The organism is Stenomitos rutilans (assembly GCF_059505485.1).
Map to the genome: position 1 here is coordinate 1 of NZ_JCACKR010000057.1, position 57,371 is coordinate 57,371.

Here is a 57,371-nt window from a genome sequence, read left to right on the forward strand (position 1 = left end):
CTGCTTCTAGATTGCCCAGAAGACTCGTCAGACTTTTATTGACTGACCACTAGGCAGAAAGCACGGATTCACCGATAAAGGTTTGGCGAAGGTAGTACCGCCGTTGTCTGCCTTCGTGTTGCGATTTGATTAAGCGCTCAAAGATAAGATTTTCGGTCTGTCGCCGTACCTGCTCGTAGGTCAGGGTTCCATTCGATGCTGTAACAATTTCGTTGCGAGTGAGACCGTCTCGTTGCCTCAGTACCGCTAATACGTGCGATCGGGTCTGTACGCCCTGGTTGGTGGTTTGATAAATGCTGAACATAGCAAAGGGTGAAACACTACTTCACCCTTACTGCCAGGTAGCGGGAAGGTGGGTCAATCGTGAAAATGCCGATTTAAAAGGGGTTTTATACCCTGTGGTTAGGCGTGAAATGGAGATTGTGCGAAAGATTGAGATGGTTTTGATATACGTATCTATTGAGAATTCCTGCAAACGTTGTATACGAGGCGTTCGGACGGGTAGGTTCCTACTTTGGGGTAGTAGGGGTCGTGAGTTCGAATCTCGCCGCTCCGATCGCATGTCCAACTTAAAGAACAGTCCACTGAGCCATTGGTTGTGGTAAGCGGGTGAGTTTCTTCAGGTTGGACATTTTTCGTTTAAAGCCCAAAACGTGATCAGTTGGGACAGCCTATCTTCTTACTGAGCGGCGATAGCTTCTTTGCGATCTAGTAATGGTCAGGTTGCTAAGAATGGGGTGTAACCTCTGGCTGGGGGCATTGCCCCCACGCACTCTTTCATCCCAATGTCTTAACCTTTGTGGCGATCGCGAGAACGTCTGAAATGCCAAAAACTGGCCCGAACTAGCGCTCAGGGCACAGCAGTGCTTAACGATAGCGCTTTCTGTCCTTGAGCATCCGCTTCGTCTGCCTCGACTTACAGCTTAAGGGCCGCGATCGCGCTTAGTAGAATCAGCGCTTAAGAGCGTTGACTGCCTGCATTTTGGCGGACAGTAGCATGGTCACTCACGGGCTGATGTATGTGCCCGTTTAAGGGAACTAGCCCCAAGGCTTTCAAGTCAGCTTCGACCATCAAGTAAACGAGTTGCTCGAAGGTGACAGATGGCTCCCAACCCAGCTTTTGTTTCGCTTTGGTAGGGTCGCCAATGAGCAGTTCTACCTCAGCGGGACGGAGGTAACGTTCGTCAAACTCCACGTAGTCCTGCCAGTTTAAGTTGACATAGCCAAAGGCAATCTCCAGAAACTCATGAATGGCATGGGTTTCGCCTGTAGCAACCACGTAATCATCTGGTTCGTCCTGCTGGAGCATCAGCCACATGGCTTTGACGTAGTCTTTGGCATAGCCCCAGTCGCGTTTGGCATCCAGGTTGCCCAGGTAAAGTTTTTTCTGCTGACCAGCAATAATGCGGGCGATCGCGCGGGTAATTTTGCGGGTCACAAACGTCTCCCCTCGGCGGGGCGATTCGTGGTTGAACAGAATGCCATTCGTCGCAAACAGCCCATAGGATTCGCGGTAGTTCACCGTTTGCCAGTGGGCATACACTTTGGCACAGGCGTATGGGCTACGGGGATAAAAAGGAGTTGTTTCGCTTTGAGGAATCTCCTGCACCTTGCCGTACATCTCAGAAGACCCTGCCTGGTAGAAGCGCACTTGGATGTCTGTGCGGTGCTGGTAGTCCCGAATGGCTTCCAGAAGGCGAAGGGTACCCGTACCGACCGTATCTACTGTGTATTCGGGAGAATCAAAGCTGACACGAACGTGTGACTGCGCGCCAAGATTATAGATTTCGGTCGGCTTTACGTCTTCTAAAATGCGTCGTAGTGTCGTGCCATCGGTCAGGTCGCCATAATGCAGAAAAAGACGTGCTTCTTGATTATGGGGATCTTCATAAATGTGATCGATGCGATCGGTATTAAATGTGGATGTCCGCCGGATAATGCCGTGGACTTCATAATCTTTCTCTAATAACAATTCACTTAAGTAAGAGCCATCTTGACCTGTGATGCCGGTGATGAGTGCCCGTTTGCGTTGTGTCATGTGTCAAAGCTTATGGAATGTGCAGGATGGACGGTGTGTCATGAAGCGTGGCAACAATAGCATTTGCGTGCCTAAATTACCCCACCGTGCTCCTTCCTAACATATCTCTGATGAAGAAATAGTGATCCGTGGTGAAGAAATGGTAAATGCATAGCCTTTAACGCACTTTAATCAAGGCAAGTTATTGAGCAGTCTCCTAGAGAGTGCCCTTTTGGAATGGGGCAACTGCGTGCGGAATGCTGTCGCGATCGTGTAAACGACATTTGGCTAGCCTAGCGCCCTTCGGGTTAGCGGTAACGGTCTAGCTGCTTCATGTATTCCTTCTCTCCGTTCTTTTTCAACTAAAGCCCTGCTAACCTTACAATAGAGACACAAGCATCCGGAACAAAGGGTTGTTGACAACGATGGATATTGTGGAGTTTTTCCAACTCAGCAGCGGTAAGTGGTTTTTGCAGCGCACGAGCCACCATTCGGCGTTCAAACAAACCAACGACGGTCAATCAGAGCTTCAGATTGAACTGCTACCCAAGACTGATCTTGACGTTATCAAGCTGTGTGAACAGCACGAAACGGATCCGGAGCTAGCACTGTGCGGTGCGCGGGTTATTTGGGATGGCGCGATGGAGCGGGACAAAAAAAAGCATACAGGGAGTACGGTGCTCGTGCTGATCGCCGATTCTGACAAGCCGAATGAAGGCAAACTGCTCAGAGAAATGGGCTATGCCGAGAAAGCCCCTGGTGCGGGTCGCTACGTCATGGGTAGTGATAACGCGCTGACATTAATCACCGAAGACGCAACGATGTATTCAGAGGAGCGGCTGTGGTTTGCTAGCCCCAACCTGCGCCTACGTACTAGCATCTTGAAGCAATTCGGTGGTCTTAGTATGACATCGTTCTGCTCTGAAATTCGTAAGGGTGTGGTCACTCCACCCGCTGACCCAGGTGCTCAGCCGTCTGTTGAGCAAACCGCGTAAAGCGAGTCTAAAAGCAGCTTTCAGCGCTTAATAAGGTGCCTTCACGCTTAAAGACGGCAAGCGCTTGCTAGAATAGTGCAGCTTGTGCGTCCGAAACGAGTTATCTGACTGGATAATTTTTCTTGAAAAAACAGTCAAGTGGCAAACGGTTAGGGAACTGGTAACCAATAAAATCTCAGGCTGAAGGGGTGAATGAATGGATGAGCAGTGGGATCTTATTTCCTAGCGAGTCCGTTAGAATGACAGCTAACTAACCGTCAGGTTAGCTCACGTCTTCTTGCGGCTCTTCTAGCGGTTGGGCGACGGTTTTGAGCTTGCTGTAGAAATCGGATGGCTCTGAGTTTGGAGTGAACTGATGAATGGGCTGCTTTCGGGAAGGATCAGTCAGCCAAGACGGCTGGTAGGGCGTTGTGAGATGCGACTGTAATTTTGGTTTGAGTGTAGCAGTGATCAATCCCAGGGCTGGCAAATTGACTTTAGCTTGTAGTTCCTGGTGCTCTAGCTGCTGCAAAATTTTAGCGATCGTGCCAACGGGTGGAAGTTGCAGCGCTTGAACTTCACTGAGAGGTGGTGATGTAGACACAGAATTTTCCGTAAGCTGATGGTGATCTGGCTCATTGTCTGATTGAGCATTGAGGGCGGCAAAAGGCTCCTCTGGCGACGCGGCACTGCTTACTGGAGACTCATTAACATCAGCGTCTTGACCCGTTTCTCCCTGTTGATTCTCCTTGGTTGTTTGCGTGTCTTCCATCAGGCGAGGCGGCTCGCGTTCCTCCTGCTCTGTGGCGGCATCTTGCTCTTGGGCAACGGATGGAGACGATGGTTCGCTCGATCGCAGGCTATAGGAGTAAGTCTGCGCCGATGAATGATCGTCTGTTTGGGTTGCTGGTAGCGCTTCTGTCTGCGCAACTTCTGCGATCGCCGCTTCTTGGAGTGCTGCCATTTCTTGACTGTGAAGGGTTCTCAGCGCTAGCATGACATCGGCTTCAGGTAACGGCGAACGTTCAAAGTGAGGGAGCTGTAGAGCTGCACGATATTGTGGCGCTTGAGTGCTTAGCGGTGTCGATCGCGAAGAAGGTGATTCACGCTGAGTAGAAGCGGTGCTGACAGCTTGATGATCGGGCAAGTGATCACACACCAAACGCTCAAACTCATGGTTAAAGTGAGGGAGCGGCTGGCTCCGTCGTTGCCACATGGCTAAAATTTGCTCAACCGAAATGGCTTTATACCGTCCCTGATAGAGCGCTTCGATCGTTGCTAGGCGTATCCATGCGGTTGGGTAATGCTGCTGCCAATCGATCAGCAGCTGCGACAGCAGTTGCCCCCCCAGATCAAAGCCATAGTGATGCAGCAACTTAATGGCACAAGCTGCTGCATCATTCGATCGTTCTGTGGAATGGTTGACCAGTTCTGTCATAGATCCTCGCTGTATCAGCAAGGCGCTTGGTGAGTGCAGACAAGCGCAGCTTATCCCAAGTGTATATTTGGACTTTAGTCCTGAAGCGCAATCGTGAAATCACCATACAGGCTTTGGGGCAGTTTGATGTAAAAGCCATGCCTGCTCAACTGTTATTATCCGGTACTATTCATCACGACGCAAAATGACGCCCCCTTCTACAGGCGTAATGTCAGAACCTTCAAAGGTATCAGTGCCACCTGTCCAGTTAAAGTCACTGATGCGTAGCCCGATCGCGCCAATTGCCAGTACCGGGTTGTAGCGCAACACGATCGCATAGGTACGGCGGCTATATTCCAGAATGTAATCGGTACTGAACTGATTACTAGAATCCAGGTTAATCGACGTTTGAAACCCAATCCGGAAAGGGCCATAGATTTGCTGGGTGACGCCAATGCTGAGAATGCGGGTATCTACGGTGCGATCAAACAGAAAGGGGGATTGCCCGCTCCCGATGAATTGGGCATAGCCAATGCTGAAGGCCGTGTAGTCAAAGAAGTCGCGAGAAAAATGCCCAAACTGTCCGCTGATCCCAACGCTGGCAATTAGATTCTGCTGCGTGTCGCCATTCGTATAAGCATTGACAACCCCCCTCAGCGACACACCTAAGTTAATGTAGGGTGTGAGCGGTACCGGGCTGTAGCGCAACCCTTCGGCTTGTGTAGGTGGCAGTGCGGTTCCCCGCCAAAGTGTAAAGCCACGCGCAAGTTGGGCAGTGGCACCAAATCGTCCCAGGCTAATCCGATTATTGGTGCGGTTCGCTGCCAACAAATTGAGGCGATCGGTATCTGCCGTAACGTACTGAAAACCTGCCTGGTAGGTGAGTTCGATCCCAGAGTTCCCTAAAAGAATCTTGGGCGATAGCACGATAGCACCCAGACTACTCTGCACCGTCTGAAAGCCTAACGAGCCGTTAAACAAGCGCTCGCGGTAGCTATAATCCAGCGCCAAAATATGGTTGCCGATGATTTGCCGTGCCCGTAAGCTGGCTCGTACATTGTTTTCCAGATCATTAACATCCAGAGTCGTGAAGGAGGCTTTCCCGCGAATACTGGTAAATGGCCCTGGATCGGCATCGATCCCCACTTTGAAGCCAAAATTTTCTGCTTTAAAGGGATTGCCGCCATTGCTTAGCGCCCGCTGTAAGAAGAACTGAGGCGTGAAGGTCACTCGCAATGGGTCTGCTAACAACACGTCAAAACTACGTTCGATGAACAGGCCACCCCGATCTTCATCATCGTAGCCAAAGCGGAAAAGCGCTGGCGATCGCTGCCGACGGTCTAGCGCAATCACAGGCACAAAAAACGGCAGCGTCAAGCGTTGATCAAACACCAACCGTGGCCGTCTGGTACGGATTTCATCACGCAAAGGCGACACGCGGGTAAGGGTGGCCTGTTCCGCTTTCAAGACCAGTTCTGGTGGTGAGAAGGGGTCGTTGGTGATCTGAATATTTTTGGCAACCCAGCCATCGGGCGTAAAGTCAATCTGATCAGCCTCAAAGCGCAACCGCCGAATTTGCCCTCCTTGGGGAACGCCGCCGGGTACCCGACTAATATCCCGTCCAAAGCCAATGCCAAACCCAAAACTGCCAGAGCTATTTACGTTCTGTGTGGGTTGGGCAGCCGTCACGCGATCGCTTACAGGACGGGCGATCGTCACGCCTTCGTTGTCACCTCTGGTGCCGATCGCCAGATCGGTACCCGCTTGCGGCAGGAAAATTTCACCCCTGGCATTCAGGATGCTACCCGTACCCTGTACGAAGCTGTATTCCAACCGTTGCCCACGTAAGACCTGATTGCCCCGCGTCAACGCAACGTTGCCCTCAGCCACCGCCAGTCGATTATCGAGGTTGACCTGCACGCGATCGGCATCCAGAAGTGCTCCACGAAACCGCATCAAAACCTTTCCTTCGGCGGTAAACGTTTTATGCTGTTCATCATATTCTTGTCGATCTGCCGTCAGCTCAATCACCGATCCTGCGCCTGGTGTTTCTCCAGTGGTGGGGGGAGAACTGCTTGAGGGGGGAGTCTGTGGTGTGGGTGGTTGAGTTTGGGTGCCAGGAGGCGTTGAGAGTTGCCCCGGAAGGGGGGTTGGCGCAGGAAGTGGATTGCCTGGGGGTTGATCGAGCGTAGGGAGGGGCAACAGCAACGGGGTTTGATCAGTCGCTTGAGCACGAATCTCTAAACCAGATTTGCCGGGTGTACCCGCTTCTTCCTGAGCCAGCGTTTCTTGAGCAAATTCATCCAACACGATCGCGTCACTTAACCCTGACATGACCGCCGCCTCAGTTGCCTTTTGAGCTTGCTGCGTTGCCCCTGACAGGGAGTACATCACCGCTTTGGCAGGCTCTAACAACGCGGCTGCGCCAGTTTGCGGCTGCTCTGCGACTCTAAACGGCGCTATCGAGTTGGGTGGGGCTGCTGGAGTTGTTGCTGGTGGGGCTGCGATCGATCGCTGGAAGGGCAACAACCTGACCTTTGCTGGCAGCAAGCTGTCGTCAGGCGTGGTTGCTTGTTGCTCGCTGTTGCGATTTGCTTTGTCGTTGAGCTTCTGCTTGGAGGCAACAGATTCTACCAGAGGCTTGAAGACTCCTGGCTGCAAATTTTGCTGTAAGAGGTAACCCGTTGTCGTTGTCGTTCCCAGCAGTGAGGCTTGTGATGCGCCCGTCTGCTGTCTGAACGTCGCCACAGTGGGCAAACTTTCCATCGCCGATACAGGCGAACCAGCTATACCCGTATGGGGCTGCGCCTGATGGTTTGTGGCGGATGGTGAGCCTACGGCTGAGGCAACAGGGGGTGCTTGGGTTGAATGATGAACCTCCTGAGAAGGGGTTGTAATCAAAGCTGGGGGAACAGGGGGCGAAGCCGGATAAGGCATATTGCAGCAGTCTCAAACGAATAAGCAACCCCTAAGGGTTGCCCCACTTACAAAGTAGGGGCAGCCCAAGCTACCCCTACCTCCATGCTGTACTGAAGCGATGGTTACTCTAAATCCCGCTGCTTAGGGTTACGGGCAGGATCGTTAGACAAAAAGCCAAAGATGAACAGCGCAACAAAGAAGGCAACAACAATATAAACGGCAATTTTGAGAGTGACCATACCAATAGCTCCAGAAGTATCAAAAACAGCAATCCACCCACAGCGCTAGATCGCTCTCCCTATCATACAGAAAGGAGGTTCCCTTTTCGATGTGTGCTTGCTTCTGCCGCCAAACTGGCACAATAGATCCCTGATGCAAGATATAAAGCGGCTGTAAGCGCCGTGGCAAAGATTTCATAAACGCCATTAATTCCTTTTCAGTGTTTTTGAAGAAAAAGTAGAATCAATGACAATCGTTTTTCGGGATGGCTAGAGTGGAGCGATCGCGTCCTCTTAGCGCTCCCTTGAAAGATCGTTTAGTGACTATCTTTGACTTGTACCGTCTTTACTCTGATGAGCTTTAGCCAAACGATCACACTCGTTGAGCGGCTCTCAGCCTGAACTTTAAGGTAAGCCTGTGATACAACGCCCCTTTCGTGAACAGTCCGCTTTTAGCCGTCACGCTGACAAGCGGTACCGTTTTGGGATTGTGCTAAGCGTCGGCATGGGCAACATGACCCGCTACCTCAATTTTCGCAAGTATGCAGAGCGCGATCCGGATGTCGAGCTTTTTTGGGCACCCGTAAAGCATTTTATTGCCCCAGATGAGCCAAATCCATTCAAATACTTGCCAAAGCCACTGTATACAAGGGCCGTGATTCTGTACCAATCCGCCCCGGTGTTGAAGCAAATGCAGCAGTTGGATGTGGTGTTATTTCACCTGTTTGAAGCATACGTCTTTGCCTGCTGCCGCAGCCTGGTTTCTAAGCAGCCGCTGATCATTTGGAACAATGACGATCCGCCTATTGTAGACCCTTATACCTATCCGATTTACCCCAAAGATTTTAACAAATCCCTCCGGCGACATCGGTTTCGGTTAGGGCTTGACTTGTGGTGCGCCAAACGCACGGCAGCGTTTGTTCCCTGGTCTACCTGGGGTGACAGCATTCTCGTCAATGAGTGCGGCATTGCGCGTGAGAAGGTGCAGCCCATTCACCCAGGCTTAGACCTTGAACACTGGTCAGCCATCGATCGCCCACCCCTTGCTCCCGATGCAAAACCCAAGATTCTGTTTGTGGGCGGAGACTTTGAACGCAAAGGGGGCGATCGGTTGCTCAACGTTTTTAGCAACCAGTTTGCCGATCGTGCCGAGTTGCATCTCGTCACCAAGGAGCCACCCGCAACGAAGCCGCCAAATGTTTATCTGTATACGGACATTGGCCCGAATGACGATCGTCTGGCCCAGTTGTATGCCAAAGCCGATCTGTTCGTCTTACCAACGACGGCTGACCTTTCACCGTGGGCGTATCTAGAAGCGATGGCATCGGGTTGTGCGGTGATTAGTACAGGCGTTGGGGGCGTGATCGACATGGTGCGTCACGGCGAAACAGGGCTGATTGTACCTGTGGGAGACGAAGTTGCTTTGGCAACCGCTATCCGATCGCTGTTGGATAATCCAACCCTCTGCCGTCAAATGGGGGCACAGGGACGTAAGGACGTAGAGTGTGATTTTAATGCTGCAATTAATGTGCCACGTATGTTGGATGTGATGAAAAAAGTGGCCGATCGCAAACCCATCACCTAACTCAACGCTGAATCCAGTCACCGTTTCAGAAGAAACCACTAAGAGGATGTCTGAGAAGTATGATTAGCAGCGGATTCATACCGGATGAAACGGATGGCTAACGGCTCTTGCTCGAAATTTGCCATCCAATGCATCCGTTCCCTAGCCATTGCTCGCTGATTTGTCGCTTTTGAGACATCCTCCAAGGCGTTGAGGCACGATCGCTCTGCCAAACACTTCAACCAAACGTAGCTCAGTCCTTGGACGGCACACTGGGCGTTTGAAACGAGCTAAGCAAGACGTGCAGCTTGTACTGGAAGAGACAATCTTTCGCCAAATCAGTCGGAAATTGGTGTCTGTACTGCACATAGTACGTCCCCGCTCGCCACGCGCTTAAAAGCACATAAAACGGTGTGAAGAATGGCATCAGGGGGCGCTGCCAGGGGAGCAGTTTTGCGTAGCGGCAGGAGTGTGCGGCTAACCCACCACTTTGAGCCAGCCGCCGCAGATACTCACGCTCAAACCGTCGGGGGGGAAGATGATGCCACACTTCCATTTTGGGGTTGTGCCAAAGCTCCCAATGGCTACTTTGGATGTAGAGCATCACCTCAATATCTTCCGCATTTGCAATCATCGTTTTCCAGGTTTCATCGCGTCCCTTGAGCCGACGCTGCTGCGGTACCGCTTCTTGCCATGCCTGCTTGCGAATGACACAGCCGGGACCATTGGGTGCCATCCCTCGCGCGGTGTAGCGAAAGGGAACCGTTCCACGTTCTTCCACCGCCAGCAGAAATTTGATCTGGTGAAATTCGGGTGGGGGTGGCGCATCAAGCTTGGCAAAGATATTACCACCATAGGCCCCCGCCTCCGGATGTGCTTGCCCAAAGTGGTATGCTTCTGCCACCCAGCTTGCAGCAGGATAGTTGTCATCATCCAGAAACCCAACCAGGCTTTCACTTTCAGCCGCTTGCATGGCACGATCACGGGCAAACGCACTACCCTGTCTTGGCTCTGAAACCCAGCGCAGTTGGCTATCCGATCGCCATCGTTGAGCATAGTCTTCCACTACAGCCGTTGTGCGATCGGTGCTGTTGTTATCCACCACCAGAATTTCCCAGCGGATTCCGTCTGTATCCGTTTGGGTCAGCAGGCGATCGAGCACCTCTGGCAAACGCTGCTCAGCGTTATACGTGCGAATGGCAACAGTAAAATCGATTGGCATGGCAGGCGAATGGGCGAATGGCAGAAACCTCTATCATTATGAATACTCAGATGGAGAACATCTTACCCTTGTAGTTTCTTTATCAAAGCGCAGTTTCTGATAAAGCTTACTTAAAGGGAGGACTAACAGCGGTCAGCTATTAGCATAGAAGCTTTGAGTTTTGAGTTAAAGAGCTATCAGTGGTCAGCGTAGAAGCTTTGAGTTTTGAGTTTTAAGTTAAAGAGCTATCAGTGGTCAGCCATTAGCGCTCAGTAGACCTTTACCTTCTTTATCCTTTTGCCTTTCCCCTCTTCCTACTGCCAACAACCAACAACCAACAACTAATCACTCCCCCGCAAACCTACGTAGCCTCTAGACCTCACGTCTCCGCAAAACAACGGAGCTATCATCAAGTGTCTGTGGCTATAGTTGAGCGGTACTGCTACCGATCCCCAGCTATGAATGCCGAAGCGTTCTTGAATCAAGGGTTAGCGAAGGCTCAAAAAGGCGACTACAAGGGAGCCATTGCCGACCTGACCGAAGCCATTCAACTTTACCCTAAGTATGCGGGGGCGTTTCTGCATCGGGGGAATGCGCGGCTGGCACTACACGATCACAAGGGCGCGATCGCCGACTTTAACGACGTGTTGCAAATCAACCCCAACATTGCTGAGGCATACATGGGGCGCGGCACAGCTCTGGCTCATGCGGGAAATAAACAAGGTGCCGTTACAGACTTTAATCAGGCGCTTCAGTTAAAACCCAAGGCTCCGGCTGTGTATGTTCAACGCGGGATGGTGCGGGCTGATCTCAACGATCCTGCTGGTGCGTTAGAGGACTTCAACCAGGCATTGCAGCTTGCACCCAATGCAGTTTCTGCCTACATTCAACGGGGCATTGTCCGATCGGCCACAAAAGACGTTTCTGGGGCGTTGGAAGATTTCAACCAGGCGTTAGAACTTGCGCCGAATGCGATCGCGGCGTATCTGCAGCGCGGCATCGCGTATGCAGAAATGGGCAAACCGGAGCAGGCGATCGCGGACTTCGATCAGGCGCTTCAAATCAATCCAAATGCTGCGAATGTGTACGTTCACCGTGGCATTGTACGGGCAAAACAGAAAGATCAGTTGAGCGCGATCGCCGACTTTAACCATGCCCTGAAGCTTAACTCTAATTTGCTAGCAGCATACGTGCAGCGAGGCTTGGTGCGATCAACGCTGGGCGATTCTCAAGGTGCTCTGGATGACTTCAATCGAGGACTCAAACTCAATCCTCATGCGATTTCGGCGTATCTGCAACGCGGCATTGCGTGTGCGGCGCTGGGCAATAAGCCCAAGGCACTGGAAGATTTCAATCGGGCGCTGGAGCTAGACCCTGGCTCTGTTGAGGCACTGGTAAACCGAGGCAAAATCCAGGCTGAACTGGGCGATCGGGAAGCCGCGATCGCTGACTTTACGCAAGCCCTAAAATTGAACGCCAACACCCCCAACGCGCATCTCTACCGCAGCGTGATGCAGCTTGAACTGGACGATCGCCAGAAAGCCTCTGAAGACTTTAACCTTGCGGTACAAATGTTGCCAAATGCCGCCGATGCTTACATTGAGCGTGGGCTGTTTCGTGCCCTCATTGGCAACCACCATGCGGCTCTTGAGGACTTTAATCGCTGCTTGCGGATGCACTCGGATTCGGCTGCTGGCTATTTGCAACGAGGAATGCTGAGAACAGCGCTGGGTGAAATGGATAGCGCGATCGCGGATTTTGACCAGGCCATTCACCTTGACCCCAGTTCTGATAGCGCTTATCTGCATCGAGGGCTGCTCAAGGCACGGCTGGCAGACTTTGAAGGCGCACTAGCCGATTTGAACCATGCCATTCAGCATGACCCCAATCTGGTTGAAGCCTACATCAATCGGGGTGCCATTCACCTCAAGCTGGGCAATACGGCTGCGGCTGCGGCTGACCTGCAAACGTTGCTTACCATTAGCCCAAATCCTGCTACGGCTGCACTCAACCGGGGTCTGGTGCTGGTCAAGCTGGGCAATGAAGAGGGCGCGATCGCCGACTTCAATCAGGCGCTACAGGCAAATCCAATCACCATCGGCGCACATCTTAATCGAGGCGTACTCCTGACTGCTCTTGGCGACCAGCAAACCGCCCTCGCTGACTTTAACCAGGAACTCACGATCAATCCGTCGTCTGCGGAAGCACTGGTACAACGAGGCATTTTGCTAGCAGAACTCGGTGAAATGGCTCTTGCCTTGCAGGACTTTGATCAGGCGCTAAAACTCAATCCCCGCTTGCATGTTGCTCGGTTTCATCGCGGTAAATTGCATAGCGATGTGGGGACTCCTCAAGCCGCGATCGCCGACTTTCACCCAATTCTCATCGGCAAAGCGGCTTCCATTCCTGCTTACGTGCAGCGTGGACTGGCACACCTGGAACTGGGCAAGCGCAAGCCCGCAATGGACGACTTTGGTGAAGCCCTACGCCTCCAGCCCAAGTTGCCTGAAGATTACCTGTATCTGGGCATGGCTCACACGCAACAGGGCGAAAATCGTGCCACAGAAGACGATTTCAATCAAGCAGTTGAAAACAGTCTTTATCCTGTAAAAACTTGCCTTCAGCGAGGCATTTTGCAAGCCAAACTTGGCAATAAAGTCGGCGCACTATCGGATTTTGACTACGTGGTGCAGGTCAATCCTCATCTAGCATCAGCCTATCTGCATCGCGGCCTTATCCGGGCAATGAATGCCGATACAGAAGGCGCGATCGCCGATTTCACCCAGGTCGCCCACCTCTACCCCACCTCCACCGCTGCCGCCATTCATCACAGCGCCATCCAAATTATCCTGGGCGATCCCGCCACTGCCGCTCAGGTGTTGGAGCAAGCCATGCAAAACGGAGCCAATCCCGCTGATGCCCTCTACCAACGAGGCTTAGTACGCGCAACTCTGACAGACAATAAGGGAGCCGTTACCGATTTCGATGCCGCGATCGCCGCCAACCCTGACTTCGCCGCCGCCTACTTCAAACGCAGCAAACTACGATCGGCACTGGGCGATCGAGAAGGAGCCGAAGCCGATTCGCAACGAGTTGCAGAACTGACAGCCCATCTGGTAATTGTGACCAAAGAAGCCGATCGATGAGTGTAGTTGTTAATTGTTGGTTGTGAGAAGAAGCCCAACCGCTGTGTGCCTTCTACCTTTAATCCACTCCCTACTCCCCACTCCCCACTCCCTAACCGCTGCTGTTCACAACACGTCACGCTGAACGATACACTCTGAGGGGATGACTTGCACACCTCCTCGCACTGACCTGTACCGTGAAGCCATTTCTTTTTGTGACTGACCTGGATCATACGCTGGTGGGGGACGATCGCGCCATGCACGTTCTCAACCAGCAGCTAGAACAGCACCGCCAGCAATACGGCACTAAGTTGGTCTATTCCACCGGGCGATCGCTCACCAGCTACCGACACCTCACCACCGAAAAGTCTCTCTTGCCGCCCGATATCCTTATTTGTGCGGTCGGCACTGAAATTTATCATCAGGATAGTGAAGAACCTGACTCTATCTGGTTCCAAAAGCTCTCGATCGGTTGGCAGCGAGATGTGGTGGCGAACAGTGCCGCTCGCTTTGTTGACCTCACGCCTCAGCCCGATTCGGAGCAACGTCCCTTTAAAGTCAGCTACTTCTTGAGCGAACAAGCTGCTGTAGAAGTCATTCCTGACTTAGAGGCATTGCTTGAAGAACAGGGTGTAGATGCTCAGGTCATTTTCAGCGGTGGCAAAGACCTAGACATTCTTCCACGACAGGCGAATAAAGGTATGGCAATGACCTTTGTCCGACAATTTCTGGAGTTTGAACCTGCCCGTACCGTTGCCTGCGGTGATTCTGGCAATGATATCGCGCTGTTTTGCGATCGCTCCGAACGCGGCATCATCGTCGGCAACGCCCGCCCCGAATTGCTCCAATGGCACCGCGCCCATCCCAATCCCAATCGTTACCTTGCACTTGCCGAATGTGCTGGTGGCATTCTAGAAGGACTACAGCACTTTGGGTTTCTTTGATTGAAAGCCACAAGACACGAGCTTATATGCAGATGCAATTTCTTGCCATAATATCGCTAAGGACTTGATCGTTAAGCAAATAAGACGTATGGCTCAAGCAGCACTTCAAGAGATTCTTAATCAACTTCGAGAGCTTGAAATCGAAGAATTAAAAGAAGTGGATCAAGCCGTTCAACAATATCTCGTTGCAAAAGCTCTAACATCTGAAAGAACAGCATTCGATCAAGCATTGCTCGATTCTGGCCTAGTTGAGCAAATCAACCAACCTCGCTATCGGCAGGAAACCGATCGACAACTTCTTCAGGTGCGGGGAAAACCACTATCTGAAACGATTATTGAGGAACGGCGCTAAATGGCTGTTTATTTCAATCTAGCGCCTTGCCCATTTACTCTTGCTACTTACCTGCATGATCGGTTATCTCAAGGGCACAGTTGCCTACGTTCAAAAAGCCAATAACCGGGTGACGCTGACGCTGGAGGTGAGTCAGATTGGATATGACATTCAGATTGTGCCTCGGATTTTGCAATTGGTGGGCATTGGTGAGACGGTACAAATTTTTACCCATCTCCATGTGCGCGAAGATCAGGTGGTGCTGTTTGGGTTTGACTCTTCTGCCGAGCGAGATTTGTTTCGGCAACTGGTCAGTGTAAGTGGCATTGGCCCCCAACTGGCGCTGGCGTTGTTGGATACGATGGGCTTGCAAGATCTGGTGCAGGCGATCGTCGTTGGCAATACCCGCGCGCTCTCTCGCACTCCAGGCGTGGGCACCAAAACTGCCGAACGGATCGCACTGGAACTTAAAACCAAGCTGGCAGAATGGCGACAGCAGGCAGGCATGATCACCACACCGTCTGCGGGGCCTGTCCTCTCCATTCAAGAAGATGTGGAAATGACGCTGCTAGCGCTCGGTTATACCAACAGCGAAATCTCCCAAGCATTGCAAACGATTGGGCAAAGCAGTACCCTGTCCAAAACCGCCGATGCTGAAGAGTGGATCCGGAGCGCGATCGCGTGGTTAAGTCGGTAAAACGAGGGCTGATTCGGCAAGAATGTCTTCAGGTCAGTCATGCTTCACTATAATCAGCAAAGTCCATGCCTAAACCAACCAAGTCAGAAAACGTCCCTGAACCCATGCGGGCAAAGTTTGAGGAACTGACTCAACTGACCGATCGCTTCTGCAAAGAGCATCTGAACGATGAATATGCCCAGCTTTGCCGCTATCTGACGGCTGCTCTTTGCCGCAAACGCCCTTCACCATTAACAAGTGGCAAAGCCAATACCTGGGCTTGCGGGTTTGTTCACGCGATCGGCACAGTCAACTTCTTATTTGACTCATCTCAAACGCCCCACATGAAGGCAACCGAAATCTACCAGTTGTTTGGTGTGGGCCAAAGTACAGGACAGGGAAAATCGAAGCAGATTCGGGATGTCATGAAGATGCATCAGATGGACCCAAACTGGTCGCTGGCTAGCATGATCGATCGCAACCCACTGGTTTGGATGATTTCTGTGAATGGATACATCATAGATGCCCGCCAAGCACCACGAGCAATTCAGGAAGAAGCGTTTCAGAAGGGGATCATTCCTTACCTACCAGAAGAAGGATAGCAGCCTTATTCCTTCATCCACCCATAGCGCTGTAGCTCAAAGTCCAATACTTTCTTGAAGTCGTGGACGATCGCCCGTAGCTCATCCATATGTTGAACGTGTTTCCCCTCCTTCCAATCAGCGCGATCGACGGTGCCAATCACAAAGTAATCGTTGCCGATCATAGCTGGCTGCCGAGATTGAGTGAACATCGCGGTCAGTAGATCATCAAGTTGATTTTTGTGGGCAATGAGCAGGTCACAGGCGGGACAGTAACGGCAGGTTTTGTTAAGGGCGATCGGAATAGCAGGCGCAACAAAAATAAACAGAGGAAGCTTCCGCTGCTTCGTTTTGGCATCGCATTTAGGACACCTGGTAAAGCGTGCATCTGTATAAGGATTCAGGAAAAAGTTGTGGCGAGGTGGCTGCTTACCAAAGCGCTCTTCTTTTTTGTTTTTAGGCATAGGCTTTTTTGAAAGCGGTTTAAAGACGAAAGCGGTAGAGAGAATGCCTCTCTACCGCTTTGAAAGTTATAGGAGTTGTCAGGACTACTCGGCGGCTTGTTGCAAAAGCTCTCGCTTTTCACCCTGGAGCACCTTGACCTGTCCATCACTATCCACATCCACCACAGCAGTGTCGCCGTCTTTGATACGGCTAGAGAGGATTTCCTCCGCTAGCGAATCTTCGAGCAAGCGCATAATGGCTCGACGCAGCGGACGGGCACCGTAACTGGGGTTGTAGCCTTCTTCAACCAAGCGATCTTTGAATCGTTCCGTGACCTCTAGAGTAATACCCTGGTCGCGCAGACGTCCGAAGACCTCGTTGAGCATGATGACCGCAATCTCTTTCACCTCGTCCTTCGACAGTTGGCGGAAGACGATGATTTCATCTAGACGGTTGAGGAACTCAGGGCGGAAGTATTGCTTCAGTTCTTCGTTAACGAGAGAACGAATGCGGTTGTACTGAGATTCAGCTGCATCGCCCGCAGCAGAGAACTCAAAGCCCAGACCGCCGCCCCCTTTCTCAATCACCTTAGAACCGATGTTGGAGGTCATAATCAGCAGGGTATTCTTAAAGTCCACCGTGCGACCTTTCGCATCGGTCAAGCGACCGTCTTCCAGGATTTGCAGCAGCATGTTGAAGACATCGGGGTGTGCCTTCTCAATCTCGTCAAACAGGACAACGGTATAGGGACGACGACGAACGGCTTCCGTAAGCTGACCACCTTCGTTGTACCCAACGTAGCCTGGAGGTGAACCGATGAGCTTAGACACCGTATGGCGTTCCATGTATTCCGACATATCCAGCCGGATCATGGCTTCTTCAGAACCGAAGAAGTAGGTTGCCAGTGCCTTCGTGAGTTCTGTCTTACCAACCCCAGTTGGACCAGAGAAGATAAAGCTGGCGATCGGTCGGTTCGGGTTTTTCAACCCAACACGAGCGCGACGAATGGCGCGAGAAACCGCTTTCACGGCTTCTTCTTGACCAATTAAGCGCTGGTGCAGGGTGTCTTCCATGTGGAGCAGCTTCTCGGATTCGGATTCCGTTAGCTTATTCACAGGAACGCCCGTCCAGGAAGCCACGATTTGAGCAATGTCCTCTTCATCCACAATGGGAGAAGCATCTTCGCCTGTCGATTCGTTCTTCTTGGTTTGAGCAATCGCCCGAATTTCGGCCTTGATTTCCATTTCGCGATCGCGCAGTTCCCCAGCCCGATCAAAGTTTTGGGAGCGAACCGCATCATCTTTGTCTTTCAGGACTTGACGCAATTCCTTATCCAATTCCTTGGCAGCGGGTGGCAACTGAGAATTAATCAGACGAACACGGGAACCCGCTTCATCAATCAAGTCGATCGCTTTGTCGGGCAAGAAGCGGTCTGAAATGTAGCGGTCTGAAAGTTTGGCAGCGGCTTCCAGGGCCAGATCAGAGATTTTCAGCTTGTGGTGCTGCTCATAGCGTTCACGCAGACCGCGAAGGATTTCGATGGTTTCGTCAACGCTGGGTTCACCTACCATTACAGGCTGGAAGCGGCGCTCAAGGGCAGCATCACGCTCAATGTGCTTGCGGTACTCATCCAGGGTGGTGGCACCAATGCACTGAAGCTCACCCCGTGCCAGCGCTGGTTTAAGAATGTTGGCTGCGTCGATCGCACCTTCAGCCGCACCCGCACCGATCAGCGTGTGAACCTCATCAATCACCAGGATGACGTTTCCGGCAGAGCGGATTTCATCCATGATTTTCTTCAGGCGCTCTTCAAACTCACCGCGATATTTGGTGCCTGCAACCAGGAGGCCAATATCTAACGTGACAACGCGCTTATCTTCGAGAATATCTGGGATGTCGTCATTGGCGATGCGTTGAGCCAGACCTTCTGCGATCGCGGTCTTACCCACACCCGGTTCCCCAATCAACACCGGGTTATTTTTTGTACGGCGACCCAGGATTTGGATCACCCGTTCGATTTCCTTTTGGCGACCCACAACTGGGTCTAACTTCCCTTCGGCTGCCATTTGGGTCAGGTTTGAGCCAAATTCATCCAACGTTGGGGTTTTGGTGCGACCCTGACCACCGCCAGATGTCACTTCTGCGGTTTCGCCCAGCATCCGAATGACCTGCGTGCGTACCTTAGAAAGGTCAACACCCAGATTTTCCAGAACTCTGGCTGCAACGCCTTCGCCCTCGCGGATTAAGCCGAGAAGCAAATGTTCAGTCCCAATATAGTTGTGTCCAAGCTGACGGGCTTCTTCCAGAGAAAGCTCCAGAACCCGCTTGGCACGTGGTGTAAATGGAATCTCAACGGCAACGAAGCCAGAGCCTCGACCGATGATTTTCTCTACTTCAATCCGAGCGTCTTTGAGGTTGACGCCCATTGATTTCAGCACTTTGGCGGCGACGCCGGTCCCTTCTCCAATCAGACCCAGGAGGATCTGTTCAGTACCCACAAAGTTGTGTCCTAGGCGGCGTGCTTCCTCCTGGGCAAGCATGATCACCTTAATGGCTTTTTCTGTGAAGCGTTCAAACATGGCGTATTTCTGTCACCTACTGCTTGCTCGGTAGAGTTGATTCTATCATAGTCGAATTCTGCTGAAGGCTTAAAGACACGCCCCAGTCGAACCGTGATTACCGTACCTGCACCAGTGACTTGCTGTAGTGTAATGAACTGCCACGGAGGAAAATTGTCCTCGGAAAGTGTCTCGTAAGTCAAGTAAGATTTCTTAATCTCTTAAGCATCGAACTTAAGCTGTTGAAAGATGGGGTGATCACTCTCAACGCCCACCTGCGAGCCTGTTTGACGTAAGCGATCGTTCACTTGCTGATGCCAGTCCGTTAAGCACGTAGAAAACTCAGGCTTCTGCAACCCTCCATGCCATAGCACTAACGCATCCTCGCCATTGTCTGGGTAGTAGCACCGCCTGCGACCCGCTTCACGAAAGCCAAACTTGTGATAAAGCGACACTGCTGCCTGGTTGGAAACCCTGACTTCCAACGTTGCTCGCTCCAAACCACGATCATGAGCAGACACCATTAAGGCAATCAGCAATGCTTGCCCTAACCCCTGATGCTGATAGAGGGGATCGATCGCCAGCATGGTAATGTGAGCCTCTTCGAGAATGGCCCAGTAGCAGCCGAGGCCAATTAGGGGAGTGCGGAGTGGGGAGTAGGGCGTGGGGGGTGGGGGCGAGAGTTTTGAGTTTTGAGTAGCGCTTTGCGCCGCGACGCTAGAGAGTTTTGAGCTGTAAGTTTCAAATGCTAAATCGAGCGGTTCTTGTGCCCTCGATCCCTCTGCCTCCCCTACCTCCTCTGCTTCCCCTACCTCCTCTGCCTTCTCTACAAAAACCAACAACTCGCTGTTAGGACTCTCAAGCTCTCGTCGATAGCTGTCCAGCGTCCAAAGTCCGCCAAAGCAGCGTTGATCAAGCGCTAGGGCGGCAGGAAGTAGATCCGCAGAGAGAGGCTGAAGTACGAGGAAGGTCACGAAAAGTACGTTATTTGCTCAGAATCAAGCAGGATTTGCTCAGGATTGCTAAGGCTCGATTGTAAACTAGAGATCACAAATGCACGTATGCTACTTAACGAAGGCAGGAATGATGTCATGGGATCGACTCACGCGACAGCGGTTCAGGCAACGGGACATCGCTATTTGAGCGAGGCAGACGGCACGTTAGCACAGCGATCGCCCAACCAGCAATTGCTACCCCTGACGGCAACGGTGAACCAGAAAGAGCAGCTTGAAATTGGCGGCTGCGATGTCGTTGATCTAGTACAGCAGTTTGGCTCCCCTCTCTATATATTGGACGAAACCACCCTGCGATCGGCGTGTCGTCAATATCGAGATGCCTTTGCCCGCTATTATCCTGGTGAATCGCAAGTGCTGTATGCCTCCAAAGCCTGGAACTGTCTGGCAGTTTGCGCGATCATAGCAAGTGAAGGTCTAGGCATTGATATCGTTTCGGGTGGGGAGCTGTATACGGCTTTGCAAGCAGGGGTAAGTCCGACCAAGCTCTACCTCCACGGCAATAATAAGTCGCGTGAAGAACTTCAATTCGCTGTAGAGGCTGGCTGCACGATCGTGGTGGATAACTGGCATGAACTGAAGACCCTGGTGGCGATCGCGGAGGAGTCAGGAGTCAGAAGACAGGAGCCAGAGAGGGCAGAGGGGGCAGGGGAGGCAGGGAGAGCGAATGAACAAGAACCGCTCGATTTAGCATTTGAAACTTACAGCTCAAAACTCTCTAGCGTCGCGGCGCAAAGCACTACTCAAAACTCAAAACTCTCTAGCATCACGGCGCAAAGCGCTACTCAAAACTCAATCCCCCCCTACTCCCCACACTCCATCCGCATCCTCCTCCGCCTCACCCCCGGCATTGAATGCCATACCCATGACTACATTCGGACGGGCAGCATCGATAGCAAATTTGGGTTTGGGCTTGATCAGTTGGATGATGTCTTTCAATTGATTAGTCGGGAGCCGAGTCTGGCGTGTGTTGGTCTGCATGCACACATTGGCTCTCAAATCTTTGAGTTAGAGCCGCATCACGATTTGGGCGCTGTGATGGTGCAATGGTTGAGTAAAGCGGCTCAGTACGGGTTGCCAATCCAAGAGTTGGATATCGGCGGTGGTTTGGGCATTCGTTATACCGAAGCGGACGATCCACCAAGTATTGATGCGTGGGTAAAGGTCGTGAGCGAATCGATCGCCGCTGCTTGCCAAGCCCAAAACCTTCCCTTACCAAGACTTTTGAGTGAACCGGGGCGATCGCTCATCGGCTCGGCGTGCGTCACAGCGTATACTATGGGCGGACAGAAAGTGATCCCTGGTCTCCGCACTTACGTTACAGTCGATGGCGGCATGTCAGACAATCCGCGACCCATCACCTATCAATCAGTCTATCGAGCAGTGGTGGCAAACCGGATGTCGGCTCCATTAACAGAAACGGTAACGATCGCGGGCAAACACTGTGAATCTGGTGACATTGTGATCCAGGAAGCCTTGTTGCCAGCGTCGCAACCGGGGGATTTGCTCGTAGTAATGGCAACGGGCGCTTACAATTACAGCATGGGTTCCAACTACAATCGCATTCCTCGACCCGCCGCCGTTTTAGTGCATGACGGAGAAGCAAACATTATTTTGCAGCGGGAAACCTATCAGGATTTGATTCGTCAAGATCGGTTGCCGGAGCGATTGCAGACATTGCAAGCATGAGCGGCGATCGCATTCGCTGCCTCTCAGAGTTTAGAGACTAGGACGTGTAGAAGCGTAGGGTTAATCCAGATCAATGGGATATCTATGGAGGCAATGGCTGCTGACGACGACTCCTAGCTGGATGCAGTCCCTACCGCTTCTGACCGTTCAAAATCTGAGATTTTTTCTTGATGTGGGGCTTGTCCTTGCCCTCACCTACATGATGCTGGTCATTATCGGTGAACGGCGCACTCTGTGGATGGTGCGTGGTTTCATCGTGCTGATGCTGGCTGCCGCCCTCAGCAGGCGTTTAGAGTTGACGCTGTTGAGTTTTGTCCTGGGCAATTTGGTCATTGGGTCGGCTGTGGCAATGGCGTTTATTTTGCAATCAGAGTTTCGTCGTTTTTTGGAGCAACTGGGTCGAGGTGAACTCTTGCAATTGTTCCAATCTTCACGAAGAACCACATTGAAATCTGGTAGTGTCACGGATGAAATTGTCGATGCGGTTAAAGAGCTATCGCAGAACCGGATTGGTGCGCTACTGATTTTAGAGACGAGTAGCCCGATCGATGAACGTGATTTTTCGGTGCCCGGTGTCCGATTGAATGCTGAAGTTTCAAAGGAGCTGATTCAAACCATTTTTCAAACCACGACGCTGCTGCATGATGGTGCCGTCCTAATTCGTGACAATCGTCTGATTGCAGCAGGGGTGATTTTGCCGCTCTCGGAACGAACCGCTTCCCGCCAGTTAGGCACCCGTCATCGTGCGGCGATGGGCATCACTGAGCGCGTTGAAAACTGTGTTTGCGTAGTGGTTTCTGAGGAAACTGGATCAATTTCGCTGGCAGAACGGGGAACCCTAAACCGTCCACTGACCAGCAGTAAACTCAAGGAATTGCTGGAAGCGCGCTTCTCACAAACGGCCGATCGTGACACAGTTGCGCCTAATCTCCGGAGTCTGGTGCGTCAGATGGGTAGTCAAGGACTATCGCTGGTTTCCCGGTTTCTAAATCGTCTTAAGGGTAAAAGTTAAGGGCGACAATCTACAGACACACGCTTTTTGTTCACGCTATACATGCACTTGTCTGCTGCTGGGAGAGACCATGACCGTAACACCAACTGGTTTGAAGGAGTTGCCTGCTGATCTGACGAGCGATCGCCTGCCGAGACATGTGGCTGTCATTATGGACGGCAACGGACGATGGGCAAAGCGACGCGGTATGCCAAGAATTATGGGACATCGCCGTGGGGTAGATGTGCTGAAGGATCTCCTCCGCTGCTGTCGTGATTGGGGCATTCAGGCACTCACAGCCTATGCCTTTTCAACCGAGAACTGGGGGCGACCGTCAGAGGAAGTGGAGTTTTTGATGACGCTCTTTGAGCGGGTGCTGCGGCAAGAACTGCGGGAAATGGTGCAGGAAAACGTACAAATCCGTTTTGTGGGGAATTTGCAGGCGTTGCCAGGATCGCTCCAGGACGAAATCGCACGATCGGTCGAGCTAACGCAGCACAACCAGAGCATCCGCTTTACGGTTGCCACAAACTACGGGGGACGACAAGAAATTCTGCAAGCCTGCCGTACGATTGCCACTCAGGTGCAGCAGGGGCTTTTGCAACCCGATCAAATTGACGAAGCGGTGTTTGAACGGCATCTTTATACGTCAGGCATTTGTGATCCAGATTTGCTGATTCGCACAAGCGGGGAAATGCGGCTGAGTAATTTCTTGCTCTGGCAGATGGCCTATGCTGAACTTTATGTCACAGATACGCTGTGGCCTGATTTCGATCGCAGTGCCTTTCACCAGGCGTTATCAGCCTATCAGCAACGCGATCGTCGCTTTGGTAAGCTATAACCCAGTGGTCGATCGGTGATGTGTTCGCATCGTCGCCCTTGACCATTTTGGCCTCATTGAGCAAACTGGTTCAGCAGCCAAAATGCTCCCGTTTGGAGAACTCTTCCGTATGCTTCAGATTACTCAAGCCCCCCAAAGTCCAGTGCTGGTGCAACAGCGCTTTTCCATTTTAGGGGTTGCCTCCCCTTTTTATGCGGGTAATAACCTATTGTTGACGATCGATGGACAATTTCGCGCCACTGGGCCAGACATCAACCTGGATGGCACCTGGCAGATCGATTTTTTGTTTCAACAAGCGGGGAATCGCCGTCTCAAAATTGAGGTCGGTACAGAAAGCACCGAACTCACGATTCCGGTAGTTGCCACAGCACCCCAGGCAAAACAACTTCAGTTTACCCAGGTACCAACTCGGCTCCCTGTGCTGCAAGCGGCGACGATCGGTGGCACAGCCGCCAATTTTCCCGATGGCAGTGCGCTCATTTTACGAGCTGATCAGCAGTTTGATCTAGCAAAACCATTTGTGAACGCTGGCAAATGGCAAACAACCATCGGGTTCAACCAGCCGGGTAAGCGTGTGCTGGAGATTATCAGTTCTGATGGCCGCGATCGTGCCCAAACGACGATCGATGTCGTTGCGGCCCAACCGCGCCCCCCTCGTGTCAGCTTTACCAACCCGCCCAAACAGGTGAAGGTAGAAACGACCCTGACCCTTGCAGGTGATGCCACTAACTATAACAACGGCGACCAACTGATCTTACGGGCCGATCAAACCTTAGAGCTGGCTCGCCCTAGAGTGCAGGATGGCAAGTGGCAGGCTCAAACTGTGCTGCGCCAAACCGGGCAGCGTCTTATTGAAATCATTGGTTCTGAGCAAGACAAAGCCCAGACCATTATTGAGGTAATCGGCGCTCAGGCTGGAACCTTTCAGGCACAACCCCGCACCACGTGGACGAGCACGCCCACACCGTCTGACCTACCTGCCCTGCAACCCAAAGGCATCACGCTGCACCATACCTTTCTCACTAATCCGCCTGCTACCAATGCCTCGATCGCGGATGAAGCGGCCCGCATGCGCGTCATCTACAACGGTCATGTGAACGGCAACGGTTGGGCTGATATTGGCTACCATTTCATCGTGATGCCGAGCGGACGAGTTTACTCTGCGCGAAACGAAACAAAACGAGGTGCCCATGATGTGGTGAATGATGGCCTGGGAGTTGCGTTTGATGGCGTTTATACCAGTGCTACAATCAATCAGGCCATGTACAACTCCGCTATAGCGCTATGTACAACACTCTGTAAGCGCTACGGCATTACCAATACAGTGACACCTATTCCTACACCAACGGCTGATTTTGGCACCCGCAATTTACCCCGTATGATGGGACACCGCGATCGCGTCGCCACAGAGTGTCCCGGCACTGAAGGTGGCAGAACCGTCCGATTACCAGACATTCGGCAAGCCGTGAACGGAAATTTAGCGACTTAGCAATCGCACTCCCCGCTTACTCGTGATGGCTAACAAGACACTCTAGATGCGAGTGTTATTTAGACAATAGACCTCCTGCGCGAATACTTAAAAGCCCCCTCCCGTCCCCCAAGTTTGGGGGAAGCTAAAACTGATGCCCCCCAAATTTGGGGGGCTGGGGGGCAAAATCTGATTCATGCAGGAAGTCTAATCTACTGATTACTGCTTAAACGTAAAATGTTGGCGATCGCTGCAATCTGAGGCTGGAGCTAATTGAGTTTGAAATATATCAAAAGGTAGAAGCCAGAGCACAGTCACTAGAGCATGATTAATGCATTGAGAAGCTCATCATCATTCTGATAAAGCAGTTTGCCACCGGGTAGGCAGACTGCTTTTTTTTACAATTTCTCACGCGAGTCATGGCTACGCCAATAAGTTACTGAAATTAATTGATAAAAAAGCGAAAGAGAGTAAAGCTTTTACCCTCTTTCGCTTAATTTGATTTACCTAAAAATGAATTGGAAGTAGGCAAAAGCCACTACTCACATTCTTCCGTTTTGCATCACTTCCTGCAAATGACGTCGAATTTCTTGAATTTGTTCTGCATCTGACTGCTGGAGCTTTTGAAAAAGCTGAACACAGGGTTGAGAATCGCTTGCTTGAGCATCTTGAATGTACGTCTCGTATACTTTTGACGCTTCCGCTTTGCTTTGCAGTACTGTCAGCAGATCATACTCTAAATTACTCAACGTCTTGGAATTAACGTTTGCTACCATGATGTGAATCTCCGTTAAAGCTTGCGACTATGGGGTTACAACCTAACGTTGGCGTATGTTGATAGCGTCGTTCATCTACCTAAATAGGGAGGGCAATACGAAGTAAGAAGGTATGATGCATGACTGATTAGTTTAAGTAAACCCAAAACATAGCTGCGTTTAATGCAATAGAGCAAGAAAGTGCTGGTGCATTGTCATCTCTCATTAGATATAAAATTTGATTTTTTCAACTAAAACTTCTTGGTGATTTGGTGGCAATGACAAGAAAGCTATGGTGAGAAGAATACTTGTGTAGCACAGAAGCGAAAAACCAAGTTGAAGCGAAAGACAAGCTTAAGTAACGCGAGAGCTGAATGCGATCGGATCATACTAGTACGGTTACCAACCAAAGGAGACGTAGCATGGCACAAGCAAAATCCGGTGATACAGTTAAGGTTCACTACACCGGCAAACTGGACGACGGTACCGTGTTCGATTCATCCGCAAATCGCGAACCGCTGGAATTTACGCTTGGTTCAGGCAGCATCATTCCTGGCTTTGAGCGAGCCGTCTTAGGGATGGGTCTGGGTGAGTCGAAAACAGAAATTATTCCTACAGATGATGCTTATGGCCCTCATATGGATGAAATGGTGGTGGTCGTCGATCGCCAGCAGATGCCACCCGAAATTGAGCCTCAGGTCGGTCAACAGCTTCAACTGCAACAGCAAGATGGGCAGGTTTTACCTGTTGTCATTACTGACGTGTCAGGTGCCTCTGTGACCTTAGACGCTAATCATCCTCTTGCAGGCGAAGAGTTGACCTTTGATATTGAACTCGTTGAAATTGTTTAGGGTTGAGCCTAGAAACACGTATCACCCTGTGTCGGAAGGTTAGATTTGACCTTTCGACACGAAGTATCTTCTTCAATTGAAGCTTTTTTGACTTGCGGCTGTGCTTTGTTGTTGACAGTGGAGTGGGTTTAGCGTTGGCCTCTAGACCTTCTCACTGCTTGCGGCAAACCATTGCGCGATCGCCTGTATCAGTCCTTCTAAGGTATATTCCTTGGCCTCAGCATCAACTCGACCCAGTAAGCTAGCACAAGCTTTTGTCGTCTGAGGGCCGATCGACGCAATACAAACCCCTTCTAGCCAGGCCTGCCAGGTTGTGTCAGGCTGAGATTGTTCTAGAAGCTGGCAAAAGTGCTTGACAGTTTTGGCACTAGCAAAGGTAACCACGTCTACTGTACGCCCTTGCAGTGCGGCTAGAGCGGCTGGAGCGATCGCGGCTGGGCAAAGCGACTGATAAGTAGGCACCTCGGTAACATTTGCACCACGGTTCGTAAAATCCTTGACCAGTAGATCCCGACCGCCGCTTTCAACTCTAGGAAAGAGAATGCGGGTGCCACTTAATGGTGCTGGGAAATGGGTGGCCAGTGAATCAGCTACGAACTCTGGTGGTACAAAATCGGGTTTTAAGCCTCGCTGCTCTAGCTTTTGCGCCGTTTTATCGCCCACCACGGCGATCTTAATTCCTGCCAGAGCACGAAGATCACGGATTTGAGTTGCTAAGCGCTCAAAAAAGTATTCGACGCTGTTGGCAGAGGTCAAAAGCAGCCAATCGAAGTCTTCCAGACGTGTGAGAGCCTCATCTAACGCTTGCCAGCTTGAAGGCGGCCCAATTTCTAAGGCAGGCATTTCTACAACTGTAGCCCCTTCGTGGTTAAGACGATCGATGAATGGACTTGATTGGTTGACCGATCGCGTGACAAGAATGGTTTTACCCGCAAACGGTCGTGTATCTGGGGCTGCGGTTGGATCTGGGGTGGAATCTGAGGTGGTAAGCACAGTCGAAACCAGTGGAGAGGAAGGTGGTTGAAGATAAGAACGTAGCCTGACAACTTCGCCGATGACCATCACACAAGGAGAGAGCGCTTCTGTTGCTGTTTCTTGCAAGATTGTAGAGAGCGTTCCTTCCCAAATTTGCTGATTGGCGCGGCTTGCCCAACGAATGATGGCGATCGGCGTTTGAGGCGATCGGCCATGCTCTTGCAGCCGACGCAAAAGCTTGGCTAAGTGCTGTCCACCCATCAAGATGACTAGCGTATCCATTTGCGTCAGTGTTTGCCAGTTTAACCCATCAGGATCATGACCACTGACAACCGTAAAGCATCGACTTAAAACAGGATCGGTTAAAGGGATGCCAGCCAGTAATGGTGCTGCCAGCGCTGAAGAGATTCCAGGCACCACTTCAAAGGCACAATTTGCGGCAGTTAAGGCTTCAATTTCAGACTGACATCGACCAAAGATAAATGGATCACCACTCTTGAGCCTAACCACATGCTGCCCTTGCAAACAATGATGCACTAGTAGTGTATTAATCTCTACCTGGGGCATACTAGGTTCGCCACCTCGCTTACCCACGTTAAGTCGCAGGCAGGTTTCTGGTACGAGTTGTAGCAGGTCACTATCTACCAGTGCGTCGTATACCAGGACTTCTGCTTCGACCAGCAGTTGGTGTGCCCGCATCGTCAGATACACTGCATCTCCAGGGCCTGATCCGACTAGATAAACGGTTCCAATTGAATTAGCCATGTGTCATGACCATAACAGCCAGCAATAAATAAACTTTTGTCCCCAAAAAAAGCGAAAAACTACCTAAGCAAACTGGCGGCTGGTCAGTTAGTGTGGATGACATCCTGCACGATCCTACGTTACGTTGCTTGATCGGTCGCATCTTTCAAAATTGACGGATCTTAGAATGACTACAGCTCATAAGCCTGCTCTAAATCTGGGTCTTGGCGCAGCAATTTTTATAACGGCAGCAGCGATTAGTGCTGTGACACTGCATTTTAAACCATCTTTGGTCAGTGGCTTGCAGGCACTACGTACATCCAAGGTACCTTCTAGCGTTTGCAACACCATTGCTACCGATCCATCGCCACCGCTGAATGTTCGCTCTAGCCCCGTTGTTGCACCTGATAACGTTGTGGGAACGGTGCGAAATGGTACCCACTTAGCGGTGGTCGATCGCAACGAAGGCTGGTTACGGATTAATCAACCGCTAGAAGGCTGGGTCTATCAAGATCTGACGGTGACAAGCTGTATTCCAGCAGCACAAGCAAATGCCAGTACACCCGCCGTTCATGATGACGGTATGAGCCTTTTGGCAGAAGCTACAGAACAGTATCAAGCAGGTGATCTTAACGCCGCGATCGCCCTCGCACAAACGATCCCCGCTAGCAGCAATGCCTCTCAAGCCGCTAAAGGGGCCATCAACCAGTGGCAGCGCGACTGGAAAACCGCAGAGGCCACATTTACAGAGATGCAAGCGGCGATCGGTGAGCGTCGCTGGCAAGATGTACTGCTCAAAGTGCAAGCCTTTCCAGACAATCGGTTTTGGCGGGCGAAGTTAACGCCGATCGTGAAGGTAGCGATTCAACAGCAAAATGGTCATTGAGAGAAAGGCAGAAGGCAAAAGGCAGGAGGTAGAAGGTAAAAGAGGACAAAGGGCAGGGGAGGCAGAGGAAGCAGGGGGCAATTCGCAACTCAAAACTCAAAACTTCTCCGCTGACCGCTGATAGCTAACCGTCTAACTGGATGCTGAAGCATCCGCAGCCCGAAGCACACGACAGGGATTGCCCACTGCTACAACATTGGCGGGAATATCGTTAGTGACGACGCTGCCAGCACCGATCGTGGTGTTGTCGCCGATCGTCACGCCAGGGCAAATGATGGCACCTCCGCCAATCCAGACGTTGTTACCGATACGAATGGGTGCGGCGAGTTCACGCCCTGTCAGTCGCACAGTGGGATCGGTGGGATGATACGCGGCGTAGATTTGAACATAGGGAGCGCAAAGGACATCGTTGCCAATGTGAACAGTGTTGCAGTCGAGAATGACGCCGCCATAGTTCATGTAGAAGCGATCGCCCACCGTAATATGGCTGCCATAGTCGCAGTGAAAGGGCGGTACGATTTGGGGTTTCTCACCAACAGAGCCAAACAGCGCTTGCAGGGTTTGAGTCCGCTTGTCTGGTTCCATTTCGGTTGTTTGGTTGTAAAGCCGCAAGAGACGCAATGCTCGTTGGCTCTCCGCTGTTAACTCGGCATCAGTGGCAAGGTAAAGTTCCCCTGCCAGCATTTTTTGCTTTTCGGTTTTGGGCGTGTTGCTCATAAGGACTGATTGTAGCTATCAATGCTTTACACGAAAGCTTACAGCCGTTAGCTTAGGCTCATCTGAGGATTGCGGATTAAATAACTTCGACAAGTGAGATGTTCTGTAGGGGACGCACGGCTGTGCGCCCGTACCTCAAGACCACACTTTGATTAAGTCTCGTTCCTCAGTGGCAAGATGTGTCACTGAGGTTCTTGTACAAGGACATACGGTTGCACAATGAGCGTATTAAAGCGCTTGGATTGGTTCAGGTTCCAGTCTGACAGTTCTGCCGAAGAGGGCTTGTGAATCAAGTTTTCTTCGATCCAATGCTGGACTCGCGCTGTATCGTCATTGGCGATCGCCACAGCTACATCCACTACATCCAGACCCGACTCCACCACAATAAGAGAATCCCGACGTGCATGAGGGGCAAGCCAGTCCCATTCTGCTTCGGCCAGCGCTTCAGCCAGTTCTGTTCTTAAGTCGCTCATGCGGCAGTCCTTTTTGCTGTGTAAATGGTTTTTAGTTATCAGCTACCAGCTATCAGCTATCAGCGTAGAGTTTACGCCTGACCCCTAAACCTAAAGCCCTAGCGTCCCAAAGCATGCAGAGCGTTGATCACATCTGCACATTGCTGCGTTAGAGCTTCTAATGTTTCGCGATCGCTCGTTTGCGGCGGTGCAATGACTTGACCAATTCTAATGGTGAGCGGCACTGAGCGGGGCAGAGCAGACCCTTTACGATAAATGTTTTGAGTGCCCCATAGGCTGACTGGCAGCAAGGGAGCTTGGGTCTTAGCAGCAAGCCAAGCGGCACCCAGTTTTGGGTCAGTCACTCGTCCATCGGGGGTGCGTGTCCCTGTGAGAAAGACGCCTGCTGCCCAGTTTTGCTCTAAAAAGCTTGTTGCAGCGCGAAGGGCGCTGCGATCGGGCGCACCTCGCTTTACAGGATACGCACCGTAGAGCGCGATCGCCTGCTTCAACACAGGGATCTGAAACAGCTCCTCTTTTGCCATGTATGCCACCGGACGACCTACACAGCTAGACAGCAATGGTGGATCAAAATCGCTGGCGTGATTACTCACGACAACGAGAGGTCCTTCGCGCGGCACCTGCTCTGCCCCATAAATGCGTCCCCGAAAGTAAAAATGCAGCCCTGGACTTACTACCGACCATTTAAATAGGTGATAAAGCAGCAGACTGGCGAACGGTTCACGAGTTCTCGGCATAGTAACGGGTAGTTCATTAATTAGCTTTAATGTGTTGTTCCAGCAGTATTTGTAAGCAACAGTATCAGATTATGAGCGTTCAGCTATTCCCTGTTTTGAAGGGGCATAAAAGCGACAACGTTCCAATCCACTGTTCAGGATTTCGCGGCAGAGGTTGTATTCAGTCGTCGCACCCCATCGTATGAAAGCGACGCGTTCTAATCCACTGCTCAGGAGATTGAATAGCGGTGAGGCCAGATCCGACAGGGGGAGCTTCAAGCGAGATTAGCGAGAATAAAAGAGTAGACAAGAAAGGTGCACCTAATAGGAAGCACCGCAAAACATAAAGGCAACAGTGAAGACGCATCAATCGCATCTTCAATCGATACTCCGTGCCCCTCCCTCTCTGACCAAATCTGCTGCACCACCGCTGAGTTAAACCGTAGTTACCGTCTCTAAAGCTGCAACTGTCTCTAACTTCAGCTTCGATCGCTTCACAGGTTCGGGTACGGGTACAGGATAATCACCCGTAAAGCAGGCAGAGCAGAAGCTTTGAGGGTCGTGGCGTGTTTCTTCTAGCATCCCCTCCCAGGTCAGGTAGCTGAGGGAGTCTACCCCAATCTGGTCAGCAATCTCAGCAACGGATTTGGTGGCCGCAATGAGCTGATCTTGACTGTCAGTGTCGATGCCGTAGAAGCAGGGATGGGTGACAGGTGGTGAAGAGACGCGCATGTGGACTTCAGTGGCTCCGGCATCGCGCAGCGCTTTAACGATTTTGCGGCTGGTGGTTCCTCGCACGATCGAATCATCCACAATAATTACGCGCTTACCAGCCAATACGTCCTTGAGCGGATTGAGCTTCATTTTGATGCCCGATTCGCGCATGATTTGAGTGGGCTGAATGAAGGTACGACCCACATAGCGATTTTTGATCAGCCCTTCAGCGTAGGGGATGCCCGATGCCTGGGAGTAGCCGATCGCCGCTGGAATGCCTGAATCTGGCACCGCAATCACAATATCGGCATCGGTGGGAGATTCGACTGCCAGACGACGACCGATCCGCATCCGGTAGCTATAAAGGCTTTCTGCCTGCATGACGCTGTCGGGACGGGCAAAATAAATCATCTCGAAGATGCAGAGTCTGGGAGTCGCCGCCTTTGTCCAGTGGAAGGAGGCCAGCCCTTCTTCGGTAATCCACACCAACTCACCAGGTTCGACATCGCGCACATAGTCCGCCCCAATGATATCTAAGCCGCAGGTTTCCGATGCCAGGACGTAACGCAGTGGTTCAGTTGGGGTGGATTGAGGAAGTGTGCCGATGACGAGTGGACGAATGCCGTTGGGATCACGAACGCCCATCATGCCTGTGGGGGTGCCGATCGCCAGACTAAACGCCCCCTGGCAGCGGTGAAGCGCACTGATTGCCCCTTCTAGCCATCCTTTGCCGTTGTTGACTTCTTCAGCGATCGCCAGCGCAATCATTTCCGAGTCGGTCGTGGTGACAAGGGTGAAGTTGCTTTGTAGCAGATCGTCACGCAGATCAGGAGCATTCACAAGGTTGCCGTTGTGAGCAAGTGCCAGATAGCCTAAGCGGGTTTCGACCACCGCAGGCTGGGCGTTCACCACGCGACTGGAGCCTGTCGTGGAGTAACGGGTATGTCCGATCGCCATTGTTCCCGTCAGCTTGCCTAGAATGATTTCGCTAAAGACCTGGGACACCAGCCCCATTTCTTTATGCAAGTGAACGCGATCGCCGTCAAACGTTGCAATGCCCGCAGACTCCTGACCGCGATGCTGAAGCGCATACAGCCCAAAATAGGCCAGCTTGGCAACGTCTTGGTCTGGCGCGTAAACACCAAAAACGCCACAGGCTTCTTCTGGTTTGTCTGCCTCCAACAGGTCTGCCTTAGAGGAGTCTGCCTTAGATAGGTCTGCATCGAGCCTCTCTAAAGGGGTTGACGCAGCCAGGAGCGACGCAGACTGAGCAAAGGACGGGTCAACAGGAAAGAGTTGGTCAGATGTCATGCCGCAGTTTAGCTCCTGGCTGTGGATGGATTGACGAAAAAAGTCGGGTAATGAATAGACAAGCAACAATTGCTTAATATTTGTTTAATCTTCTCATTAACTGACGATTACATCGTAACAATTATGAAGCTGGCTCTAAAACCTTCAAAAGTATCTAAGGTTACAGCCGCTTTGGGAGCTACTGGGCTAACTGACGCTCGATCGCGTGGTGCCAGCGATCGCCCATGTCTGTTAAGCTCACATCGATTGAAGGACGATGATCCGCGATCGCGATCTGCAAAGGCGCATGCTCATCATTCACTTGACCGATTCTTCCCCAATGTGATCCTAGATGCTCTGCTAGATACGATTCGCAACTTGCAGCGTGATCAGGCGATACAGAGATGACAATCCGCGCGCCGCCTTCAGCAAACAGCAGATGATCCCAACGGGTTGAAGCGGTTTGACGAAAGGGTTGTATGGGCGTAAGCGCGATCGTGGCTCCCCGCTGACCACTCAAGCAAGACTCTGCCAGCGCTACGGCTAAGCCACCTTCCGCACAATCATGAGCAGACCGAATCCAGCCTTGTCGAATACCATCACGACAAGCTGCCTGTACGCAACGTTCTAAGTCGAAGTCGATGATCGGTGGCATGCCCGCGATCGTGCCATGTACCACTGCAAGATATTCGGAGCCGCCGAGGGTGGGGTGTGTGGGGTGGGGTGGTTCGGCGCTTTCTACCAATGCTCCAAGTAGATAAATTAGGTCACCTTCAGTTTGCCAACCTTGACCACAGATTTTTGTTAGATCGGGAATGAGTCCGACCATGCCAACAACGGGTGTGGGGTAGATGGGTTGAGGTTTGCCATCTGCGTCCAGCGTTTCGTTGTAGAGCGAGACGTTGCCGCCTGTAACGGGTGTACTGAATGCCTGACAAGCTTCGGCGATGCCACGACAGGCTTCGGCAAGCTGCCAGTAACCGATTGGCTTTTCGGGACTGCCAAAGTTTAGATTGTCTGTTACAGCCAACGGTTCGGCACTCACACAGCTTAAGTTACGCGCTGCCTCTGCCACAGCCGCTTTTGCACCTTCATAGGGATGGAGGTAAACGTAACGAGGATTGCAGTCAACGGTGGCGGCTACGCCCGGAAGGGTGCGGGGTGTGGGGTGTAGGGTGTGAGGTCGGACACGGATGATCGCGGCATCAGCACCACCAGGCAACATCACAGTATTATTCTGTACCTGATGATCATACTGACGATACACCCAGCGCTTAGAGGCGATCGTAGTACTTGCCAGCAATTGCAGCAGAATGTCATTCCAGGTTTGACGCTTGCCTTGAATGTTAATACCTTTGGGTGTGCAGGGAGGCAAGCGATCGGGAGTCCATGCCCAGGCTTCTTGTGCGTAGTCGGGCGGTTCTGCCAACAGTTCACGATGATAGATCGGTGTGTTGTCAGAAAGTGCCGTGGCAAGGACTTCAGCCGCGATTTCACCTTTGAACAGAATGCGAACGATCGGCTCCTCAATCACTGTCCCTGCAACAACCGCGTGCAGTCCCCAACGCTCAAAGATGTCGATCAGCTCTTGTTCACGTCCTTTGTGCGCTACAAACAGCATTCGCTCTTGCGATTCTGACAGCAGATATTCGTAGGGCACCATGCCACTTTCGCGCACAGGAATCTTATCGAGATCGAATGCAATACCCACTCCGCCCTTAGCCGCCATTTCGGAGGTGGAGCAAGTAATACCCGCTGCGCCCATATCTTGCGCTGCAACGACAGCACCCGTTTTGAAGGCTTCCAGGCAAGCTTCGATGAGAGATTTTTCGAGAAAGGGATCGCCAACTTGTACGGCGGGTCGATCGTCTATTGATGCGTCGCTCAACTCGGCGCTGGCAAAACTGGCTCCTCCCATACCATCTCGTCCTGTTGTAGAGCCAACGTAGAGCACCGGATTACCGATGCCTTTTGCGCCTGATACGACAATTTCGGGGGTTTCCATTAAGCCCAACGCCATCACGTTGACCAGCGGATTACCGGAGTAAGCGCGATCGAAGTAAATTTCGCCGCCAACGGTCGGCACGCCCACACAGTTGCCATAGTGGGCAATGCCAGACACCACACCACTAAAGAGACGACGAGTCCGGGCATCCTCTAAAGACCCGAAGCGGAGAGAGTTGAGCAGGGCGATCGGGCGTGCCCCCATTGTAAAAATGTCACGCAAAATGCCGCCAACCCCCGTAGCCGCTCCTTGAAACGGTTCCACAGCAGAAGGGTGGTTATGCGATTCAATCTTGAAGGCCAGATGCAAGCCGTGCCCCAAATCCACCACTCCTGCATTCTCACCAGGGCCAACCAGGATGCGATCGCCCTCCGTGGGAAACTGCTTGAGCAACGGACGCGAGTTTTTATAGCAGCAGTGTTCCGACCACATCACCCCAAACATGCCTAGCTCAGCTTTATTGGGATGGCGACCCAGACGACGCACAATTTCTTCGTACTCCTCTGGCTTAATGCCTTCTGCGGCAATGTCTTCAGGCGAGAACGGGGACGCGATCGAAGCAGACATAAAGCAAGTGCGCCAAGGGAACAGGCTTTATTGTATCGGTATTTCAGCTATCAGCGGTTGGCTATCAGCTATCAGCGGTCAGCGGTCAGCGTAGAGGTTTTGAGTTGCGAATTGCTCCCCCTGCCCCCCTGCCTCCTCTGCTTCCCCTGCCTCCTCTGCCTTCTTCTCCCTTCTGCCCTCTGCCCTCTACCTTTTACCTTCTGCCTTTCCCCAACTCAATCCGTCCGATCGCGCCGACCATTAGCTGGAGGGGCTTCGGCAAAGGTAAGACAATTGCCATTGAGATCCAGAACGGCAAACTCACGCAAGCCCCAATGTTTTGTGGCGAGCGCACCATTGGGATGAATTAAGTTCTGCGTTTGGTATTCGTCGTAAAGTGCGTCGATGCCGCTGACGTTAATACGACAGCTTGTGTTTTCTGCTAACTGGCGATCGCTAGATAACCACAGGTGAATTTGCACACTACCCCGATGCAGACCAGCATAGTCATCAGACTGAAAATCAGTCGTAAAGCCGAGCTTCTGTTGGTAAAAATCGATCGTCGCGGCAATGTCTACGGCTGGTAGCATAGGCACCGTGCTCAAGAACTTGGTTGCAGCATTCATGTGTTCACCTTTTATAGCCGATCGCTAGTTCAAATGCTGATCTCTTGCAGCCATGCACGCAACGATCGTAGTGCTGTCATCAACCCTAGCGCATCGCTTTCATCAATAAACTGGAGAATTCTACCCGCAGGCAAAAACGGAAACGCCAGACCATGAGTGACGTGACTATAGTGTTGCTGGTCTAGCCTATAAATGTGTAGCTGCCCCTTCAAAAAATCATCTCCTGGTTGGCTGACATAGCGCCACACTTCAGGAACGTCTAACCTTGCGTAGAGCGAGAGTCTATCTAAGGTGCTCTGGCTGAGGGAAACGTCTAGAACCAAGTCTGGTGGTGGATCGAGAGCGAGGTCGATCGCCACCTTTCCGTGAATCTGCTGTTCGTGCTGGATGTAATAGCCTGTATCGGGTTCTACAGCGATGCCCAAGTCTGGTCGCTTGAGTGTCAGTGCCTTGTAGCCTTCTACGGGCAACTTCATCACCTCTGCAAGCACGAGAATGAGCGACTCGATCAGCCTGTGGCAGCGATCGTGTTCCTCAAGTGGAGTCATCAGTTCTAGCCGACCCCGATCAAAGGTGAAGCGAGCCGTGCGATCGGTTCCCATTTCCATAAGCAGTGCTTCAAGCTGCTGCCAGCTTATTTTCTCCAGTACAAGGCGCTGTTCGCTGAGCTTTGGTTTCTTTGCCATGTCCGTCTCTGGGCCACACGTTTCTTGATTCTATTAACGCATTGGAATGGCAAGGCGCGAAAGGCGGCAACTTTAAAGAGTCCCTTACTCAAGAGCGATCGTCTGCCCAGTCTCTGTTGATCGTCGCGCCGCATCTGCCACCTTCAACGTATACAGGCTTGCTTCAGGCGTGACATACAGCGGTGTGCCGTTGATGAGATGATCCAACACCATTGCCGTATCTTTTGCAAAAAGACCCTGACGGGTAGCCAGCGCGATCGGTTGACTCCCTTCTGCCTTTAAGAGCAGGCCCTGATCCCCGTCAAAAATCAGCGCGCCCGTTTCTCCGTGCACTTCCATCTTGCGCTCCGGTAGCCACATGGCTTCCCCTTTGGCATAGACCACTTCTGCCAACAAGCCCGACTGAAAGCGCAACTGAGCCGCGCAGTAACAGGTCGTGTTGTGGGGCTCACTCCGGTCAGCGCGATCGCTAAACTGAGCTTGACAGTTAACCGTTGCCACAGACCCAAACAGATCAATCAACCGATGCAGCCGCGACAGCGCACCAATTAGCGGGAAGCCAAACAATTCTGGTTGATACGTCCAGCGTTTTGGAGCGGGCCGTTCGGGCTTGATGGTGGCATAACGGGCATAAAACGGAGTGCCGATCGCGGACAACGACGCTTTCAGCGTTTGATGCATGCTGCCTAATAGCTCAATATGTTCGACGTGCAGTAGCCTCTTCTGAGCCTTGGCAAAGGCGATCAACTCCATTGCTTCGGCCACTTCTAGCGCCAATGGATATTCCACGATTACATGCTTCCCTGCGCCTAAGGCAGCTTGGACGATCGCGCCATGATCCCGATTTACCGTGGCGATGATGATGAGATCGAGAGACGATCGCTGCACGAGTTCCTGCCAGGTTGGGATCGCCTCTGCACCGTAGGTTTGGCTAAAAGCCTGAGTGGTTTCTAGCGTGTGTCCAGCCACAGCCGCTAGAGTCGCGCGTGGTTCTGCCTGGAATGCTTGCGATCGCAGCTTTGCCGCGTAGCCTGTACCTACTAAACCGACCTGTAGTGGCAGCGAATGAAGAGCCATAGATTCGAGCATGAGTCACGTCTTGAATAGTCCTGCTATCAAACGTAAACGGTAGAGGACAACTCAAGCCGTCTTCTACCGTTTACTTGTTTTAATACAGAGGTTTGCAGCGAAATGAAGTAGCGATCGAAGACTGGAAGCCTTATTTGTAGCTATTTTCGCGTCTGACTCCTGACTTCTGACTCCTGACTTCTGACTCCTGAATCCCGCTAGAGATTGCCAACAGGACTGACACCGTTTCTCTGCATTATGGCTAGCGACAATGCTCAGTAAGCTTTGAAGATGCCACGCAATTCTCCAGCGCGGTTTTGCTTGGTGTGGAGATCTACGTAGAGTGTGCCGCTCGTAAGCGCTTGCAGTTGCTCGTCTGTGAGGGTGTATTCGCCCATAAACCGACCGCTGAGTGAATCTGCCCCACCTTGGACTATGAGCGCGTATTGAAACGGGCCATTTTTTGAAGGTTCGCCTTTGTGAACATGGATGCCTGACGTGATGTTGGGGTTGGGTGGGTTCAGGGGATCAGTTGCGTAGTCGCGCAGGGGACTGGTTAAGCCACTGAAATCACCCCGAATGACGAGGCGATTGCCGATAAGAGCCGCTCCTGCTGTGCCAAAGGCAGTGGTCGAAGCTACGCTGGGCACAACGCTATTTCCTGACATTACAGCGACGTATCTCGTGATACTGGTGGTGGGCAATGGAGCCATATCTGTTGTCGGCGGTGCTGCCTCTGCTTGAGCCAGAAGTACCGTTTCGGCTTCTTGCAACTGCGCTTCTAGGTGATTGGTGACATTGATCGATCGCGGACTAACGGATGCTGGGGCTGTGAGCCAACGTGCTACCCCCTGGCTCATAGACGGTGATGAAATGCCGACCAGGAGCAAGCAAGTCATGACTCCCAGCATTAGATTGACAAAACCCTTTCTGCGTTTACTCATGATTTTTTCTGTGATGGTGAATGATAATTGGCGTGTCTTGAGCCTCTGGGCTCTGGCTTGAGGCATCAAAACTAAGTGCCTTTGCTGCTGCACGATCGCAAGATCTGCGCAGGTTTCTTCACTTTTGCAAGGCATTCTACAGATTCAATACGGCTTTCCGGGCCGATTGGATGCACTGCGATGCAAAAAACGACTGAATCTTTGCGTTTCTACAACAAGGTTGAAAGTTTTTGCGGTGGTCGGGTTGGCAACGCACTTTATAGAGGGTTCAGGTGCGTCAACAAGCGCATTTCCTAGGTTCCAAGCAAGACTTGAGGGCAGTAAGATACTTAGTCAGCCCATATTGATCCCAACAAAAGCAGTGTGCAATGGGTTGTCATATAAGCTAACTAGATTAAACCTGGTACTTTTATTACGAATACCATTCATCCCACTGATGGATTGGCGTTTCTAAAGCTGTTGTTTTCCCGTAGTATCAAGAGTAAAGCTGATTCAGGAAGCAGTCTTTATATACACAGAGCTACAGAGCCAGCTTCCAATGAGCTTAGAGTGCTGTTTCCATTATTGAGAGGACCACTGCATGGCAACTTTTAAGGTCACGTTAGTCAACGAGGCCGAAGGGCTGAATACAACGATTGAGGTTCCTGAAGACGAATACATTCTTGATGCAGCTGAAGAACAAGGGCTTGACCTTCCTTACTCTTGCAGAGCAGGCGCTTGTTCGACTTGCGCTGGCAAGCTGAAGGACGGCACCGTTGATCAATCTGACCAATCTTTCCTGGATGATGATCAGATCGAGGCTGGATATGTGCTGACCTGTGTGGCTTACCCCACCTCTGATTGCACGATTATCACGCATCAAGAAGAAGAGCTGTACTAACTGCACACCTTAGTTAAATCAATCATCGGATGAGAGGTGAAGAGCGCCTGATTCTCTTTGCCTCTTTTTGATGACTTTATTTCTGAGCTGGCTTGTACCAAACGCTGTTTCGGCAATGGCTTTATCTAGCCACCGTTACCCTTGTCTTGCTCCCCACGCCAAAAGGTGATGGCATCACTGATGGTCTGTAGTTTGGTGCCAGGGTAGTAGAAATTGAGAATACGATCGCTCGACCAGCCTAACTTACCCAGGTGATAGGTTCCGGTTTGGCTGAGTCCAACACCATGCCCCAAACCGCCGCCAACAAAGGTATAGCCTTGCAGCGTTCGGTTGGCACCATACAGCGGTTCTAAATAAAAGAGGGTGCTGTTAGGGGCATAGAGCGCGACCAGAATATCGTCTTTGTCCAGGATGACAGTGCCACGATCGGTCGTTGCGGTCACTTGCAAGACACGCCCAGCAGACGATCGACGGGTCACGGCAAGGCGCTGAATGGTCTTAAAGTTCGCTAGGGGACTTTTGTTTGCGACAAGGTAGCGCCGCAAGTCCTGACTGAGTGCTTCAAGCGAGTTGTTAATACGCCAGCGAAACATTTCACCACCCGCCTCATTAAACCCCTTCGTCTGACTAATGAAGCGGCGAAAATTTTGCTCATCTGCCAAGCTCTGGCGGGATAAATCCCAGAGATTGCCAACCGAGTCGATGATGGCTCGCAGGTAAGGTCGCTCGGCACCCGACCACACATCGTTAAACGGAGCCGTAATTCCGCCTGTAGACGAGGAATAAACGGCATCCACTAGCTCATTGTTGTAGGTTAAAACCTTGCCACGAGTGGCTGCGATCGCCTGATCAGTCGCGGGATGAACGCCAGAAAGACCGTTGTAGACCTGGCATTGGGTATCGGCACAAAGCTGGTAGCCATCGATCGCAAAGCGGCGCAAATTGCGAAGGGCGTAGGTGCGTGCCAGGATTGCCTGTACCTGGAGGACGGGTTGCACGGCCCATGTCCCAATTTCGTAGGGCACCACACCGCGCAGGTAGGCTTCCAGAGGCACCTGGTTGACCAGGGTATAAGTGCCGTAGGTATTGGGTTGCAACCGCATACTGCCTGCGTAGAGATTCCGGGTTTTGTCACCGCTCTTTTGAATCACTCGAATGATCCCCTGTCCAGCGGTGATGTCGATGCGATCGCGAGTGTAGCGGTAGCCGTTCACAACTAGCGAGGCACGGGGCTGCTTCGGCAAAAGCTGCGTATCAATGTAAGCCGTTTGCATACCTTGTGCTTGTAAGCTTTGCAGCAGCAGTCGGCGCAGGAGAGGACTGTTGTACGTCTCTCTTTTTGCCCACACCTGCCAACGTTGCGGCTGGGCCACTTCGACGGGGATACCTTGAGCAACCCAGCGGTTGGCGCTATCTTCAGCACTCTCAAAACTCCGGTGGGTGCTGAGGACTACCCGCTCCTGTAGCATCGGTTCGGGTAGGGGCTGTTGCACCACATCCAGGTTGGCACTCGTGGCGCTAACAGTTTGCTCTTTCCCCTGCGTCTCAAAGCGAAACGTGAGCCGATCGCCCGCTGCGGCCTCTAAGGTCAGTGCATCCGTCGTCTTGCTACCAAAGCGCTGCTCAATGCCAATTTGCAGATCGATATCCTTACGAGTGGCGGCAACTCCCACCTCTGCGGCTGAGCTTAGCGCACATGCCACCGCCAGCGCTGCCCAGGCCATCCTTTGTGGCGAGAGAACTTGCGGCGAGAAGTCCGAGAAGGCAGACAACCGGAAGGAAACCTGGAAGTAGTGATCTCGTTGCATCTGACGAAAGCGCTTTAACGGTGACTCCATCCTACGATAGTGTTCCTTAAAGGAAATGGCTTGGTTAAGTTGGCCCGATCGCACTCACCTTTGCCCGGTAAAGCAAGCGATCGCCCTGACGATAGCCTGTATAGCGCACTTTGACACGATCGCCCAGCTGAACATTGTCCGACTGAAAACCGCTTAGTTGAGCAGTGTCCCCCATGAGTTGATGCTGCTGGGGGTCATAGGGCACTTCTGCACCTACGGGCGCGATCCGCTCAATCCCCCACCTTTCCAATAACGTATCCAACGGGCGCAGTAACGGCAGCAGTTTGACCGCAGGCGCTTGCGGATTTTGTTGAGCAGCATAGGCAGCAGTGGGCAACTGAAGCAACAGAGACTCTAGCGTTTGCACACTTTCTTGCTGAAATTCTTGCCACAAGGTTTGGCGCTGTTGTGCGAGTTGCTGCTGAAGGCGATCGTACTCCTGCCACAAATCTGATAATTCTTGCAATGATGCATCAGGTTGATTTTCAAGTTCTACCCCCTGACTCCTGACTCCTGGCTCCTGGCTTCTGGCTCCTGCCTCCTGGCTCCTGGCTCCTGCCTCCTGCCCTTCTTCATCCCACATCTCTAGCAGTTCCACCACCGACACCTGCAACACCCGACTCAGCTTCAGCAGTGACCCAACACGCACCTGAGCGATTTCCCCTCGCCGTAAGCGCAAAAGCTGCTTTTCTGATACGTTAGCAGCCCGACTTAACGCCTTAAAACTGGAAAAACCCACCGATCGCATTAATATGCGCAAGCGGTGGGTAACATCTTGAGACATAGACGAAAAGGTTTTAGCTAAGCGTCTTGAATTTTAAATGGCTCATCTAACTCAAAACTCAAAACTCAAAACTCTTAACTTTCCAGCCCTCTTAACTTTCCAGCTCTCTTAGCCTTCCAAAAGGCTTCTCAGCATCCAGGCAGTCTTTTCATGTACTTGCATCCGCTGGGTCAATAGGTCAGCGGTTGGCTCGTCGTTGACCTGCTCAAGGGTGGGGAAGATCGATCGGGCTGTCCGTACCACCGCTTCTTGCCCTTCCACCAGTTCACGAATCATATCTTCTGCTTTGGGCACACCCGCTGTTTCGGGGATTGAGCTTAACCGCGCAAACTCCGAATAGGTGCCTGGAGCAGGGAAACCAAGCGCTCGAATGCGTTCAGCAATGAGGTCTACTGCGGCAGCTAACTCGGTATACTGCCCTTCAAACATCAGGTGGAGCGTCTGGAACATAGGCCCTGTCACGTTCCAGTGAAAGTTGTGGGTCTTAAGGTAAAGCGAATAGGTGTCTGCCAGTAGATGAGAAAGCCCTTCTGCGATCGCGCCTCTTGATTTTTCGTCAATGCCGATGTCAATTGGCATTACTGTGGTTGGAACTGCCATACGATCCTCCGAATAAGATGAAAACTCGATTGAACTGGAGCTAATGATTGGATTGAGTTAATGAAACTTGTAGAGGTGCGAAACACGCTCTGTTTCGATACCTGAAGTGCACTCAGCTTTGGGTCGGGTGGTGCTATTACTGAAACGTGTCAAAAATACAGTTCAATGACTCGTCTCATTCACAAGGTCTGCGGTTAGTTTATAGCTGTTTTTCCTTCCAAACTACACCCGGACAGACTACATCTTAAAACCACCCTTGCTACCTTACACCGTGCACCCAACCTCATGGTGTTGTGGCTGACAGTCCGAAAAAGGTACAAGCTTAAGCCAAATGACGTTGCAAAACTGCACGGGGTGCACGACGCACTCGGCAAAGAATCGTTTCTTGCCCTAAACGGCTACAGGCTTCATACCGATGACACCCAGAGAAACCGTAGTATTCGCCATCAACCTCTAGCACGTCGATTGGCTCCTGTAGCCCAATTTCTTGAATCGACTCCATAAGAGCAGCTACTTTGGTTTGATCATTCTGCCGAAACAAGGGGCGGCGAATTTTGCTGATTGGGATTGCTTCTACTCTGACCATATCCTTTATCTTTCGCATTCACTCTTAAATCATACTCGTTATGACTACGGATTGCAACAAGGCTGAAGGGGACGGGGAGTAGAGCTAAAGGATAAAGGCTAAACGTCGATTTAGATGGGGTTTGTACAGAGATTCTAAAGGCTAAAGGTAGAAGCTGATCGCTGACCGCTGACCGCTTAAAAGCTAATCCTTCATTTGTTTATCCTTCGCCCCTCTCCCCTTTCCCCTCGCTTCATTTTTCGCCGTTAACCAGCCATGAGCTACAATACGCAAGCCACTTCAGGTTCTCTGGGAAACAGCCCAGACACGGTTAGCAACGTCTAACCGAGGGAAAGTCCGGTGCTTTTGTTAACGCAAAAAAGTCCGGCACTGTGCCGCAACTGTGAAGAACAAGGTACAAGAGCTAGGGGATGGGGTAGAAGGAGCATTAAACGCTTCCCTAACCCCTGAACCCTAACCCCTTACCCCATTCCAAGTCAGAATGCCTGCTTGAAGTCACAAACCCCATCACGCCTGCGACACACAGGCGAAAGTTAACGATGCAAAGTTTAGATGTTTTACGCCGATCGCCGACGGCAGACTACGTGGCGACGGTGCTTAGTTCTGTGGCGCTGACACCCACCATCAAAGCGATTCGACTGCGATTGGACCGAGACGAACTCCGGTTTTTACCAGGACAGTCCGTTTGGCCTAAATTTGAGCGCGATGGTCGCAAATTTAGCAAAATCTACTCGATCGCCTCTTCTCCCTCTGCCTGTCCTGACATTGAACTCTGCGTCTCGCGTGTGGGCTGGAGTTCGGCTGTCGTACAGGATCTGGCGATCGGGCAATCCTTGCCACTACGAGGGCCGTATGGTCTGATGACGTTAAGCGAGCTACCCCAGCGTCCACGCCTTTATATTGCTGAAGGGTCAGGGATTGCACCATTGAAAAGCCAAATCGATTGGCTACGCGAGTGCGGCTACAAGCTGCCCGTCTGGTTGGTGCAGGCAAACCCCGAAACTCCCGACCAGCTACCCTATCAGCCGTACTGGCAACAATTGCAGCAAACCTGGCCTGCCTTTCACTATCGGGACGCGATCGCTCAATGCCCGGAAAGCGTTTTGGTCAATCTACGGCTTAAGCTGGCAGCGTTTGATGTGGTGATTTGTGCGGTGGGCGATCGCTCAGACCAGCTTCAAGAAACCGCTTTGGCGTTGGGTGCGAAGCCCGACCAACTGCGATCGGAGAAATTCATTGCGTTCTGATGCTGACCTTTGCAAGCACGATGGGCATCAAGACATTAGACTAAAGTTCTGACGAGATCTTGACTACAGCTCTTTTGATCAATAGGACTTACGCATTTGCCCCCAACCCCCCTTTCTTGTAGCTTGCTTCCCAAAAGGTATGCCGAAGGCTATATGCCGGGGGCTTTAATTGGTTCGGTTCCCCCAGCATTGGGGGCTAGGGGGCGAAAGATGACCGCTTTTGCGTAAGCCCTAGTCAAAAGGGAGACTGTCAGCTATCTTGTCTTTTTATGTTTGCTGTCTGCGCTGCCTTTCCATGACTTCTGAAAAAACCTCGACCTCTGAGCCTCCCGCAGAATTACCGCTACCAGTAACGGTCGCACCTGCGCCTCCGCGTTGGCGAGCCTGGTGGGAAAACGTTCAAATCCTCATCATTGCGCTGATCCTGGCACTCTTGATTCGAGTGTTTGTGGCAGAACCTCGCTACATCCCATCCGATTCGATGCTGCCGACCTTGCAGATTGGCGATCGACTCGTGGTGGAAAAGCTTTCGTATCGCTTTCATCCGCCTGAGTTTGGCGATATCGTCGTCTTCGATCCGCCTCACCAACTTCAAGTTCAAGGCTATACCAAAGATCAGGCGTTTATTAAGCGCATTATTGGTCAACCTGGGCAAACCGTTCAGGTTAAAAACGGCACGGTTTACGTCGATCAACAACCACTCCAGGAACCGTACATTGCCGCTCCACCCAACTACACGCTGCCACCTGTCACTGTGCCTAATGGTGAGTTTTTTGTAATGGGCGACAACCGTAACAACAGTAATGACTCCCATGTTTGGGGGTTTCTACCGCAGCAGAACATTATCGGTCGCGCTTGGTTGCGCTTCTACCCATTTAAGCGTCTTGGGCTAGTAGCAAAGTCGTAAGCATCAAGAGCGTTTGGCGTTCGTGCTGACTCCCTCTAAAACTTGAGGTAGTGCATCAACTCGGCAACAAGCTGGCTTGATAGCGACAGTCGTCGTTGAAAATGAATCAGGTTACGGTAAGGCCCCATCGTCCGATTGGCGACGATCGCTCGTGCCAGATACGTATCCACTGCTGGAATGCGAATGAGCAACTCGATCGATGCTGTATTAGGATTCACAGGCTTAATCGTCTCAACACTATCTGCATCGTAATAGCAAAATAACATCACTGACTCTAGGGGCTTAAGCCGTGGTACAGGCAGACTCAGGGCCGCAGCAATGTCCTCAATGCAGTGCAACTGCACGCCTGCTTGCGTTAATTCAACAAGCGATCGGGCCTGATGAATCGAAAGCCCCGGTAAACGCAGCCAATCATCGACGCCAGCCTGATTGACATCGATTTTGACGCCTAAACTGGCTGCCAGCTCAAGCTCCGCCACGTTTTGAAACCGATAGTACGGATCGCTGAGGATTTTCGATCGCAGGGGTTGGTGAGCTTGAGTAACCGTCGATAACCAATTGGGAAGCGGCATTGAGGGAGGAATTGAAAGTAGAGGGAGAAATTGAGAGTAGAGGGATGAAAGGGAGGCAGAGGAAGCTGAGGGAGAGGGGAAGCGCTTGAGTTTTGAATAGTCGTTAGTATCAGTGAACCATAATCAGTGCAGAGGCATAGCATCGTTGAACATCGGAAACGCTTGACCGATTACGATCGACCGTCCTGCCTCCTTCGACCCCTACCTCCTTGGCACCCTTTGCTTCCCCTGCCTCCTGCCTTTTCTACGCAATTCGATCGAGCAACTGACGGCGCTTTTGCTCAAACTCATACTCAGACAGCAGGCCATCGGCACGGAGTTGATCAAGCTGTCTTACGGCTTCAGCAACGGCACTGATGTGGTCAGGATTCACGACCTCAGTTTTGGCGATCACTTTGACCGTCGAAACAATCCCATCGTTGAATTTGAGGTCAAACTCGTCAGCATCCTGGGTCAAATACCAGATGCCTTCGATCGCGCAGGCGACGCGAGGGATTGGTGTCATCGACAACAGCAAATAGAGGATGCCCCAAAGCGGTTGCCCAACATAGAACTTATGCAAGCCTGCGCCGATCGGTGCTGCCGCTCCAGCAAACGCCAAAGCAGCAGCAACCTTACGGCTTTTGGGCCTATCTAACATATCAGCCTTGCCTCACAGATTTCCTAAAAACTGCCTTCAGAGCCGTCACGAGCGTGCGATCGTCAGTCATCTGCTGATCCATAACTAGGGCAACGATCGTCTTCTGCCGACAACCATGTCTGCGTCAGCTTCTTCTATCATATTGACTTCACTGAGTTGATGACAGCAAAGTTGGGTGAGTGACTGTATCATGCCGCTTTACTAAAACTTTAAGAATCAAGCGCCATAATGTTCTGGGTGAAGCAATCTCATGAGTGAGAAAGCGCTAACGTTCTTCAGATATGTCCGGTTCTCACCCGTGGGGCACGGTACAGTAGAGTAATGATCATTACAATTGAGCCTTTACGGAAATTGAAGAGCCAAATTGATCTATGCTCTCAGTTCACTAGGTCTGTTCCTCTAAGGCTGAATCGTTAATGGTCTAGTTTATGAGCACCGCGCTAAACAGACGCTTAAAGGGTAAGTTGATTGGCATCAAGGCGCTTGAGAAAGCTCTTAACTTGAGGACACTCTTACCTGTAAAACATCTGCTTGCCAAAGACGGCCTGCTTGGATTTGGTTCTAATCCAGATCGTTATGATCCATCCAGTGAAGCGGTCGTTGATGCTATGGCGTTCAATTGAGTGCAGTTTGCTAAGCACTGTGCCGAATTTAGAGAATCTTCTCAGGTTACTTGGTCAATGTCACAGAGTGCGCTTCCCTCAGAATGGCTAACTAACTTTTCTGACCCCTATGCTGTGTTAGGGGTTTCGCTTGCAGCGGACGATCGCCGGGTACTCAAGCGCTACCGCTCCGTTGCCAAACTGCTGCACCCCGATCACAACATTCCCGAAGAGGATACGACCAAAGATCTGGCAAGCCAACTTTTTGCACGACTGGTAAACCCTGCTTACCAAAAACTCAAGCAAGAGAAGGGGCGCAAAGAGAATGTTTCGCTGCTACGGCTTCAAGTGCGACGGCTTTACCGTGATGCGCCCTTGGCTCCTAAGGGTGATTTGGCGCGTCAGTTAACTCAGCAACCCGTGAATGGCGTAGATGTTTTTTACGAGCAAGCGATCGCCCAACTCGCCGAGTCCCAGTATCAACCGCTCGATCAATTTGCCTTACTAACAGAGCAACTCGGTGAGCTAAACCTAGTGTATCTACAGCTCAAGATGGGCGATACGCTGATCCGCGAAAAGCGCACAGGGTTGGTCTCTGCACCTGAAGCGAAACCCATTCAATTTACGCCGAACCCAGCCGATGGCGCAACCGTTTCCGAAAGCTATGCTCAGCGTCATTATCGACGAGCGCAAGAGTACATGAAAAAAGGCAATTGGAAAGAAGCCGAGCAAGAACTACGAGACGCCATTAAAATCGAAGCGGGAAAAAGCGAGTATCATGCACTGCTAGGGGTTGCCTATCTCCAGCAGAATCTCCAGAGCATGGCAAAAGTTTACCTTCGTCAAGCGCTTAAGCTGAACCCAAAGGACCCGCTAGCGTGCCGCTTTGCCCCCAAGCTTGGTATCGAAGTCGCTGCCTCAGAAAATGGTCAGCAAAACGGTAAGGCTGTAAAGCCCCAATCATCAAAAGCCCAACCATCTGACAAAACATCCAAAAATGGTGGGCTGTTTGGCCTTTTTCGCTCAAAAAAATAGGGTGATGAGGACGTGCTGCAACGACTGAATCGTGATTACCAGCTTAGCCAGTGTTTCCTTTATCAATGGCTCTCAGAAACACGTTGACTTTTCGCATAGCGCCACATTCCGATGGCTAAAGCGCTCATAAAGAGAACGCCGATCGCCCCTGCGAGAGGATTGTGATCAACCCCTGAAAGCCACTCAGGCGCTTGTGGTGAGTACCGGAGCAATTGCCCGACATTAAGGATGTAGTAGCCCCAAACCAAGCCAGCATGTAGCCCCATCGGCAAGCCTAAACGTCCGCGCAGTAAACCCAACGTTTGGTCTCGCCACTCATGTCTACTCAAGCGTGGTACGTCGCCTGAGTCGGTGCGCGATCGCTTTGCCCAAATCAACGTAACCGCCAGCAGCGCCAATGCTGGAAACTGCGGCTTGAAGCCGTGTACTAGCGCAAAGATACTGGCATTTACCCAAAGCGAGACCTGGGGAGCATAATCCCGTTGAAGCTCATCCAACAACCAGCCTCGAAAGAACAACTCCTCTGCGAAACCGATGCCCAGAGCGACCAACAGCCCCTCAATCGCAACTTGCAGAAGTGCGTTTGAAGGCGATCGCCAGGTGATCCAACCAAAAGCGCTCTGTGTGACAAACAGCGCCAGCACACTCACACATCCGATTGTCAAACCACTCAATAACTCTAACCCTATACGCCGTGAGCGTTCCAGCCCGTAGCGCCACAACAGGTTAGGCTGATGGTAAACCTGTCTTCCCCAAACGCGTATAAGAAGAATAAACTCTGAGTAAAGAATGACTATGGTCAGGATGCTGACCATATTGCTATCCTTCACCAGCCAGTAAATGGGTAAAGCGATCGGTAGCCAAAGCAACAGCAACGCCAAAAGAAAGGCTGCAATTCTGACTGGAGCCGGAGACTGTGCAAGCTTAGAGAATGCCAGCTTCAAGATTTTTTGAGTAGATTATTCATCGGGTTCGATCGTACTGCTCAACCCATGACTGTTGAGTGTCTCACTATAAAACTCTGCATGTTCTTGAGCGCACGTGATAACTAGAGCCAATCCGTTTGTATGAGCTTCCATCATGATGTCCACCGCTTGAGGCTGAGTCAAGCTGGGCACGGTAGTAATCAACGTTTGTACGACATACTCCATTGAGTTGTAGTCGTCGTTGTGAAGTAAAACGCGATAACGGGGCGCGAGCTTGCGAACCGTTGAACGCTGTTCAATGGTTTCGACAGACACTTCTCTATCCTCTCGTGAACAGTAGACAACTTTTTGAAGCGAACCTTTGCAATGCTAACAGATGTTTTGCTTAGATCTGTACCGTGCGTCAGCGCAGACGGTTGCACTGGTTAAAGGGAGCAACAGCTAAGAATGTGTCGGTCGTATCTCAATGAGAGAAACGATCGCTACAGTTACATTGCTTAACTTCTTTTATAGCATTCGATCAAGCGTTGAAGTATCCGGATTGAACGCTTACGTGGTTGCTTGCATCAAAGCTACTGATGCCCGTGCGATCGCTCAGCTTCAGTAGCCAATTTCAGTATTATAGCGGCGGCAAGAGAATGGCTAAACCCTTTAAAGTGAGAGAAAGCCACACGCACGGTCTAGCCCTATGGGTTCTTCTTCAAGCCATGAGTTCACACCTGAAGCAAACCCACGCTTGCAGCCGTGTCAGATTGTTTGCCTGGAGCATGACACCAGTTATCTCTATGCAGAGGTGATCCAGGTAATTGAGTCGCGTCAGTTATGTTGGGCGCGCCCACTCGTCTTAATTCAGCAGCCTTCTGATGCCAGCGCCTACAGCCCAGTTGCTTGCAACAGCCCGCTTCAAGAGCAACCAGGCTTTTATGATTTGCGTCAGGATTCTGACCTACTGCTCCCACTCACCCTATTTCGAGCAGCGTTGGACACAGAAGTGTTCTCGTGGATGACTAGCCTGTATGCCGCTGATCACGATGCCGCGCCAAACAATTCTCCTGATAGAGGGCATCAACCGTTCAGGCAATTTATTCAACAGGTCTGGCAGGCTCATCCAAACGCTTTTCAGAATGTGTCAGCCTGAGCTTGGCGCTCCTGCGAGGATTACAGTCGGTTTATGGCATTCACCACTGCCGACACCTTGTACCCATTTGGCTAGACTGTAGCTCATTTGAAGAAACCGTATAACCTAGCTGGGCCGATCGCGGTTTAACCTGACTGCATTGTCTTGACCAAGCGAGCAAGCGCGTATTTCAACTGTACGCCGGGGTCGATCGCGTGCCAGCCGCTTGAGGTCTTTTGCCGAAGTTCAAAATGCAAGTGAGGGCCTGTGGATAAGCCAGTGCTGCCGACTCGTCCAATCACGGTGCCTTTTTCAACCCATTGACCCGGTTTAACAAACACTTTTGAAAGGTGGCCGTACAGCGTTTCTTGTGTATCGTCCTGATGAGACAGAATGATGGCGAGACCATAGCCACCTAACCAGTCGGAGAGGGCAACTTTTCCCGATGCTGCTGCTAGAACGGGTGTACCCATCGGTGCGCCAAGGTCAGTGCCGCTATGAAAACGCCGATCGCCTCTGATGGGGTGTACTCGCCAGCCAAAAGCAGACGTGATGGGCGCAGGCACCGATAACGGAAAGATCAGGCTCAAGCCATTCCATAATTCAGCATTGAAACGACTGCCTGGTGCGTAAGCGGTCATCCAGCTTTGCCCGTTGATGTCAGACTGATTGTTGTCTATGACAACTCCCAAACCTTGGATCGTTCGCCCAAACCCGTTGAGTGAATAACCAACATACTGTGGGGACGATTGTGAAACATTGCTAGCGGTTGTGCTTTCTCCTTGATTTGAGGATGGCACATAAGGCAATACGGAGGGACGCGATCGACCAGGAGCGGCTGTTTTCCAGGGCGCAATCACAGAGGTTGAAGAGGCTGGCTGTGATCGAGGGAGCTGTTGCACAGTCTTTTTGGAAACTTTTGCTCCTGCGATCGCATCAATTTGGACGAGCAGCGTGGCCTGATCTTCAGACGAAAGCATCTGATCCTGTGCCAAACGGCGCGCTTGCAGAAATTCTCCCGCTTGTGCGCTGGCGATCGCCCTTGCCTCGAGATTTGCCCGTAATTTTGCCTCTTTCCGAGACTTGTCTTTGGTAACCAGGTCTGCCAGACGCTGCTTCAGCACTATTCGCTGTGCGGCTGTAGCTTGCTCATTGAGTTGACTCTTGGTGATATTGGCCGTCTGTCTAGGCATCACCAACGGTTGAGTGCTCTGTTCGCTCTGCTTTGCCGCCGGAGGATCATTCTCAGGGGCTTTGGTGTTTGTTGAAACGGGTTTTGCTGCTGTTGAAGCGGCACTATCTTCGCGCTTTGACGGAGGCAAAAACGTTGGCGCAAGCGATTCAGGTGCGCTGATGGTTGGTTTAGGTATGGGAACCACTGTTTGTTGTGCAGCGACCAGTGGAGCGTTCGACGGATGAATCGTGGCAGGTACAGCAGGCGTGGCGGCTTGTTCTGCTAGCGTCTGGGCGATCGCGTCCAGCATGTGAGAAAGTTCCCCAGCGAATGGTCTGCACATTTCTTTCTGGGCTGTTGTTGGAGAATCAGGAAGGTTCGTTTTCCTCCCACTACACTTTAAGCTCAGCTTTCATACGACTAAAATTGTGTTGTTTTCATGAACTTTTCCGGGTTTTGTACCTTGGATTCAGTAAAGCAACCGAACTTAAGTTTGGCGAGATTAAGAGTTCCAAGGTATGACACGCTGTGCTGTAATTAGCGGTCTGTAGAAGTTTTGAGTTTTGAGTTTTGAGTTTTGAGTTGAAGAGCGATCAGCGGTCAGCGATCAGCCGTTGGTTTGCTTCTAACAACGAACAACGAACAACCAACCACTGCTTTCAACGCTCCACTGTCCCACTTGCTTTTAGCAACCAACCACTAGCAACCAACCACTGCTTTAGCGGTCAGCTTGGGAATTCAAAGCTGAAGCTGAGTGCTGACTGCTGAAAGCTGTAGCTTGCTTCGCCAACGGCATAAGCTAAGCAGAACCGTTTTCACACATCAAATCGGATCGCTATAGTGAGTGTGCGTATAGAAAAAGCTCTTCACGTAGTGCTGCTGTCTCAAAAGGCGAGCAATTTTCAGGAACCGCTTATCATAATCATCTAGTTGCTGGTTGCTCCTTTGCTATGAGCTACTGCCTCAACCCCGATTGTCAGAGGCCCCAAAATCGAAACAGCGCAGAGCTTTGTCGCTATTGTGCTGCTAAACTTCTGCTGAAAGATCGCTATCGACCGCTCAAGCCGATCGGGCAGGGTGGTTTTGGCAGAACGTTCCTGGCGATTGATGAAGACAAGCCATCCAGGCCACGCTGCGTCATCAAACAGTTCTTGCCGACAAACCAGGATGCGCAGCATTTGAAGAAAGCGGCTCAACTGTTTGAACGGGAGGCTATGCGGCTAGAAGAGTTGGGCAATCATCCCCAAATTCCAGCGCTGCTAGCCTATTTTCGGCAGGAACAGCAGCAGTACTTAGTGCAAGAGTTTGTGGATGGCAAGAATCTGGCGGAACTGCTGCACGAACACGGCGCTTTTACTGAGAATCAGGTGCAAGCTCTGCTACGAAGTCTTTTGCCTGTTTTGGAGTTTATTCATGTCCACGGTGTCATTCATCGCGACATCAAGCCCTCAAACATCATCCGTATGATGGTTCCACAGGTGGCTGAGCCAGCACAGCAGGAGTGGACAGCTTTACTCCACGTCCTTTCGCTGGAAGCCGCACAAGGATACCAAAACGGTATGAGCGATCGCCGCTTTAGCGATCGCCTCAGCGATCGGTTTGCCCATCCACCAAGAGCATTGTCGATCGCGGCTTATGCTCAGTGGCAGCAACTTGCTACACGGTTTGCCACCTATGCCGATCTGTCGTTTACTCAGCGACAATCTCTGGTTGCTACGGCGAGTCGGTTATTGCACGAACAGCGGCAATTGCTTGAACCGATGGCGCAGCAAGAGCATCTGGCACTGGTCGATTTTGGCGCAGCAAAGGCAGCTTCAGGCACTACCTTGCTGAGAACTGGCACGACGATCGGCAGTCCTGAATATCTCTCGCCAGAGCAAAGTAGAGGCAAAGCGGTATTTGCCAGCGATTTGTTTAGCCTGGGTGTGACCTGTATTCATCTGTTGACGCATCGATCGCCCTTCGATCTGTTTGACAGCAGCGACAATACCTGGATTTGGCGTAAATATGTGGCAACTCCCGTGAGTGACAAACTAGGACAGGTGCTCGATCGGTTGCTGGAGCCTGGGGTCAATCGGCGCTATCAAGCCGCTGCTGATGTCTTGCATGATCTGAATGCGCTATCAGACCACACAGACAGGTCTGGTACAGGTGAGTTGCTTGAGATGTTACCATCAGCTCAATTTCCATTGCCTGCTAACCTGCCGCCTCCAACTTCAACCCCGCTGCGATCAGCGGCATCTGCTGCTGTGCAGGCTCTTGCGCAGGCGATCGCGCCGCCTTCTGTAAAGCAGCCTTCGGTACCAGGCAAAGCCAAAAGCCCCACTCCAGCACGTCGAAAAGCGAAGCGACCATCTCCATCCTGGCTGTGTGCCCATCAGTTGCAGAGTGCCGGAAAGGTGTATGCAATTTGCTTGGCACCTGGCAGAAACACGCTGAATACGGCAGAGACCGTGCTAGCCAGCAGCAGCGGGACGACGATTAAACTCTGGGACGTGCAAACTGGACAGGTGATCCGCACACTGACGGGCCATCTTGATATCGTCTCGTGCCTGGTGATGAGTCTTGATGGACAGATGCTCATTAGCGGCAGTGCTGACAAAAGTATTCGTCTTTGGGATGTTCGGACGGGACAGAGAATTGGCGCGATTGCCTTGCATACCGATACCGTCCTTAGCCTTGCGCTTAGCCCTGATGGTCGGACGCTTGCCAGTGGCAGTCTCTATGACCCCGTCAAGCTTTGGGACTTGGACGCAAACCGTGAACTGACCAGCCTTTCTGGGCAGGCAGGCCGCATCGAAGCGCTGGCTTTTAGTCCTGACGGTCTCTGGCTGGCTAGCGGCAGTAGCGAGGCGACGATCGCGCTTTGGGATCTAAAACAAAACTATTCAGCGGCTGGACGCGATATTCATCTGCTCAAGGGTCATACTCAAACGGTTTCAGCCCTGGCCTTTGAGCCAGATGGCAAAACACTCAGCAGCGGTAGTTGGGATGGTACTGTTAAGCTTTGGAGTACGCGCACTCAACGGGAAAAGCGTGCCCTTCAGCCAGAATCCGGTCGTGTGACTGCACTGGCTGTCAGTGCCGATGGTAAGCTTCTGTGCACTGGTAGCGATACGCTCAAGCTCTGGCAACCACGCACGGGCAAGGCGATCGCCACTCTGGCGGGCCAAACGTCGATGATTTCTGCGATCGCGCTGACCCCTGATAGCAAAACCCTTGTCAGCAGCAGTTGGGACGGTACGATTTGGATCTGGAAACGCGAAAGCTCGTCTGCCTGAGGCGGGCGTTTGGGGCTGCTGTGCTCGACGTGATGGTTCGTTCTACGTCTCACTGTCTTGCCAAGAGCGGCGCGGCTTGAAGCAATGTTTGCGTGTAGGGATGCTGAGGACGCGTAAAAACAGCTTGAGTGGAACCGAGTTCGACAATTTTGCCTGCATTCATCACCGCAATGCGATCGCAAAAAAAGCGTGCTACCCAAAGGTCATGGGTAATAAACAAGTAGGTCAGGTTAAACTCATGCTTTAAGTCTCGCATGAGCGTCAAAACCTGCGTTTGCACGGTGGCATCCAGCATGCTGACAGGCTCATCGCAAATGACGAGCTGGGGATGTGTAATCAGGGCACGCGCGATCGCCACCCGCTGCTGCTGCCCGCCTGAAAGTTGCGCTGGATAGCGATTGTAAAACGCCTCCGCTGGGCTTAATCCCACCCGCTCCAGCATTTCCATCACTTGCTTTTTCGCGGCTTGGGGTGCTGCTAATTGGTGAACGCGCAACGGATCGGCAATACTCTCCCCGATCGTCATCATAGGATTCAAACATGCGTGGGGATCTTGAAAGACCATCTGCATTTGTCGTCGTCGCTGCTGCATCGCATGCCGAGGCAACCCGACTAAGTTTTGCCCCAAAAACTCGACTTTGCCTGACGTGGGACGAATAAGCTGCAAAATGGTTCGCGACAATGTACTTTTGCCACAGCCAGACTCTCCCACTAGACCCAGCGTCTCGCCAGGATAAAGGTCTAAATTAATGCCATCAACAGCTTTAATTGTCTGATCCGTCTGTGAAAACAAGCGAGCAATGAACGATTGCTCCAATGTGTAGTGCTGCTTGAGGTTGTCGAGATGGAGAAGGGGGGTAAGTTGCAGGGAATCGGGTGTGGGGTGTGGGGTGTGGGGTGTGGGATGCACGTTTTCATTCGTATATACTCCTCTCTCCTCTCTCCTCTCTCCTCCCTCCTCACCCCTCTCCACACCAACCGCTTGCAAATGGAGTGCCGCTTGAAGGAGCGATCGCGTGTATTCATGCTGAGGCGTTTGCAAAACGTTCCGAGTTGCACCCGTCTCAACAATCTTGCCGCCATACATCACTGCGATGCGATCGCAATATTCGCCAATCATCGCCAGATCGTGTGAAATCACCAACAGCGCCATCTGTCGTTCGGTACACAAGCGGGCCAGTTCACGCAGAATTTGAGCGGCAACGGTCACATCCAGGCTGGTTGTGGGTTCGTCTGCCACGATTAGTTTGGGGTTCAGCAACAGCGCCAGCGCGATCGCCACCCGCTGCCGCATCCCACCACTAAACTCATGAGGATATTGTGACCAACGGTTTTCAGGGATATTGACTGCTGCCAGCGTAGCGATCGCTTGCTCTTTTGCCTGCCGTTGGGAAAGCTTTGGTTGGTGCGATCGCAGCGTCTCCAGGCAGTGTTCCCCGATCGTCATCAATGGATCAAGGCGCGTCATTGGATCTTGAAAAATCAGAGCTACTGCTTCGCCACGAAACCGACGTAGTGCGGCTGGCGAAAGGTCAAAAACAGCTTGACCTGCAAACGTCACCCGTCCTGTAATACGCGTGTCGTCCGGCAATAGCCGCATCACAGCACGCCCCAGCGTACTCTTACCACAGCCAGACTCCCCTACAAGACCAAGCCGCTCACCTGGGTTGAGGCTAAACGAAACATCATCGACTGCCCACGCGATCGCCCTTGCTCCTGGCTGAGGATACGCCACTCGTAACTGGTCAACCTGGAACAAAGCGTTTGTCATAAGTTCGTCAGCCGCGATCGATGTATAACAGGCCGTTTTTAGCGTTCAAGAGACAACGTTCCGCTACTGTATCAGTTGTTAGCTTTGACATGTTAGCTATGACACAACAGGTTTCCAGTTGACCTCTGCCCCCTATTTATCAAATCGCCGCATCAGATACGCCACCCCAAAATCCCCATTGGGATGTTTCTCTAAAACCTCTGCCAGTGCAAAAACTCGCTCTGCTAATTCGGGGCCAAGTTTGTCGATCGTGGCACGCCGCTCCTGCGCCAATTGCTCCCGCTCTCGTGTGCGCGTTTGCCAATCGTTAGAAAACAACTGGTCAATCACGGTATGCAGTTCTAGTGCTTGCAGCATGTCCCATTCTCCTCGATCGCACCAAATTCCCTTACAGTTTGGGCAGCGCTCAACATAGAACGGCGTTTTCACGCTCACTTTTGCTCT

Annotated in this window: 51 protein-coding genes, 1 tRNA gene and 1 riboswitch (1 of these 53 running past the window's edge); of the genes, 21 read left to right on the forward strand and 31 right to left on the reverse strand. The window is 51.7% G+C overall.

The window, feature by feature from the left end; translation table 11 throughout:
• Positions 1-49: 49 nt before the first annotated feature.
• Complete coding sequence (locus AC5JLP_RS09495; RefSeq protein ID WP_496067691.1) at positions 50-304, reverse strand: hypothetical protein; 255 nt, start codon at positions 302-304, stop codon at positions 50-52.
• 182 nt (positions 305-486) lie between these two features.
• On the opposite strand from AC5JLP_RS09495, the gene AC5JLP_RS09500 reads away from it, so the two are divergent.
• Positions 487-555: transfer RNA gene (locus tag AC5JLP_RS09500), tRNA-Pro, on the forward strand.
• Between the two features lie 403 nt (positions 556-958).
• Here AC5JLP_RS09500 and gmd read toward each other — a convergent pair.
• Positions 959-2,038, reverse strand: coding sequence for a GDP-mannose 4,6-dehydratase (gene gmd / locus AC5JLP_RS09505; protein WP_496067692.1), 1,080 nt, complete (start codon positions 2,036-2,038; stop codon positions 959-961).
• Between the two features lie 392 nt (positions 2,039-2,430).
• Here gmd and AC5JLP_RS09510 point away from each other — a divergent pair, with 392 nt between their 5' ends.
• Positions 2,431-3,012 carry a phycobiliprotein lyase gene (locus AC5JLP_RS09510; RefSeq protein WP_496067693.1) on the forward strand — a complete coding sequence of 194 codons (582 nt, stop codon included), beginning with the start codon at positions 2,431-2,433 and terminating at the stop codon, positions 3,010-3,012.
• 262 nt (positions 3,013-3,274) lie between these two features.
• Here the strand turns inward: AC5JLP_RS09510 and AC5JLP_RS09515 are convergent, their stop codons facing one another.
• The 3 genes from AC5JLP_RS09515 to AC5JLP_RS09525 form a co-directional block, all read right to left on the reverse strand.
• Entirely contained in the window at positions 3,275-4,429 is a 1,155-nt protein-coding gene (locus AC5JLP_RS09515; RefSeq protein WP_496067694.1) for a hypothetical protein, read from the reverse strand.
• A 165-nt stretch (positions 4,430-4,594) separates the two neighbouring features.
• Positions 4,595-7,345, reverse strand: a complete 2,751-nt coding sequence (locus tag AC5JLP_RS09520; protein WP_496067695.1) for a DUF3769 domain-containing protein — start codon at positions 7,343-7,345, stop codon at positions 4,595-4,597.
• A 104-nt stretch (positions 7,346-7,449) separates the two neighbouring features.
• A complete protein-coding gene (locus tag AC5JLP_RS09525) occupies positions 7,450-7,566 on the reverse strand; it encodes a photosystem II reaction center protein I (RefSeq protein WP_106254363.1) in 117 nt (38 codons plus the stop codon).
• Positions 7,567-7,963: 397 nt separating this feature from the next.
• Between AC5JLP_RS09525 and AC5JLP_RS09530 the strand changes: the two genes are divergently transcribed.
• Positions 7,964-9,130 carry a glycosyltransferase family 4 protein gene (locus AC5JLP_RS09530; RefSeq protein WP_496067696.1) on the forward strand — a complete coding sequence of 389 codons (1,167 nt, stop codon included), beginning with the start codon at positions 7,964-7,966 and terminating at the stop codon, positions 9,128-9,130.
• Between the two features lie 232 nt (positions 9,131-9,362).
• Here AC5JLP_RS09530 and hpsE read toward each other — a convergent pair whose 3' ends face one another.
• The gene (hpsE, locus tag AC5JLP_RS09535) at positions 9,363-10,331 is read right to left on the reverse strand and encodes a hormogonium polysaccharide biosynthesis glycosyltransferase HpsE (RefSeq protein WP_496067697.1); all 969 of its coding nucleotides are present in this window, start codon (positions 10,329-10,331) and stop codon (positions 9,363-9,365) included.
• Positions 10,332-10,768: 437 nt separating this feature from the next.
• On the opposite strand from hpsE, the gene AC5JLP_RS09540 reads away from it, so the two are divergent.
• The 5 genes from AC5JLP_RS09540 (at position 10,769) to AC5JLP_RS09560 (ending at position 15,988) form a co-directional block, all read left to right on the forward strand.
• Positions 10,769-13,456: a tetratricopeptide repeat protein gene (locus tag AC5JLP_RS09540; RefSeq protein ID WP_496067698.1), complete on the forward strand. Its 2,688-nt coding sequence runs from the start codon at positions 10,769-10,771 to the stop codon at positions 13,454-13,456.
• Positions 13,457-13,650: 194 nt separating this feature from the next.
• Positions 13,651-14,379, forward strand: coding sequence for a sucrose-phosphate phosphatase (locus tag AC5JLP_RS09545; RefSeq protein WP_496067699.1), 729 nt, complete (start codon positions 13,651-13,653; stop codon positions 14,377-14,379).
• An 88-nt stretch (positions 14,380-14,467) separates the two neighbouring features.
• On the forward strand, positions 14,468-14,731 hold the full coding sequence (locus tag AC5JLP_RS09550) for a hypothetical protein (RefSeq protein ID WP_496067700.1): 264 nt from the start codon (positions 14,468-14,470) through the stop codon (positions 14,729-14,731).
• Positions 14,732-14,786: 55 nt separating this feature from the next.
• Positions 14,787-15,407 carry a Holliday junction branch migration protein RuvA gene (gene ruvA, locus AC5JLP_RS09555; RefSeq protein WP_496067701.1) on the forward strand — a complete coding sequence of 207 codons (621 nt, stop codon included), beginning with the start codon at positions 14,787-14,789 and terminating at the stop codon, positions 15,405-15,407.
• A gap of 65 nt (positions 15,408-15,472) precedes the next feature.
• A complete protein-coding gene (locus AC5JLP_RS09560) occupies positions 15,473-15,988 on the forward strand; it encodes a DUF6398 domain-containing protein (RefSeq protein WP_496067702.1) in 516 nt (171 codons plus the stop codon).
• A 5-nt stretch (positions 15,989-15,993) separates the two neighbouring features.
• On the opposite strand, the gene AC5JLP_RS09565 is transcribed toward AC5JLP_RS09560, so the two are convergent.
• The 3 genes from AC5JLP_RS09565 to rimI form a co-directional block, all read right to left on the reverse strand.
• Complete coding sequence (locus tag AC5JLP_RS09565; RefSeq protein ID WP_496067703.1) at positions 15,994-16,431, reverse strand: hypothetical protein; 438 nt, start codon at positions 16,429-16,431, stop codon at positions 15,994-15,996.
• 84 nt (positions 16,432-16,515) lie between these two features.
• On the reverse strand, positions 16,516-18,990 hold the full coding sequence (locus AC5JLP_RS09570) for an ATP-dependent Clp protease ATP-binding subunit (RefSeq protein ID WP_496067704.1): 2,475 nt from the start codon (positions 18,988-18,990) through the stop codon (positions 16,516-16,518).
• A 200-nt stretch (positions 18,991-19,190) separates the two neighbouring features.
• Positions 19,191-19,943, reverse strand: a complete 753-nt coding sequence (gene rimI, locus AC5JLP_RS09575) for a ribosomal protein S18-alanine N-acetyltransferase (RefSeq protein WP_496067705.1) — start codon at positions 19,941-19,943, stop codon at positions 19,191-19,193.
• Positions 19,944-20,060: 117 nt separating this feature from the next.
• Between rimI and lysA the strand changes: the two genes are divergently transcribed.
• The 4 genes from lysA (at position 20,061) to AC5JLP_RS09595 (ending at position 24,992) form a co-directional block, all read left to right on the forward strand.
• Positions 20,061-21,671, forward strand: coding sequence for a diaminopimelate decarboxylase (gene lysA / locus AC5JLP_RS09580; RefSeq protein WP_496067706.1), 1,611 nt, complete (start codon positions 20,061-20,063; stop codon positions 21,669-21,671).
• 73 nt (positions 21,672-21,744) lie between these two features.
• Positions 21,745-22,683, forward strand: a complete 939-nt coding sequence (cdaA, locus tag AC5JLP_RS09585; protein WP_496067707.1) for a diadenylate cyclase CdaA — start codon at positions 21,745-21,747, stop codon at positions 22,681-22,683.
• Positions 22,684-22,753: 70 nt separating this feature from the next.
• Positions 22,754-23,503: a polyprenyl diphosphate synthase gene (uppS, locus tag AC5JLP_RS09590; RefSeq protein WP_496067708.1), complete on the forward strand. Its 750-nt coding sequence runs from the start codon at positions 22,754-22,756 to the stop codon at positions 23,501-23,503.
• 109 nt (positions 23,504-23,612) lie between these two features.
• Positions 23,613-24,992, forward strand: a complete 1,380-nt coding sequence (locus AC5JLP_RS09595; RefSeq protein ID WP_496067709.1) for a peptidoglycan recognition protein family protein — start codon at positions 23,613-23,615, stop codon at positions 24,990-24,992.
• Between the two features lie 521 nt (positions 24,993-25,513).
• Here the strand turns inward: AC5JLP_RS09595 and AC5JLP_RS09600 are convergent.
• Positions 25,514-25,747 (reverse strand): hypothetical protein, encoded by a 234-nt coding sequence (locus AC5JLP_RS09600; RefSeq protein WP_496067710.1) that lies wholly within the window; start codon positions 25,745-25,747, stop codon positions 25,514-25,516.
• Positions 25,748-26,148: 401 nt separating this feature from the next.
• Between AC5JLP_RS09600 and AC5JLP_RS09605 the strand changes: the two genes are divergently transcribed.
• A complete protein-coding gene (locus tag AC5JLP_RS09605) occupies positions 26,149-26,577 on the forward strand; it encodes an FKBP-type peptidyl-prolyl cis-trans isomerase (protein ID WP_496067711.1) in 429 nt (142 codons plus the stop codon).
• 141 nt (positions 26,578-26,718) lie between these two features.
• On the opposite strand, the gene cobA is transcribed toward AC5JLP_RS09605, so the two are convergent.
• On the reverse strand, positions 26,719-28,317 hold the full coding sequence (gene cobA / locus AC5JLP_RS09610; protein WP_496067712.1) for a uroporphyrinogen-III C-methyltransferase: 1,599 nt from the start codon (positions 28,315-28,317) through the stop codon (positions 26,719-26,721).
• A 166-nt stretch (positions 28,318-28,483) separates the two neighbouring features.
• On the opposite strand from cobA, the gene AC5JLP_RS09615 reads away from it, so the two are divergent.
• A complete protein-coding gene (locus AC5JLP_RS09615) occupies positions 28,484-29,182 on the forward strand; it encodes an SH3 domain-containing protein (protein WP_496067713.1) in 699 nt (232 codons plus the stop codon).
• A 132-nt stretch (positions 29,183-29,314) separates the two neighbouring features.
• Here AC5JLP_RS09615 and AC5JLP_RS09620 read toward each other — a convergent pair whose 3' ends face one another.
• From AC5JLP_RS09620 to AC5JLP_RS09660, 9 genes are all read right to left on the reverse strand, one after another.
• Positions 29,315-29,899, reverse strand: coding sequence for a sugar O-acetyltransferase (locus AC5JLP_RS09620; RefSeq protein WP_496067714.1), 585 nt, complete (start codon positions 29,897-29,899; stop codon positions 29,315-29,317).
• Between the two features lie 182 nt (positions 29,900-30,081).
• Positions 30,082-30,372, reverse strand: coding sequence for a DUF2288 domain-containing protein (locus AC5JLP_RS09625; RefSeq protein WP_496067715.1), 291 nt, complete (start codon positions 30,370-30,372; stop codon positions 30,082-30,084).
• Positions 30,373-30,470: 98 nt separating this feature from the next.
• Positions 30,471-31,109 carry a lysophospholipid acyltransferase family protein gene (locus tag AC5JLP_RS09630; protein ID WP_496067716.1) on the reverse strand — a complete coding sequence of 213 codons (639 nt, stop codon included), beginning with the start codon at positions 31,107-31,109 and terminating at the stop codon, positions 30,471-30,473.
• A gap of 414 nt (positions 31,110-31,523) precedes the next feature.
• Positions 31,524-33,113, reverse strand: a complete 1,590-nt coding sequence (gene purF / locus AC5JLP_RS09635) for an amidophosphoribosyltransferase (RefSeq protein WP_496067717.1) — start codon at positions 33,111-33,113, stop codon at positions 31,524-31,526.
• Between the two features lie 178 nt (positions 33,114-33,291).
• The gene (gene purL, locus AC5JLP_RS09640) at positions 33,292-35,664 is read right to left on the reverse strand and encodes a phosphoribosylformylglycinamidine synthase subunit PurL (protein ID WP_496067718.1); all 2,373 of its coding nucleotides are present in this window, start codon (positions 35,662-35,664) and stop codon (positions 33,292-33,294) included.
• A 215-nt stretch (positions 35,665-35,879) separates the two neighbouring features.
• Positions 35,880-36,269 (reverse strand): bleomycin resistance protein, encoded by a 390-nt coding sequence (locus AC5JLP_RS09645; protein WP_496067719.1) that lies wholly within the window; start codon positions 36,267-36,269, stop codon positions 35,880-35,882.
• Between the two features lie 29 nt (positions 36,270-36,298).
• Entirely contained in the window at positions 36,299-36,955 is a 657-nt protein-coding gene (locus tag AC5JLP_RS09650; protein ID WP_496067720.1) for a Uma2 family endonuclease, read from the reverse strand.
• 84 nt (positions 36,956-37,039) lie between these two features.
• Positions 37,040-38,032 (reverse strand): Gfo/Idh/MocA family protein, encoded by a 993-nt coding sequence (locus AC5JLP_RS09655; RefSeq protein ID WP_496067721.1) that lies wholly within the window; start codon positions 38,030-38,032, stop codon positions 37,040-37,042.
• A gap of 266 nt (positions 38,033-38,298) precedes the next feature.
• Positions 38,299-38,967, reverse strand: coding sequence for a CHRD domain-containing protein (locus AC5JLP_RS09660; protein ID WP_496067722.1), 669 nt, complete (start codon positions 38,965-38,967; stop codon positions 38,299-38,301).
• Between the two features lie 580 nt (positions 38,968-39,547).
• Between AC5JLP_RS09660 and AC5JLP_RS09665 the strand changes: the two genes are divergently transcribed.
• Positions 39,548-39,847, forward strand: coding sequence for a ferredoxin (locus AC5JLP_RS09665; RefSeq protein WP_496067723.1), 300 nt, complete (start codon positions 39,548-39,550; stop codon positions 39,845-39,847).
• Between the two features lie 125 nt (positions 39,848-39,972).
• Here AC5JLP_RS09665 and AC5JLP_RS09670 read toward each other — a convergent pair whose 3' ends face one another.
• The 4 genes from AC5JLP_RS09670 to AC5JLP_RS09685 all read right to left on the reverse strand — a co-directional run bounded on the left by AC5JLP_RS09670 (position 39,973) and on the right by AC5JLP_RS09685 (position 43,673).
• Entirely contained in the window at positions 39,973-41,685 is a 1,713-nt protein-coding gene (locus AC5JLP_RS09670) for a SpoIID/LytB domain-containing protein (protein WP_496067724.1), read from the reverse strand.
• A gap of 34 nt (positions 41,686-41,719) precedes the next feature.
• Positions 41,720-42,469, reverse strand: a complete 750-nt coding sequence (grpE, locus tag AC5JLP_RS09675; RefSeq protein WP_496067725.1) for a nucleotide exchange factor GrpE — start codon at positions 42,467-42,469, stop codon at positions 41,720-41,722.
• A gap of 108 nt (positions 42,470-42,577) precedes the next feature.
• Positions 42,578-43,069: a Dps family protein gene (locus tag AC5JLP_RS09680; RefSeq protein WP_496067726.1), complete on the reverse strand. Its 492-nt coding sequence runs from the start codon at positions 43,067-43,069 to the stop codon at positions 42,578-42,580.
• 322 nt (positions 43,070-43,391) lie between these two features.
• Complete coding sequence (locus tag AC5JLP_RS09685; protein ID WP_496067727.1) at positions 43,392-43,673, reverse strand: ParB N-terminal domain-containing protein; 282 nt, start codon at positions 43,671-43,673, stop codon at positions 43,392-43,394.
• A gap of 246 nt (positions 43,674-43,919) precedes the next feature.
• Positions 43,920-44,162: riboswitch (cobalamin riboswitch) on the forward strand.
• A 32-nt stretch (positions 44,163-44,194) separates the two neighbouring features.
• Here AC5JLP_RS09685 and AC5JLP_RS09690 point away from each other — a divergent pair.
• Positions 44,195-44,902: an FAD-binding oxidoreductase gene (locus AC5JLP_RS09690; RefSeq protein ID WP_496067728.1), complete on the forward strand. Its 708-nt coding sequence runs from the start codon at positions 44,195-44,197 to the stop codon at positions 44,900-44,902.
• Positions 44,903-45,197: 295 nt separating this feature from the next.
• Positions 45,198-45,809 (forward strand): signal peptidase I, encoded by a 612-nt coding sequence (lepB, locus tag AC5JLP_RS09695; RefSeq protein WP_496067729.1) that lies wholly within the window; start codon positions 45,198-45,200, stop codon positions 45,807-45,809.
• Positions 45,810-45,844: 35 nt separating this feature from the next.
• Here the strand turns inward: lepB and AC5JLP_RS09700 are convergent, their stop codons facing one another.
• Both AC5JLP_RS09700 and AC5JLP_RS09705 read right to left on the reverse strand, forming a co-directional pair.
• A complete protein-coding gene (locus AC5JLP_RS09700) occupies positions 45,845-46,381 on the reverse strand; it encodes a helix-hairpin-helix domain-containing protein (protein ID WP_496067730.1) in 537 nt (178 codons plus the stop codon).
• Positions 46,382-46,625: 244 nt separating this feature from the next.
• Positions 46,626-47,021 carry an SHOCT domain-containing protein gene (locus tag AC5JLP_RS09705; protein ID WP_496067731.1) on the reverse strand — a complete coding sequence of 132 codons (396 nt, stop codon included), beginning with the start codon at positions 47,019-47,021 and terminating at the stop codon, positions 46,626-46,628.
• Between the two features lie 428 nt (positions 47,022-47,449).
• Between AC5JLP_RS09705 and AC5JLP_RS09710 the strand changes: the two genes are divergently transcribed.
• Positions 47,450-47,644 (forward strand): hypothetical protein, encoded by a 195-nt coding sequence (locus AC5JLP_RS09710; protein ID WP_496067732.1) that lies wholly within the window; start codon positions 47,450-47,452, stop codon positions 47,642-47,644.
• A 57-nt stretch (positions 47,645-47,701) separates the two neighbouring features.
• Positions 47,702-48,658 carry a J domain-containing protein gene (locus AC5JLP_RS09715; RefSeq protein WP_496067733.1) on the forward strand — a complete coding sequence of 319 codons (957 nt, stop codon included), beginning with the start codon at positions 47,702-47,704 and terminating at the stop codon, positions 48,656-48,658.
• 62 nt (positions 48,659-48,720) lie between these two features.
• On the opposite strand, the gene AC5JLP_RS09720 is transcribed toward AC5JLP_RS09715, so the two are convergent.
• Both AC5JLP_RS09720 and clpS read right to left on the reverse strand, forming a co-directional pair.
• Positions 48,721-49,602, reverse strand: a complete 882-nt coding sequence (locus tag AC5JLP_RS09720) for a CPBP family intramembrane glutamic endopeptidase (RefSeq protein WP_496067734.1) — start codon at positions 49,600-49,602, stop codon at positions 48,721-48,723.
• Positions 49,603-49,617: 15 nt separating this feature from the next.
• Entirely contained in the window at positions 49,618-49,899 is a 282-nt protein-coding gene (gene clpS, locus AC5JLP_RS09725) for an ATP-dependent Clp protease adapter ClpS (RefSeq protein ID WP_496067735.1), read from the reverse strand.
• Between the two features lie 373 nt (positions 49,900-50,272).
• On the opposite strand from clpS, the gene AC5JLP_RS09730 reads away from it, so the two are divergent.
• Positions 50,273-50,722, forward strand: coding sequence for a hypothetical protein (locus AC5JLP_RS09730; protein ID WP_496067736.1), 450 nt, complete (start codon positions 50,273-50,275; stop codon positions 50,720-50,722).
• A 125-nt stretch (positions 50,723-50,847) separates the two neighbouring features.
• Here the strand turns inward: AC5JLP_RS09730 and AC5JLP_RS09735 are convergent, their stop codons facing one another.
• Entirely contained in the window at positions 50,848-52,218 is a 1,371-nt protein-coding gene (locus tag AC5JLP_RS09735) for a M23 family metallopeptidase (RefSeq protein WP_496067737.1), read from the reverse strand.
• Positions 52,219-52,825: 607 nt separating this feature from the next.
• On the opposite strand from AC5JLP_RS09735, the gene AC5JLP_RS09740 reads away from it, so the two are divergent.
• Positions 52,826-55,156, forward strand: a complete 2,331-nt coding sequence (locus AC5JLP_RS09740; RefSeq protein ID WP_496067738.1) for a protein kinase domain-containing protein — start codon at positions 52,826-52,828, stop codon at positions 55,154-55,156.
• 49 nt (positions 55,157-55,205) lie between these two features.
• On the opposite strand, the gene AC5JLP_RS09745 is transcribed toward AC5JLP_RS09740, so the two are convergent.
• Both AC5JLP_RS09745 and AC5JLP_RS09750 read right to left on the reverse strand, forming a co-directional pair.
• Complete coding sequence (locus tag AC5JLP_RS09745) at positions 55,206-56,927, reverse strand: dipeptide ABC transporter ATP-binding protein (protein ID WP_496067739.1); 1,722 nt, start codon at positions 56,925-56,927, stop codon at positions 55,206-55,208.
• A 132-nt stretch (positions 56,928-57,059) separates the two neighbouring features.
• Positions 57,060-57,371, reverse strand: partial view of a TFIIB-type zinc ribbon-containing protein gene (locus tag AC5JLP_RS09750; RefSeq protein ID WP_496067740.1) — the 3' portion only. It continues 249 nt past the right edge of the window; 312 of the gene's 561 nt are visible here — the last part of the coding sequence; the start codon falls outside the window, past its right edge; the stop codon is at positions 57,060-57,062.

Excerpts from the sequence above, each read along its gene's own strand:
- AC5JLP_RS09745 (WP_496067739.1), bottom strand. The coding sequence starts at position 56,927 with ATGACAAACGCTTTGTTCCAGGTTGACCAGTTACGAGTGGCGTATCCT.
- AC5JLP_RS09730 (WP_496067736.1), top strand. The coding sequence starts at position 50,273 with ATGGGTTCTTCTTCAAGCCATGAGTTCACACCTGAAGCAAACCCACGC.
- AC5JLP_RS09515 (WP_496067694.1), bottom strand. The coding sequence starts at position 4,429 with ATGACAGAACTGGTCAACCATTCCACAGAACGATCGAATGATGCAGCA.
- AC5JLP_RS09680 (WP_496067726.1), bottom strand. The coding sequence starts at position 43,069 with ATGGCAGTTCCAACCACAGTAATGCCAATTGACATCGGCATTGACGAA.
- AC5JLP_RS09625 (WP_496067715.1), bottom strand. The coding sequence starts at position 30,372 with ATGAGCGACTTAAGAACAGAACTGGCTGAAGCGCTGGCCGAAGCAGAA.
- AC5JLP_RS09705 (WP_496067731.1), bottom strand. The coding sequence starts at position 47,021 with ATGTTAGATAGGCCCAAAAGCCGTAAGGTTGCTGCTGCTTTGGCGTTT.
- AC5JLP_RS09740 (WP_496067738.1), top strand. The coding sequence starts at position 52,826 with ATGAGCTACTGCCTCAACCCCGATTGTCAGAGGCCCCAAAATCGAAAC.
- AC5JLP_RS09525 (WP_106254363.1), bottom strand. The coding sequence starts at position 7,566 with ATGGTCACTCTCAAAATTGCCGTTTATATTGTTGTTGCCTTCTTTGTT.
- AC5JLP_RS09605 (WP_496067711.1), top strand. The coding sequence starts at position 26,149 with ATGGCACAAGCAAAATCCGGTGATACAGTTAAGGTTCACTACACCGGC.
- lysA (WP_496067706.1), top strand. The coding sequence starts at position 20,061 with ATGGGATCGACTCACGCGACAGCGGTTCAGGCAACGGGACATCGCTAT.
- AC5JLP_RS09620 (WP_496067714.1), bottom strand. The coding sequence starts at position 29,899 with ATGAGCAACACGCCCAAAACCGAAAAGCAAAAAATGCTGGCAGGGGAA.
- uppS (WP_496067708.1), top strand. The coding sequence starts at position 22,754 with ATGACCGTAACACCAACTGGTTTGAAGGAGTTGCCTGCTGATCTGACG.
- AC5JLP_RS09655 (WP_496067721.1), bottom strand. The coding sequence starts at position 38,032 with ATGGCTCTTCATTCGCTGCCACTACAGGTCGGTTTAGTAGGTACAGGC.
- AC5JLP_RS09595 (WP_496067709.1), top strand. The coding sequence starts at position 23,613 with ATGCTTCAGATTACTCAAGCCCCCCAAAGTCCAGTGCTGGTGCAACAG.
- lepB (WP_496067729.1), top strand. The coding sequence starts at position 45,198 with ATGACTTCTGAAAAAACCTCGACCTCTGAGCCTCCCGCAGAATTACCG.
- purL (WP_496067718.1), bottom strand. The coding sequence starts at position 35,664 with ATGTCTGCTTCGATCGCGTCCCCGTTCTCGCCTGAAGACATTGCCGCA.
- AC5JLP_RS09735 (WP_496067737.1), bottom strand. The coding sequence starts at position 52,218 with ATGTGCAGACCATTCGCTGGGGAACTTTCTCACATGCTGGACGCGATC.
- AC5JLP_RS09570 (WP_496067704.1), bottom strand. The coding sequence starts at position 18,990 with ATGTTTGAACGCTTCACAGAAAAAGCCATTAAGGTGATCATGCTTGCC.
- AC5JLP_RS09670 (WP_496067724.1), bottom strand. The coding sequence starts at position 41,685 with ATGGAGTCACCGTTAAAGCGCTTTCGTCAGATGCAACGAGATCACTAC.
- AC5JLP_RS09615 (WP_496067713.1), top strand. The coding sequence starts at position 28,484 with ATGACTACAGCTCATAAGCCTGCTCTAAATCTGGGTCTTGGCGCAGCA.
- cdaA (WP_496067707.1), top strand. The coding sequence starts at position 21,745 with ATGGGATATCTATGGAGGCAATGGCTGCTGACGACGACTCCTAGCTGG.
- AC5JLP_RS09685 (WP_496067727.1), bottom strand. The coding sequence starts at position 43,673 with ATGCGAAAGATAAAGGATATGGTCAGAGTAGAAGCAATCCCAATCAGC.
- AC5JLP_RS09600 (WP_496067710.1), bottom strand. The coding sequence starts at position 25,747 with ATGGTAGCAAACGTTAATTCCAAGACGTTGAGTAATTTAGAGTATGAT.
- AC5JLP_RS09660 (WP_496067722.1), bottom strand. The coding sequence starts at position 38,967 with ATGAGTAAACGCAGAAAGGGTTTTGTCAATCTAATGCTGGGAGTCATG.
- AC5JLP_RS09690 (WP_496067728.1), top strand. The coding sequence starts at position 44,195 with ATGCAAAGTTTAGATGTTTTACGCCGATCGCCGACGGCAGACTACGTG.
- AC5JLP_RS09540 (WP_496067698.1), top strand. The coding sequence starts at position 10,769 with ATGAATGCCGAAGCGTTCTTGAATCAAGGGTTAGCGAAGGCTCAAAAA.
- grpE (WP_496067725.1), bottom strand. The coding sequence starts at position 42,469 with ATGTCTCAAGATGTTACCCACCGCTTGCGCATATTAATGCGATCGGTG.
- AC5JLP_RS09520 (WP_496067695.1), bottom strand. The coding sequence starts at position 7,345 with ATGCCTTATCCGGCTTCGCCCCCTGTTCCCCCAGCTTTGATTACAACC.
- AC5JLP_RS09645 (WP_496067719.1), bottom strand. The coding sequence starts at position 36,269 with ATGAATGCTGCAACCAAGTTCTTGAGCACGGTGCCTATGCTACCAGCC.
- hpsE (WP_496067697.1), bottom strand. The coding sequence starts at position 10,331 with ATGCCAATCGATTTTACTGTTGCCATTCGCACGTATAACGCTGAGCAG.
- AC5JLP_RS09560 (WP_496067702.1), top strand. The coding sequence starts at position 15,473 with ATGCCTAAACCAACCAAGTCAGAAAACGTCCCTGAACCCATGCGGGCA.
- AC5JLP_RS09710 (WP_496067732.1), top strand. The coding sequence starts at position 47,450 with ATGAGCACCGCGCTAAACAGACGCTTAAAGGGTAAGTTGATTGGCATC.
- AC5JLP_RS09550 (WP_496067700.1), top strand. The coding sequence starts at position 14,468 with ATGGCTCAAGCAGCACTTCAAGAGATTCTTAATCAACTTCGAGAGCTT.
- AC5JLP_RS09630 (WP_496067716.1), bottom strand. The coding sequence starts at position 31,109 with ATGCCGAGAACTCGTGAACCGTTCGCCAGTCTGCTGCTTTATCACCTA.
- gmd (WP_496067692.1), bottom strand. The coding sequence starts at position 2,038 with ATGACACAACGCAAACGGGCACTCATCACCGGCATCACAGGTCAAGAT.
- ruvA (WP_496067701.1), top strand. The coding sequence starts at position 14,787 with ATGATCGGTTATCTCAAGGGCACAGTTGCCTACGTTCAAAAAGCCAAT.
- AC5JLP_RS09715 (WP_496067733.1), top strand. The coding sequence starts at position 47,702 with ATGTCACAGAGTGCGCTTCCCTCAGAATGGCTAACTAACTTTTCTGAC.
- AC5JLP_RS09665 (WP_496067723.1), top strand. The coding sequence starts at position 39,548 with ATGGCAACTTTTAAGGTCACGTTAGTCAACGAGGCCGAAGGGCTGAAT.
- AC5JLP_RS09565 (WP_496067703.1), bottom strand. The coding sequence starts at position 16,431 with ATGCCTAAAAACAAAAAAGAAGAGCGCTTTGGTAAGCAGCCACCTCGC.
- AC5JLP_RS09700 (WP_496067730.1), bottom strand. The coding sequence starts at position 46,381 with ATGCCGCTTCCCAATTGGTTATCGACGGTTACTCAAGCTCACCAACCC.
- cobA (WP_496067712.1), bottom strand. The coding sequence starts at position 28,317 with ATGGCTAATTCAATTGGAACCGTTTATCTAGTCGGATCAGGCCCTGGA.
- AC5JLP_RS09650 (WP_496067720.1), bottom strand. The coding sequence starts at position 36,955 with ATGGCAAAGAAACCAAAGCTCAGCGAACAGCGCCTTGTACTGGAGAAA.
- purF (WP_496067717.1), bottom strand. The coding sequence starts at position 33,113 with ATGACATCTGACCAACTCTTTCCTGTTGACCCGTCCTTTGCTCAGTCT.
- AC5JLP_RS09495 (WP_496067691.1), bottom strand. The coding sequence starts at position 304 with ATGTTCAGCATTTATCAAACCACCAACCAGGGCGTACAGACCCGATCG.